Genomic DNA, 57,671 nt, shown 5'->3' on the forward strand with positions numbered 1-57,671 from the left:
TCTTTCTGGTGCTGGTATATATTCATCTATTTGCTCGAATAATTCTACTATTTTATTTCCCCACTCACTCTTTGGATCTTCTAATGCCATTAATGCTGATCCTCTTACTATTGGAGTATCATCTCCTGGGAAATCATATTCTGTTAATAAATCTCTTACTTCCATTTCTACTAGTTCTAATAACTCTTCATCATCTACCATGTCACATTTGTTTAAGAATACTACTATATATGGTACTCCAACTTGTCTTGATAATAGTATATGCTCTCTTGTTTGTGGCATTGGTCCATCTGTTGCTGAACAAACTAATATTGCTCCGTCCATTTGTGCTGCTCCTGTTATCATGTTCTTAACGTAGTCAGCATGTCCTGGGCAGTCAACGTGTGCGTAGTGTCTGTTTGGAGTTTCATACTCAACGTGTGCTGTTGATATTGTGATTCCTCTTTCTCTTTCTTCTGGAGCTTTATCTATGTTTGCGAAATCTACTGCTTCTCCTAATTGGTATCTGTCATATAATGTTTTTGTTATTGCTGCTGTTAATGTAGTTTTACCGTGGTCAACGTGTCCTATTGTCCCTATATTAACATGAGGTTTTGTTCTTTCGTATTTAGCTTTAGCCATTTTGAATTTCCTCCCTTTATCTTGTGCAAGACGAGACAAGTCTCGTCTTGCTGATTATTTTTTATATTTATATTATTAATTAATTTTTAAATTATTTTCCTTCAGCTATCTTTTTAGCAACTGAAGCTGGAACTTGTTCATAGTGATCGAATATCATTGTATAAGTTGCACGACCTTGAGTTGAAGATCTTAGGTCTGTAGAGTATCCAAACATTTCTGAAAGTGGAACAAATGCATTTATAACTTGTGCACCACTTCTTGCTTCCATTCCTTGGATTAATCCTCTTCTTGAGTTTAAGTCACCCATAACATCTCCCATGTAATCTTCTGGAGTAACAACTTCTACTTTAAAGTAAGGCTCTAAAAGAACTGCATTACCTTTCTTCATAGCATCTTTGAATGCCATTGAACCAGCCATCTTGAACGCCATTTCAGAAGAGTCAACTTCATGGTAAGAACCATCATATAACTCAACAGCAACGTCTACAACTGGATATCCAGCAACTATACCAGATTGCATAGCTCCTTGTATACCCATGTCAACTGGACCAACATATTCTTTTGGTACAGATCCACCAACAGTTTTGTTTGTGAATTTGTATCCTTCACCTGGCTCTTGAGGAGCAACTCTAATCTTAACGTGACCATATTGTCCTCTACCACCTGATTGCTTAGAGTACTTGTATTCAACATCAACTGGTTGAGTTATAGTTTCTCTATATGCAACTTGTGGAGCACCAACTTTGGCTTCTACTTTAAATTCTCTTAATAATCTATCTACTATTATCTCTAAGTGTAATTCACCCATACCAGATATTATAGTTTGTCCTGTTTCTTGGTCAGTTTTAACTGTGAAAGTTGGGTCTTCTTCAGCTAATTTTTGAAGAGCTATACCCATTTTTTCTTGAGCTGCTTTAGAACTTGGTTCTATAGCAACAGATATAACTGGCTCAGGGAATTCCATAGATTCAAGTATTATTGGATTAGCAGGATCACATAATGTGTCTCCAGTAGTAGTATCTTTTAATCCTACTGCTGCTGCTATATCTCCAGCATAAACTTTAGTTATTTCTTCTCTTGTATTGGCATGCATTTGTAGTATACGACCAATTCTTTCTCTCTTATTCTTAGTTGCATTTAAAACATAAGAACCAGATTCTAATGTTCCAGAGTAAACTCTGAAGAACGCTAGTTTTCCAACAAATGGGTCAGTCATTATTTTGAATGCTAATGCAGAGAATGGCTCTTCATCAGAAGAATGTCTTTCAGCTTCCTCTCCATCTTCCAATATACCTTTTATAGCTGCTATATCAGTTGGTGCTGGTAAGTAATCTAAAACTGCATCTATTACTAACTGAACACCTTTGTTTCTATAAGCTGTACCACAGAAAACTGGGTTCATCTCACACGCTATAGTAGCTTTTCTTATAGCAACTTTTAGTTCATCTATAGTAGGTTCTTCACCTTCAAGATATTTCATCATTAACTCTTCGTCAGTTTCAGCTACTGCTTCAACTAATTTTTCTCTCCACTCTGTAGCTAATTCTTTCATATCCTCTGGTATGTCTGTTTCTTCCATTTCAACACCTAAGTCGTCTTTGTATATAACAGCATCCATTTTTAATAAGTCTATTATACCTATAAATGAATCTTCTTTACCTATTGGTAATTGCATAGGAACTGCATTAGAATTTAATCTAGATTTCATCATGCTTACAACATTGTAGAAATCTGCTCCTAATATATCCATTTTATTTACAAAAGCTATTCTAGGTACTCCATAAGTTTCAGCTTGTCTCCATACATTCTCAGATTGAGGTTCAACCCCACCTTTTGCACAGAATACAGCAACTGAACCGTCAAGAACTCTTAGAGATCTTTCAACTTCAACTGTGAAGTCCACGTGTCCAGGAGTATCTATTATATTTATTCTATGGTCTTTCCATGAAGCAGTAGTAGCGGCAGAAGTTATTGTTATACCTCTTTCCTTTTCTTGCTCCATCCAGTCCATTTGAGAAGCCCCTTCATGAGTTTCTCCTATCTTATGAGTTTGCCCAGTATAAAACAGGATTCTTTCTGTAGTAGTAGTTTTCCCTGCATCTATATGAGCCATGATTCCTATATTCCTAGTTCTTTCCAAAGGAAACTTTCTAGCCATGGTTATCCTCCTTATGATATCCTCAATTTTATAAGATATCTATATATCCTACCATCTATAATGAGCAAATGCTTTATTAGCTTCTGCCATTTTATGAGTATCTTCTTTTTTCTTAACTGAAGCTCCTGTGTTGTTAGCTGCGTCCATTATTTCTTTAGCTAATTTATCAACCATTCCTTTTTCTCCACGAGCTCTAGTGTATTTTACTAACCATCTTAAACCTAATGTTTGTCTTCTTTCAGGTCTAACTTCGATTGGTACTTGGTAGTTTGCCCCACCAACTCTTCTTGCTTTTACTTCTAAAACAGGCATTATATTATCCATTGCCTTATTAAATACTTCTAAAGCATCTTCTCCTGTTTTTTCAGCAATAACTGTGAAAGCATCATAAACTATTGTTTGAGACTTTCCTTTTTTTCCGTCTACCATTAAATTATTTATTAATTTAGTAACTACCTTACTCCCATACATAGGATCTGGTAAAACTTCTCTCTTTGGAACATTACCTTTTCTTGGCATTTCGCTTCCCTCCTTAATTATTTAACTTAAATCATAGGTACTCGACATAAATTATTTAATGCCGTGATGCCATAAATATCTATATATATATTTAAAGCACCGAACTATAATCAATCATTAATTGTTTTTATTTTTTAGCGTCCTTAGGTTTCTTAGCACCATACTTAGATCTTGATTGTCTTCTCTTATCAACACCTGCTGTATCTAAAGTACCTCTTAGTATATGGTATCTAACCCCTGGAAGGTCTTTTACTCTTCCGCCTCTTATAAGAACAACACTATGCTCTTGTAAGTTATGTCCTTCTCCTGGTATATAAGCAGAAACTTCTATACCATTAGTTAATCTAACTCTGGCAACTTTTCTTAAAGCTGAGTTAGGTTTCTTAGGAGTAACTGTTTTTACTGAAGTACAAACCCCTCTTTTTTGTGGAGCACTAGCGTCAGTTACTTTCTTGTTTAAAGAGTTGTAACCTTTTTGTAATGCTGGAGCAGTAGATTTCTTTTCAACTGCTTTTCTACTTTTACGAACTAATTGGTTAATTGTTGGCATCATCTGCACCTCCTTCCAAATTTTCGATCTTATCAGTGACCGCCAACTACATCAATATGAATACTCATACTGACTGATTGTAACATTTGTTACTTACAATTTAATGTCTATAACACATGAATATGTGATATTAGCATTTTTCTAGCTTGATGCTTTTAGTTCTTGTTTATTGCCATTTAAAAGTCACTAAGAGCTCATATAAGCCCTTAGTGTACTTTTAAACAACACACTTTACTATTTTAACACCACAAATAATGGTTGTCAAGATTTCTTTACTCTATCTGCCATTAATCTTCAATTTTTTCAACAGCTATATTTCTATACTTCTTCATTCCTGTTCCTGCTGGTATTAGCTTACCTAATATAACATTCTCTTTAAGCCCTATTAGGTGGTCTTCTTTACCTTTTATTGCAGCTTCTGTTAATACTCTTGTTGTTTCCTGGAATGAAGCTGCTGATAAGAATGAATCAGTTGCAAGAGATGCTTTAGTTATACCAAGTAATACTCTTTTAGCAACTGCTGGTCTTAAGTCTTTAGCTATAGCTTCTTCGTTACATCTATTAAATGTTAATACATCTTCATATCCACCTGGTAATAAATCTGTATCTCCTGGGTCTTCAACTTTAACTTTAGATAGCATTTGTCTTACTATAACTTCTATATGCTTATCGTTAACATCAACCCCTTGAAGTCTATAAACCCTTTGAACTTCTTTAACTATATATTCTTGAACACCTTTAACACCTTTTACTCTTACTATATCATGAGGATTTATAAATCCTTGTGTTAAAGGATCTCCAGCTTCTAATATCTGTCCTTGCTTAACTTTTAATCTAGAACCATATGGTATCACATATGTTTGAGTTTCGCCTTCTTCTGGTATTACATTTACTTCTTTTCTCTTTCCAGTTTCATCTATTTCAACTCTACCAGATACTTCAGTTATTACAGCTAAACCTTTTGGTTTTCTAGCTTCGAATAATTCTTCAACCCTTGGAAGACCTTGAGTTATATCGGCTCCTGCAACCCCTCCAGTATGGAATGTACGCATTGTAAGCTGAGTACCCGGCTCACCTATAGATTGAGCTGCTATTATACCAACTGCTTCACCTATATTAACTTCTTTTCCTGTAGCTAAGTTTCTACCATAGCACTTAGAACAAACTCCATGATTAGTTTTACAGTTAAGAACTGTTCTTATCCTAATTTTTTCAATTCCTAAATCTACTATAGTTTCTGCTTCATCTTCTTGTATCATAGCATCAGCTTCAACTATAACTTCACCAGTTTCAGGATTTAATATAGGGTCTATAGTATATCTTCCTACAATTCTATCATATATTTCTTCTATAACTTCATTTCCTTCTTTTATAGCATAAATTTCTGTAGTATCTTCTGTTCCGCAATCTACTTCTCTTACAATAACATCCTGACTTACATCAACAAGTCTTCTTGTTAAGTATCCAGATTCAGCCGTACGTATAGCTGTATCGGCAAGACCTTTTCTGGCACCATGTGAAGATGTAAAGTATTCAAGTACTGATAAACCTTCACGGAAATTAGATTTAACTGGTATCTCAACTGTTTTACCAGATGCATTGGCCATAAGACCACGCATACCTGCTAGCTGTCTAATTTGGTTTTTAGAACCTCTGGCTCCTGAATGTGCCATTATATATATATTGTTTAATCTATCTAGTCCACCCATAAGAGCATCAGTAACCTTATCAGTTGTTTCTGTCCATGTCTCTATAACTTTTTCATATCTTTCTTCATTAGATATTAAACCTCTTCTGTATGCTTTTTCATATTTATCAACTTTTTCTTCTGCCTCAGCTATAAATACTTTCTTTTCTTCTGGAACACTCATATCAGCAACAGCAACTGTTATACCACCTAATGTAGAATATTTAAATCCTAGAGATTTTATATAATCTAGTAATTCCGCTGTTTCTGTATTTCCATGTTTTCTAAAGCACTTATCTATTATTTTACCAAGAGATTTTTTATCTGCTAAGAAGTCAACTTCTAGAGCAAATGGGTTTTCATTTCTATCTACAAATCCTAAATCTTGAGGTATGCTTTCATTAAATATAAATCTACCAACTGTACTTTCAACTAATGAACTTCTTCCATCTTCAAGAGTCACCTTTAGTTTTACTAACGCATGTAGATGAACTGATTTATTGTAATAAGCAAGTAATAGCTCATTAAAGTCTTTAAATACCATTCCTGTTCCTTTAGCATCATCTTGTGCTTCTATTGTTAGATAATAACAACCTAAAACCATATCCTGAGATGGAGTAGTTATAGGAGAACCATCTTTAGGAGCAAGAATGTTGTTTACAGAAAGCATTAAGAATCTTGCTTCTGCTTGTGCTTCTACTGATAAAGGTACATGGACTGCCATTTGGTCACCATCGAAGTCTGCATTGTAAGCTGTACACACAAGTGGATGTAGCTTTATAGCTTTACCTTCAACCAAGATTGGTTCAAATGCTTGTATACCTAATCTATGCAGAGTCGGCGCACGGTTAAGAAGAACTGGATGGCTTTTTATAACATCTTCTAAAACATCCCAAACTTCTGGCTTAACTTTTTCTACTATAGATTTTGCACTTTTTATATTATGTGCATATCCTTCTTTAACTAGTTTATCCATAACAAATGGCTTAAATAGTTCTAGTGCCATTTTCTTTGGAAGACCACATTGATAGAATTTAAGTTCTGGTCCAACAACTATAACAGAACGTCCTGAGTAGTCAACACGCTTACCAAGTAAGTTTTGACGGAAACGACCTTGTTTACCCTTTAACATATCTGATAAAGACTTAAGTGGTCTATTTCCAGGCCCTGTTACAGGTCTACCTCTTCTACCATTATCTATTAATGCATCAACTGCTTCTTGAAGCATTCTCTTTTCATTTCTTACAATTATATCTGGAGCTCCAAGCTCTAATAATCTCTTAAGTCTATTATTTCTGTTTATAACTCTTCTATATAAATCATTTAAGTCTGAAGTTGCAAATCTTCCACCATCAAGTTGTACCATTGGTCTTAAATCTGGTGGTATTACTGGTATCGCATCTAAAATCATCCATTCTGGTTTATTCCCAGATTTTTTAAATGCTTCTACAACTTCTAATCTTCTTATTGTTCTAACTTTCTTTTGTCCTGTACTGTCTTTTAATTCCGCTCTTAGGTCTTTGCTTTGTTGCTCTAAGTCTATGTTTTGTAACAATATCTTTACAGCTTCAGCACCCATACCTACAGTAAAAGTATATCCATATTTTTCAAGAGCAGTTCTATACTCTTTTTCTGTCAATAACTGCTTCTCATTCAATCCAGTTTCTCCTGGATCAACTACTACATATGAAGCAAAGTATAGTATTTTTTCCAATGATCTTGGTGACATATCAAGTAAAAGTCCCATTCTACTTGGTATACCTTTAAAGTACCAGATGTGAGACATAGGAGCTGCTAGCTCTATATGTCCCATTCTTTCTCTTCTTACTTTCGATTTAGTTACTTCTACTCCACATCTATCACAAACTACACCTTTGTATCTAACTCTTCTATATTTACCACAATGGCACTCCCAGTCTTTTTGTGGTCCAAATATTCTTTCACAGAAAAGACCATCTTTTTCTGGTTTTAAAGTACGGTAATTTATAGTTTCTGGCTTTTTAACTTCTCCTCTAGACCATTGTCTTATTTTTTCTGGAGAAGCCAATGCTATTTTTATCGACTCGAAATTGTTTAATTCAAACAAGGAGTTCTCTCCCTTCTATTTGAGATTTACATTAATTAAATTTACATATCAAAGTCATCACCATCAAAGTCTATTTCTTCTTCAAATAAATCTTCTTCAGCAAATTCTTCTAAATTCTCTATATCCTCATCTTCTACGGTTTCCGTAAAATCATCTTCAATTTCTTCTATTATATTACTTTCTTCAACTTCTCCCATGTTATTTACAACATCTAGTTCAAATTCACCTATTGTGTCATCTTCATCTACAGATTCTCTTACTTCTATTTCTTGATCTTCATCTGTTAATACTTTTACATCTAAGCATAAACTTTGAAGTTCTTTTATAAGAACCTTAAATGATTCTGGGATTCCTGGCTCAGGTATGTTTTCACCTTTAACTATAGCTTCGTAAGTTCTAACACGACCTACAACATCATCAGACTTAACAGTAAGTATTTCTTGAAGTATGTGAGCAGCTCCATATGCTTCTAGAGCCCAAACCTCCATCTCTCCAAATCTTTGTCCACCAAATTGTGCTTTACCACCTAGTGGCTGTTGAGTAACTAATGAGTATGGTCCAGTACTTCTTGCATGTAGTTTTTCATCAACTAAATGATGTAGTTTTAAGTAGTACATATATCCAACAGTTATTCTATTATCAAAAGTTTCACCTGTTCTACCATCATATAAAGTTAATTTACCATCTCTAGGATATCCAGCTTCTTCAAGAGCATCCATTATATCATACTCATTGGCACCATCAAATACTGATGTTGCAACATACCATCCTAAAGTCTTAGCAGCAAGTCCTAAATGAACCTCTAAAACCTGACCGATGTTCATACGTGATGGTATACCTTGTGGGTTAAGTATTATATCTAGTGGAGTTCCATTTTCCATAAATGGCATATCTTCTTCTGGTAATATTCTTGAGATAACCCCTTTATTCCCATGACGACCAGCCATTTTATCTCCAACTTTTATTTTTCTCTTTTTAGCTATATAACATCTTACTAATTCATTTACTCCTGGAGATAAATCATCTCCATTTTCTCTAGTAAATACTTTTACATCAACTATTATACCAGATTCACCATGAGGTACTTTAAGTGAAGTATCTCTAACTTCTCTAGCCTTTTCACCAAATATTGCACGAAGTAATCTTTCCTCAGCAGTAAGTTCAGTTTCCCCTTTTGGAGTTACTTTACCAACTAGTATATCTCCTGAATCTACTTCTGCACCTATTCTTATTATACCTCTGTCATCTAAGTTCTTAATTGCACTATCTCCAACATTAGGTATATCTCTAGTTATTTCCTCTGGCCCTAGTTTTGTATCTCTAGCTTCACATTCATATTCTTCTATATGAATTGTTGATAATCTATCTTCTTTAACTAATCTTTCATTTATTAATATGGCATCTTCGTAGTTATAACCTTCCCAAGTCATGAATGCTATAAGACAGTTTCTTCCAAGTGCTACTTCTCCTAAATCAGTTGCTGGACCGTCTGCTATAACATCTCCTTGCACTATTTGCTCACCTTTAGTTATTATAGGTGTTTGATTTATACAAGTACCTGAGTTTGAACGTTTAAACTTAAGTAGATTATATCTATCTCTGTTTCCATCTTCTCTTTTTATAATTATCTCATCTGCTGTTACTCTTTCTGCTATACCAGAATTTCTAGCAACAACAACTGCTCCAGAGTCTTTTGCAGCTCTATATTCTATACCAGTTCCTATAATTGGTGCTTCTCTTCTAACTAGAGGCACTGCCTGACGTTGCATGTTCGCTCCCATAAGGGCACGGTTGGCATCATCATTTTCTAAGAAAGGTATCATAGCAGTGGCAACAGATACAACCTGCTTAGGAGATATATCCATGTAATCTACTCTGCTTTCAGGAACCATTTCAACAGCACCATTTACAGTTCTACAAACAACTCTATGGTTTACGAATTTACCATTGTCTGTTAATGGCTCATTTGCCTGAGCTCTTACGAATAAATCTTCTTCATCAGCAGTTAAATAATGTATCTCATCAGTAACTGTTGATGTTACTTTATCAAATTTTCTATATGGTGATTCTATAAATCCAAACTCATTTATTTTCGCATAAGTTCCAAGAGAGTTTATAAGACCGATATTTGGTCCTTCTGGAGTCTCTATCGGACACATTCTACCGTAGTGTGAATGGTGAACGTCACGCACTTCGAATCCAGCTCTTTCTCTTGAAAGACCTCCAGGCCCAAGAGCTGATAGTCTTCTCTTATGTGTTAACTCAGATAAAGGATTTGTTTGGTCCATGAACTGAGATAACTGAGAACTACCAAAGAATTCTTTTATTGCAGCTGAAACTGGTCTTATGTTAACTAACGCTTGAGGCGTTATAGCTTCCATATCTTGAACTGTCATTCTTTCTTTTATGACTCTTTCCATTCTTGAAAGACCAATTCTAACTTGGTTTTGTAATAATTCTCCTACAGATCTTATTCTTCTATTTCCTAAATGGTCTATATCATCAATGTTTCCTATATTATAGAAGATATTGAATTCATAACTTATTGAAGCTATTATATCGTCTAATAATATATGTTTTGGTATAAGTTCTTTAATTCTTGATTTTATAGCTTCTTTTATTTCTTCTTCATCACTATATCCATCTAAAATTTCTTTTAATGTTGGATAATGCACTTTTTCTTTTATGTTTAAATCATCTATGTCAAAATCAATATGAGACTTAATGTCTACAAAATTATTTCCTATAACTCTAACTTTCTTATCATCATCCATTAATAGATTTACTACATTTATACCTGCATTTTGTATATCTTTAGCTAACTCATAGCTTATTTTTTCTCCAGCTTTTACAAATACTTCTCCTGTTTCAGGATTTATTATGTCTTCTGCTGAAATTCTATTCATAATTCTATAGCATAAAGCAAGCTTTTTATTAAATTTGTATCTACCAACTTTTGCTAAATCATATCTCTTTGGATCAAAGAATAAAGCATTTAGTAAAGATGATGCACTTTCTACAGTAGGTGGTTCACCTGGTCTTAATTTTTTATATATCTCAACAAGACCTTCCTCTACTGTCTTAGTATTATCTTTTTCTAATGTGGCAGATAATCTTTCGTCTTCTCCTAAAAGGTCAATTATTTCTGCATCTGTCCCTATTCCTAAAGCTCTAAGTAAAACTGTAACTGGTTGTTTTCTTGTTCTATCAACTCTTACAGATATTACATCGTTAGAATCTGTTTCATATTCTAACCATGCTCCTCTATTAGGAATTACAGTAGATGAAATTAATCTCTTACCTGTTTTGTCTCTCTCTTCCGCATAGTAAACACCAGGAGATCTAACTAATTGACTTACGATAACTCTTTCTGCCCCATTTATAACGAAAGTTCCTCTTTCTGTCATTAAAGGGAAGTCACCCATAAATACTTCTTGTTCTTTTATTTCACCTGTTTCTTTATTTATAAGTCTTACCTTAACTTTTAGAGGTGCACAATATGTAGCATCTCTCTCTTTACACTCTTCTATATCGTACTTTGGTTTATCGTCTAAAGAGTAGTCAACAAATTCCAATATAAGATTACCAGTATAATCTTCTATTGGTGAAATATCATCAAACACTTCTTTTAAACCTTCTTTTAAAAACCACTCATAGGAATCTACTTGAATTTCTATAAGATTTGGCACATCAGCTATTTCCTTAATTTTAGAAAAGCTCATTCTAGTTCTTTTACCTATCGTGACAGGATGTGGCATTCACTTTTCACCTCTCAATAATTAAAAATAAAACAATAGTTCATTCTAACGCATCTAATAATTTTAGCATAATGTCAAGTATTTTTCAATATATTTTTTATCTTATATGTAAACTATGCATTATTTTTGATTTTTTGTAAATTATTTTAAGCATATATTATGTATTATGTACAATTCTCCAATATAAAATCCAATTTTTTCATTTATCGGTTTAATTTTCTAGAAAAAGTTACATTCTAATACCATACCCATATTTAATTATAATTTCATAAATAAGTACTAGTAAATAATTATATTTATACAAAAGCTGTTAAATATACAAAATAAAGACCATAAATGAATTTACTCTGGAGTTTTAAATCTTAAACTATTTCCATCATAAATTATATCTACAGTCTTTATAAAAATAGAATTTCTACTATAATTAAGTTTTTTATTTTTACTATTATATTAGTAATATAATTATCCTAATATATTATCTGCAAACTGTGGCGTAGGTAAACCAAATCCTCCAGCTACTTCAAGTAAGTCTCCTGTTATAAAGGATGAATCATCACTAGCATAGAATAAAACAGCTTTTGCTATGTCTTCTGGTTTCCCTATACGATTTAAAGGAACATGCTTTAGGAACTCCTTTATGAATTCTGGAGACATATTATCTAAAGCAGCTTTGGTTGCAATAAGGCCTGGAAGTACAGCATTACATCTAACATTGTCTTTTGCATATTGTGTTGCTATATTTTGAGTTAATGAGTTGATTGCTGATTTTGATACACAATAAGCTATTCTAGATAGGTCAGGCAATACTGAACCTATACTAGATATATTTATTATACTTCCCTTGCCATTCTTTATCATATGAGGAATAGCAGCTTTACATGGTAAATATACACTTTTTAAATTAGTATTTACTGTATCAAAGAAATTATCTGTATCTCCAGTTAAAAGGTCTTTATCAAGTGAGGGATTTGTCGAACCAAAATTATTTACAAGTATATCTATCTTACCTTCTTTTTTAACTACATCTTCTATCATTGAAGTAAACGTTTCTTCTTCACGAGCATTAAAATAAACAAACTTAGCACACCCGCCTTCTGCACTTATTCTGTCTATAACTTCATTAGCCAATTCTTCTGAACGAGCTGCTAAATATACAACTGCTCCATTTTGTGCCAATATTTCAGCTGATGCTAATCCAATACCTTTAGTTGCTGCAGTAACCACTGCAACTTTACCTTGTAATTTTTCCATTATTAACTCCTCCTTAAATGCATTTCTTAAAATCTACATATTTCGATTTTTAGAAGTATTTCACTCATTTTAAATTTGTATTTGTTAATTAATTATTTATTACATTTTATTTTTAAAGTATTTTTGTAAATTTTTAAAACAATATGTAGTTTTATATAATTTGTCTTTTATTATATCACCTTATATATGCACATTACAATAATTGTTTATATTTTAATTTAACATCTGTATTTAACATAGTAAAAACATATTCTTTAATAGTATTAAATTAAAATCTCATTACAAACTATATGATACCCTTAATTTAATACTATTATATAAATTTTTTTTATTTTATAGAAATATTCTATTCACAATTTTTTATAAATAAAAAAAGATACCCAAATGGGTATCTTTTTAAAGAAACTACTTAACTTCTACTTTAGCTCCAGCAGCTTCTAATTTTTCTTTTATTTGATCAGCTTCTTCTTTAGAAGCTCCTTCTTTAACTGTCTTAGGAGCATTGTCAACTACTTCTTTAGCTTCTTTTAATCCTAATCCTGTTATTTCTCTAACTGCTTTTATAACTCCAACTTTTGAAGAACCAACCTCAGCTAATACTACATCAAACTCAGTTTTTTCTTCAGCAGCTGGTCCACCAGCAGCTGCACCAGCTACCATTACTGGAGCTGAAGCTGATACGCCGAATTTTTCTTCAGCAGCTTTAACTAATTCATTTAATTCTAAAACTTTCATATTTTCTATAGCTTCTAATATTTGTTCTATTGTCATTTTTAGCACCTCCGAATTTTCTTTTCAAATTAATATTTATAATTTTTTAGTTAAGCAATTAAGCTTCTTCTTGACCTTCTGCCTTTTTCGCTATTGCATCTATTAAGTATGCAAAGTTTGATATTGGAGCTTTTAAGCTACCAAGTAATTTAGCGATAAGAACTTCTCTTGATGGTATGTTAGCCATTTCAACAATCTTAGCTTCGTCATAGAATACACCTTCTACAACACCCATCTTTAATTTCATCTTTGGATGAGAATCCATGAATCCTTTTAATATTCTAGCTGGAGCAACTGGATCATCATATCCAAATGCTATAGCATTAGTACCAATTAATAATTCTTCATTGAATTGCTCTATACCAACTTCTTTAGCTGCTCTTCTAACTAAAGTATTTTTATATACTTTGTAATCTACACCAGCTTCTCTCATTTGTTTTCTTAACTCAGTTACTTCTTCAACTGTTAACCCTTTGTAATCAACAACAACGGCAGCAGAAGATTTTTGTAACTTTTCAACTATTTCAGAAACAACTTCTGATTTAATTTCTATAGCTTTTCTCATCTAGATGTGCACCTCCTTCACCAAATAGGCTTAGTATTTACCGCAACATTATAAAAAGCTTTTGTTGCCAAAAGTAGACATCAAAAGCTTTAGTAATCTCAATTTATCTAAAACCTCGGTGGGATATTAAGCTTTCGCACCCACTATCTACGGCAAATCTATTCTTTTTTACATTGACAAATGATATGATAACATTTTTGTCAACCTGTGTCAACAGTTTTATTATTCAGCTGTTCTTGCTGGGTTTATTTTAACTCCAGGTCCCATTGAAGAAGCTACAGTTATACTTCTTAAATATTGTCCTTTAGCAGCAGCTGGTTTAGCTTTTATTATAGCATCCATTAATGCAGCAAAGTTTTCAGATAATTTTTCTCCACCAAATGATACTTTTCCTACTGGAACGTGTATTATGTTAGTTTTGTCTAATCTGTATTCAACTTTACCAGCTTTTATTTCGTCTATAGCTTTAGCTACATCAAATGTAACTGTTCCTGATTTAGGGTTTGGCATTAAACCTTTTGGTCCTAATACTCTACCTAATCTACCTACTACACCCATCATGTCTGGAGTAGCAACTACTATATCAAAATCAAACCAGTTTTCACCTTGTATTTTTTGAACTAATTCTTCAGCTCCTACAAAATCAGCACCAGCTTGTTCAGCTTCCTTAGCTTTTTCACCTTTAGCAAAAACTAAAACTCTTTTAGTTTTACCAGTTCCGTGAGGTAATACAACTGCACCTCTTACTTGTTGATCAGCATGTCTTGAGTCAACACCTAATTTAATGTGTGCTTCTACTGTTTCGTCAAATTTAGCTCCAGCTATATCTGAAACTAATGTTAATGCTTCTGATGCATCATAGAACTTAGTTCTATCTACTTTTTGTAATGCACCTGCATATCTTTTACCTTTTTTAGCCATTTTATTTTCCTCCTTGTGGTTAATCTCGGCTTTTCGCCTCCCACTTTATAAAAAAAAGTGTATCTTTTAATTAGTCTTCTACTACAACACCCATGCTTCTAGCAGTACCAGCTATCATACTCATAGCAGCTTCTACTGATGCAGCATTTAAGTCAGGCATTTTTAATTCAGCTATTTCTCTTACTTGAGCTGAAGTTATTTTAGCAACTTTCTTTTTGTTTGGTTCTCCAGAACCTGATTTTAAGTTTAATGCTTTTTTAATTAAAACTGCAGCTGGTGGAGTTTTTGTTATAAAACTGAATGATCTATCTTGATATACAGTTATAACAACTGGTATTATCATTCCAGCTTGATCTGCAGTTTTAGCATTAAATTCTTTTGTGAATCCCATTATATTAACACCATGTTGTCCTAATGCTGGTCCAACTGGTGGCGCTGGAGTAGCCTTTCCTGCAGGTATTTGTAATTTTATTTGACCTATAACTTTTTTAGCCATTTTGAGCGCACCTCCTCAGATTTTTCTATAATAATAGTATTAGATTTTTTCTATACCTTCAAGCTCTATTACAAATAGAGTCCTTTTACCAAATGCATTTATGCACACTTTAACTTCTCTGTTTTCTAAGTCAATTTCTTCTATGTTTCCTACTTGTCCACTAAATGGTCCTTGAGATACCTTTACTGTATCTCCTATTTCAAAGTCAATATCACTATTTACTACTTTAGGTTCAGTTGTATCTATACCCATAGCTTTAACTTCTTCTTCACTTAATGGTACTGGTTTTGAACCAGGTCCAACGAAACCTGTAACTCCCTTAGTATTTCTTACTACATACCAAGATTCATCAGTTATTATCATTTTAACCAAAACATAACTTGGATAAACTTTACGTTGTCTAGTTTTTTCTTTTCCAGTTTTAGTAGTTTCCACTACCTCTTCTGTTGGAACAACTACTTGTCTTATGCAGTCTTCCATACTTCTTGTTTTAACTGCTTTTTCTATTGTAGCTTTAACTTTATTTTCATGTCCCGAATAAGTATGAACTACATACCAACTTGCTTCTTGTAATTCTGACATTTAACTTACCTCTTTTCGTCTATTTTAGTAATAACGCTAGTGCACCAGATAATATAGTGTCTATACCCCATACTAATATAGTGCATGAAATAACTACAGTTAAAACTATACCTGTGTTTTTAAACAATTCTTTTTTTGTCGGCCATGTAACTCTTTTCAATTCTTGTTTAGTTTCTTTTAAATAACCAAATAAACTGAATCTCTTTTTAGTTTTTGCACCGTCATTTGTTTGGGCAGCCATTCCATACTCACATCCTTATAAAACTATTTTGTTTCTTTATGAGTTGTATGCTTTTTACAGAATCTACAATATTTTTGTAATTCTATTCTGTCTGGATTATTTTTCTTATTCTTAGTAGTGTTGTAGTTTCTTTGCTTACACTCTGTACATGCTAAAGTTACTTTAACTCTCATCTGATACACCTCCAACTTTGTAATACAATAATATATATTGTTAATATATGTGAATATAATATCTTTAAAATATGTATTTATTAAAAATCTACAGTATTTAAGATATTATTAACTTCCTATAATCATTACCTTGTATAAGTTATCACAAAATCCTATGCTGTGTCAATGTTTTTGTATTTCTATGTTAAAAAAAGAGGAGCATAACCCCTCTTTTTATTATTCTTTAATCCATCAGTTTAGTAATAAGAATTACTCTATTATTGTAGCAACAACTCCTGAAGCTACTGTTCTTCCACCTTCTCTTATTGAGAATCTTAATCCTTCTTCTACAACTATTGAATTTATTAAGTCTACTTCCATTGTTACGTTATCTCCAGGCATTACCATTTCTATTCCATCTGGTAACTTACAAGCTCCTGTTACATCTGTTGTTCTGAAATAGAATTGTGGTCTATATCCATCAAAGAATGGTGTATGTCTTCCACCTTCTTCTTTTTTAAGTACATATACTTCTGCAGTAAATTTTGTGTGTGCTTTTACTGATCCAGTCTTTGCTAGTACTTGTCCTCTTTCTATTTCGTTTCTTTGTACTCCTCTTAATAATGCTCCTATATTATCCCCTGCTTGTGCTTGGTCTAATAATTTTCTGAACATCTCTACTCCTGTTACTACTACTTTTCTTGGTGCTTCTGTTAATCCTACTAATTCTACTTCGTCTTGTACTTTTAATACTCCTCTTTCCACTCTTCCTGTTGCAACTGTTCCTCTTCCTGTGATTGAGAATACGTCTTCTACTGGCATTAAGAATGGTTTGTCAGTATCTCTTTCTGGTGCTGGTATATATTCATCTATTTGCTCGAATAATTCTACTATTTTATTTCCCCACTCACTCTTTGGATCTTCTAATGCCATTAATGCTGATCCTCTTACTATTGGAGTATCATCTCCTGGGAAATCATATTCTGTTAATAAATCTCTTACTTCCATTTCTACTAGTTCTAATAACTCTTCATCATCTACCATGTCACATTTGTTTAAGAATACTACTATATATGGTACTCCAACTTGTCTTGATAATAGTATATGCTCTCTTGTTTGTGGCATTGGTCCATCTGTTGCTGAACAAACTAATATTGCTCCGTCCATTTGTGCTGCTCCTGTTATCATGTTCTTAACGTAGTCAGCATGTCCTGGGCAGTCAACGTGTGCGTAGTGTCTGTTTGGAGTTTCATACTCAACGTGTGCTGTTGATATTGTGATTCCTCTTTCTCTTTCTTCTGGAGCTTTATCTATGTTTGCGAAATCTACTGCTTCTCCTAATTGGTATCTGTCATATAATGTTTTTGTTATTGCTGCTGTTAATGTAGTTTTACCGTGGTCAACGTGTCCTATTGTCCCTATATTAACATGAGGTTTTGTTCTTTCGTATTTAGCTTTAGCCATTTTGAATTTCCTCCCTTTATCTTTCGATATAAATTAATTTTGCTCACAATAAGCTTATGGTAAGTATTTTACTATTAATCATTTCTGTTTTCAAGATGTTTTTCTAATTTTCTCTTAACCCTTTGTAAAGCGTTATCTATTGACTTTACATCTCTTTTAAGTTTGTCCGCTATGAACTGGTATGACTTTCCATTCAAATACAATTCTAGGACTTCCAATTCCAAGTCGCTTAATAATTCGTTCATCTTTGATTCTATATTTTTTAATTCTTCTTTACTAATTATAAGTTCTTCTGGATCTGTTACTATACTTGTAGCTATTATATCTAAAAGTGTTCTGTCTGACTCTTCATCATATATTGGTTTATTCAAAGAAACATATGAATTTAAAGGTATATGTTTTTGTCTTGTTGCAGTTTTTATAGCAGTTATTATTTGTCTTGTTATACATATCTCTGCAAAACATTTAAATGAATTTGTCTTACTTCCATCAAAATCTCTAACTGCCTTATAAAGGCCTATCATTCCTTCTTGTATTATATCTTCTTTATCTGCTCCAATTAAAAAATATGACTTTGCTTTTGCCTTTACAAAATTTCTGTATTTGGTAATAATATACTCTAGTGCTATCTTATCCCCTTCACTTGCTTTTAATACAATGTTATACTCATCTTGCTGACAATTGTCTATTAACTCATAACTTTTTTCTTTTGCTACCAACATGTAAATCTCCCCCATATATAAAACAAATTTATAGGTATATTATAGTCTAAAGAACCTAGTAATTTCAACGCTTTCTACGAATGTTCTCAAGTTTCGACAATGTTTCTTCATCTAACCTTTCCTCCAACCAATTTCGCTGAATTTTTTTCCTTAAACCGCTATTTTTTTCCTTCATTTTATTCTTGGAACGATCTAATTCTAACTTTAATTCTCTAGCAGACATTCTCATAGCACCTTTTCCTAAAATCATTTGTTGCTCTGCATAGTCATTAGTAGCTACTTTTACATCATCATATTTTGATAGAGAAGTTATAAATTTTTCTATATAACTATCCGCTGTTTGGTGCTCTCTTGTATAAACTATTGTTATGTGTTTTCTTTTTTCAACTTTTTCTCGGGAATTCTTAACATTATAAGCATCAAAAACTATTATAGTCTTATATCCCATGAACTCAGAAAATTCTATAATATCATCAATAAGTTTTTCTCGAGAATCCTCTAAATCCTCTTTCGCCAGTTCTTTTAAATTATCCCACGCATTTATAATATTATAGCCATCTATTATTAAGTAGTGATTTATGTTTCTTCTCATGCTTATTTACTTTTTATCCAGTCTTTGTCTGAATATTTCATATAAAAGTATACCACCTGCTACAGATGCATTTAAAGATGTAACATTACCTATCATGGGCATTTTTACTATAAAGTCACAGTTTTGTTTAACCAATCTAGATATTCCAAAACCTTCACTTCCAATTACTACACCTAGAGGTCCTGTAAGATTTTGTTTATAAAAAGTTTCTCCATCCATATCAGCAGCTGCAATCCACAGCCCTTCATCTTTCAGTCTTTTTATTGTATTGACTATATTGGTTACCTTACAAACTGGCATATACTCTACAGCTCCAGCAGAAGCTTTTGTAACTACAGGAGTTATGTGCACAGACCTTCTTTTTGGGATAATAACTCCATGTGCTCCTACTGCATCTGCTGTCCTTATTATTGAACCTAAGTTATGTGGGTCTGTTATTTCATCTAGTATAATAAAAAATGGGTCTTCATTTTTACCTTTTACTGAGTCTATTAACTCATCTAATTCATAATACTTATATTCACTTGCATAAGCTATTACACCTTGATGCGAATGACTTGTGCTTACTTCATCTAACTTATGTTTATCAACATATTGTATAATTATATTCTTCTCTTTGGCCATTCCTATTATTTTCTTAATTGAACCTTCTTTAGCTGAGTTAGCAATTAATATTTTGTCTATTTCTCTATCACTCTTTATAGCTTCTATTACAGGATTTCTTCCTTCAATACTTGCCAAACTATTCACCACCTACAAGGATTTAAATTTTTCTCTAACTTGAACTATATCACCACAAGTCATAGTTCCTTCTGGACAACTTCCATTTACACAGCTTGGACCAGTCTTTTTAAATAATATAGGAGCAACTTTTTTAACTTCTCTTAACATTTCTACAGCTAAGTTTCTTATTTCCCATTGTGCTCTTTCACAGCATCTATGTTCAAAGAAATTAAATAAACTTCTAGCGTTTATAGTAAATACCATTTTTGTTTCACATGCATTTGGAAATACATATCTAGCATCCTCTATTGCTTTTTTCTCAGCTTGTCTCTTTGCTGTTTTCTCATTTTTTCCTTCTTTTATTAGTTCATCATAATGCTTATCAAATAATATCTCCACTAATTTGTCATAATCTTCTTGGTCCTTTTTCATTGAGTTAACAAATAACTCTTTTGCTTTTTCTATTTTATCTATTTCAGGAGGAATTATGTACTCAAATTGGTCTAATTTAACATATCTTTGACTTTGTTGTGAAAAACTAGCTATACGATGTCTAACAATTTGATGCGAACAAGCTCTTGAAATACCTTCTATTGAAAACGTAAAAGATGCATGTTCTAATATTGAACCATGCCCTATATTTAATAACATATTTAAAAATTTTTCTATACTTTCTTCTGTTAAGTCTTTTTCTATTTCGTCTGTCCCAACTGGTGAATAACATAACTTAGCTGCCATAGCTATTACTTTTTCGGGTTCAGGTGTATGTGATATTAATTTTACTTTCATAAATTTTTGTCCTTTCTTATTACTAATTTCTATATATTTATTATACATTAGTTATAAAAAAAGTGTTGCCTTATTAATTATTATTAAGACAACACTCTTTAATATTTACATATCTCTTTCAATAATTTTAATTCCTTTATTGATAATATATTGAAGTCTCTCTATTTCATTATTCAAATACAAATATCCAATTAATGCTTCAAATCCAGTTGCATGTTTATAGTCTATAATATCTGCATTTTTAGGAGAAGTGTTTGATTTTTGATTTCTTCCCCTTTTATAAATTTTACTCTCTTCCTCTGTTAATTCACTTTCGATTTCATGAATTATTGATGCTTGAGCTTTAGCCTTTACATACTTTATGGCTAACTTATGCAAATCATTAACTTTTCGCTGTGTATTTTGTCTAATCAAGTGTTCTCTTATATATGTCTCATACACTGTATCACCTAAATATGCTAAAACTAGTGGTGACATAGTAACTAATTCAGTTTTTTCCATTTTTATACCCTTTTCCACTTAACACCTTGTCTTGTGTCTTCTAGTACAATTCCCATATCTAATAATTGTTGTCTTATATCATCCGCTAATTGGAATTCTTTATTTTTCTTTGCGTCAGTTCTCTTTTGTATTAATTCTTCAATGTCTTTATCTAGCACAGTATCCTTTTTCTTATTTACAATATTCAATACTCCTGTAAGCTCATTAAATTCATCTAAACACTTCTTAGCTAACTCTAAAGAAGAATTTTCGTCTACATTAGAATTTATCAACTTAGCCAATTCAAATATAATACTTACTGCATCTGCTGTATTGACATCATCATCCATAGCATCTATAAATCTTTGTCTAAAGTTATCTAATTCTTTAACAAGCTCTACTTCTTTTTCTGTTAGAGATGATTCTTTTAAATTACTTAATGTAAACTCTAATTTTTCTTTGGTATTATACAATCTTTCAAGACCAGCTTTAGCTTGATTTAACATTTCATCACTAAAGTTTACTGGATTTCTATAATGTGCTGATAACATGAAAAATCTCACTATTTCTAAATCATATAGCTTTGATATATCTCTTACTGTAAAGAAATTCCCTTTTGATTTACTCATTTTTTCATCATTTATATTTATATATCCATTATGCATCCAATATTTTGAGAATGTTTTTCCACTTCTAGCTTCACTTTGTGCTATTTCGTTTTCATGGTGTGGGAATGTTAAATCTTGACCACCTGCATGTATATCAATTGTCTCACCTAAGTATCTCTTAGACATAACAGAACATTCTATATGCCACCCTGGTCTACCTTCTCCCCAAGGACTCTCCCATCCTGGTTCTCCTTCTTTTTTTGCTTTCCAAAGAACAAAATCCATAGGATGTCTTTTTTGGTCATTAACTTCAATTCTAGCTCCAGCCTCTAAGTCTTCTTGTTTTTGGCCTGAAAGTTTTCCATATCCTTCAAATTTATTTGTATCAAAATATACATCGTCATTTACTGCATATGCATATCCTTTATCTTCTAATTCTTTTATAAAATCTATAATTTGTTGTATATTATCTGTAACTTGAGGATGAACAGTAGCTCTCTTAATTCCTAATCCATCACAATCTACAAAATACTCTTTTATGTATTTAGTAGCAACTTCTTCTGGAGATATTCCTTCTTCGTGGCTTCTATTTATAATCTTGTCATCAACATCTGTAAAGTTTTGTACATAAGTTACGTCATATCCTCTATACTCTAAATACCTTCTTAGAGTATCAAATATTATAAATGGTCTTGCATTACCTATGTGGATATAGTTATAAACTGTTGGACCACACACATACATTTTTACCTTTCCTTCTTCTAATGGAACAAATTCTTCTTTTGCTCTAGTTAATGTATTATAAACTTTCACACTCATCACCTCACTGTATTTTTATAAATTATTTTCTTAACATCATATATTATATTATAGTTGAAAATTGCAATAAATAATAGTACTACTATCATTTTTCATACTATCCTTCAAATTACATAATAATACTATCACTATTTTCTATTGTTCCTCTAAAAATATCTTTTTTTGAGAAGAACATTTTTCAAAAGTCTCTTCTGTAATCATTTTTTCGTCTTTTAACTTTTCTAAAATTGTAACATATTCTAAGCATAGCTCCTTTAATTCCTTTTTAACATCATCAATATTACTATACATAGTAATTACCCCCTTAATAATTAAATCAAACTAAAATAATAGATTACCTTCTTCTATGCTTAATATTTTTATTAGTTTATTATTCATATTTTATTTATATTTTTGCTTTGCTTTTTATATATTAAATTTATTGACCTAAATACCTTCATTTTGTTAGCCATATCTTTTCACCAAATACTAACACAAAAAAAGTCCGCATCTAAATTAGCGGACTTTTATGACTATAATATATGATTTTTTACATAAGCTATTCTATTTAAGCAAGTTTCTTTTCCTAAAACTTCCATTACTTTTGGTAAATCTGGGCCATGCATTTGTCCTGTCAAAATTATTCTTGACCCCATAAATAAATTTTTCCCTTTTATTTTATACTCTTTTTGTATCTCTTTAAGCATTGTTTGACCAAACTCAGCATTTAATATTTCTGCTTTTTCTATTTTTTCTTGTAAGGCATCTATTAAAGTAGGTATATGTTCTAATTTTAGGAAGTCACTTCCTTCTTCAGTTTCTATCTCTACATTATCTCCAAAGAATATACTCGCATGCTCAGTAACTTCTTTTACATATTGTAATTTTTCTTTAAGCACTGATATCATACTCTTTAAAAATTCATACTTACTAGTAGCTTCTGCTTCTGTTATAAACCCATCTTCTATTAAAAATGGTATAGCTAAATCTGTTAGGTAAGCATCATCACCGTCTTTTATATAATGTTGATTAACCCAGTTTAACTTTTCAGTATCGAATACCCCTCCACTTTTAGATACTCTTTCAACAGAGAAAGCTTTTTCTAACTCTTCCATTGTAAATAACTCTTGATTATCTTCTGGAGACCAACCAACTAATGCTACATAGTTTACTAATCCTTCTGGTAAATATCCTTTTTTCTTAAAATCTTCAACTGCTACATCACCTTGTCTCTTACTTAATTTTTTCTTTTCTTTATTAAGTATATTTGGTAAATGTACAAATACTGGCGCTTCCCATCCAAATGCTTCATATAAATAAACATGTTTTGGAGTAGATGATACCCACTCTTCTCCTCTTATAACATGTGTAATTTTCATTAGATAATCATCTACCACTACTGCAAAATGATAAGTTGGGAATCCATCTGTTTTCATCAAAACTTGGTCATCTAAATCATTAGTATTGAATTCCATGTCTCCTCTAACTAAATCAGTAAATTTAATTATATGATTTTCTGGTAATTTTAATCTTATAACATATGGTACTCCTGCTTTTATATTAGCTTCTACCTCTTCTTTAGATAGGTTTTTGCAGTGACCATCATATTTAGCAGTTTCTCCTGCTGCCTTTTGAGCATCTCTTACTTCATCCAATCTTTCCTTTGTACAGAAACAATAATAAGCTTTTCCACTATCTAAAAGTTGTTTTATATATTCTTGATATATATCTAATCTTTGAGATTGAATATATGGTCCATATTCTCCTTTTTGTATTACTTTTTCATTATCATCTAATATAACTCCCTCATCATGATTGACGCCAGCCCATTTCATAGCATTAAGCATATTTTCTATAGCACCTTCTACCAATCTACTTTGGTCTGTATCTTCTACTCTTAATATATATTCTCCGCCCATTTTCTTTGCAAATAAATAGTTATATAAAGCAGTCCTTAAACTACCTATATGTACAAATCCTGTTGGACTTGGTGCAAACCTTACTCTTATATTCATTTTTACTTCCTCCTGATATTTTATTCAATATAACTATAATATTAAACTAGTACATTGTTTTGCAAGTTTATTTTTAATCAAACTTAATAATAATATCCTTTTTATTCAAAAATACACATGTTTATTATATCAGAAAATACTAGATTTAATTTCATAAATCTTTCTTTTAATCCATTTATTTTTCCAAAAATTAAAGGTATTATTTATAACTATTCATAAATGCTTCTTGTATATGTTTCTTGCGATTAGAATCGTCTTTAACATCATTTAAAGATAAAGTTTTACTTTTAAAATTTTTAATCTTCTCATTCATATTATTATCACCTATTAAAATTATTATTAATCTTAACAGAATAGTAAAAAATAAAAAACTGGGATGTAAAGTATTAAATACTTTACATCCCAGTTTTTTATTTTTACATTTATTTAAATATATGATTCTAGTATGCTTTTGCCATTACTACCATATGCTCTGCTTCTTTTCCACAATATACACACTTGTGACCTAAGTTTTCTTGTTCAAAAGGTAAGCATCTTATAGTTGCCCCTGTTTCTTCCTTAATCTTTGCCTCACATTCAGCATCTCCACACCACATAGTTTTTATGAATCCTGGTTTTTCTTCCAAAGCTGTTCTAAATTCATCCATATTTTCAACTACAGATGTGTTATCTTCTCTATGTTTTCTTGCTCTTTCAAACATATCATTGTGTATAATATCAAATAAATCATATACAGCATCAGCTAATCCTTCTAAAGGCATAGCACTCTTTTCTAGAGTATCTCTTCTAAATATCATAGCTTGATTATTTTCTATATCTTTTGGTCCAATTTCAATTCTTATTGGTACACCTTTCATTTCCCACTCATTAAATTTCCATCCAGTTGTATAGTTATCTCTATCATCAACCTCTACTGTTACTCCTTTAGCTTTTAAATCTGCATATATTTTATCAACAGTTTCCATTACATTGCCTTTTTTAGCAGCTATAGGAACTATAACAACTTGTATTGGAGCTACTCTTGGTGGTAAGACTAATCCTCTATTATCACTATGAGTCATTATAAGCCCACCTATAAGTCTTGTAGATGCTCCCCAAGATGTATGATATGGATTAGCTAAGTTACCTTCTCTATCTGCAAAAGTAATATCAAACGCTTTTGTAAAGTGTTGTCCTAAGAAGTGACTTGTACCTGATTGTAATGCTTTCCCATCATGCATCATAGCTTCTATAGTATATGTTCTCTCACCACCTGCAAATTTTTCACTTTCACTTTTTTGACCAGATACAACTGGCATTGCAAGCAATTCCTCACATAAAGCTTTATATATTTCTAATTGTTGTATTGTTTCTTGTTGTGCTTCTTCTGCTGTTTCATGTAATGTATGACCCTCTTGCCATAAGAATTCAGATGTTCTTAAGAAAGGTCTAGTTGATTTTTCCCATCTAACAACTGAACACCATTGATTATAAAGATATGGCAACTCTCTATATGATTTTAGCCATTTAGCATACATTGTACATATTATAGTTTCTGAAGTAGGTCTTACACATAGTCTTTCTTCTAGTTTTTTATTTCCTCCATGTGTTACCCATGCAACTTCTGGAGCAAACCCCTCAACATGCTCTGCTTCTTTGTTTAATAAACTTTCTGGTATCAATAATGGAAAATAACAGTTTTTATGTCCAGTTTCTTTGAATTTTTTATCCATAAATTCTTGCATTTTTTCCCATAAAGCATATCCATATGGTTTTACAACCATAAATCCTTTTACTGGTGCATAATCAACTAAATCAGTCTTAGTTATAACATCTGTATACCATTGTGGAAAATCATCTTCCATCTTTGTTATTTCTTCAACAAATTGTTTTTCATTTTTTGCCATCTTAATTACCTCCTCATTTATTATGTTTTTATACAAAAACACCCTTTTATCTTTTTATATAGATAAAAGGGCATTTATAAAGTACAACTCTGATTATCTATACAGTAGCTTTCTTTAAATTATTATCCTAACTTAACATTGTTTTTGATAAATTCTGCTTTTACTTTTTCACTTATTTCTTCTATTTTAATTAATTCTTTATCTTCTTCATATCTAAGTTTAAATTCTACTTTACCTTCATCAATATTTTTACCTACTGTAATTCTCATAGGTATTCCTATTAATTCTGAATCATTGAATTTAACACCAATTCTTTCATCTCTATCGTCTAACAAGACTTCTACACCCATATCTTGTAAATCATTATATATCTTTTCAGCTAATGACATTTGTTCCTCATTTTTCATATTTGCTGGAACTATCACAACATGATATGGAGCTACTGATAAAGGCCAAATTATACCTTTTTCATCATTATGTTGCTCAATTATAGCTGCTGCTGTTCTTTCTACACCTATACCATAGCATCCCATTATTATAGGTTTTGATTTACCATCTCTATCAATAAAGTTTGCATTCATAGCTTCTGAGTATTTAGTTCCTAACTTAAATATATGTCCTACTTCAACACCTCTAGCTATTTCAAGAGGTTTACCACATACTATACATTTGTCACCTTCTTGAACATTTCTAAAGTCTCCAACTATACCCTCAAAATCTCTTCCATAGTTAGCATTTCTTATATGATACTCAGTCTTATTAGCTCCAACAACTATATTTCTTTGCTCAACAATTTCTTTATCTATAAAGACATAATCAGCATTTACTCCTATTGGTCCAGCAAACCCAACCTCTGCATTAGTTACTTTTCTTACAACGTCGTCTGTAGCAAGTGCAAATTCTATAACAGAACCTATTGCATTAGATACTTTAACTTCATTAACCTCTCTATCTCCTCTTACAACAACTACAACTGTTTTCCCATCTGCTTCATATACTAAAGTCTTAGCAAATTTATCTGGAGAAGCATTTAGGAATTCTTCTAATTCTTTTATTGTAGCTGCTCCTGGTGTATGAACTTCTTCTAATTCCTTCATTTCTTCTTTTTCTGATACTGCATTACAAGACTCTGCTCTTTCTACATTAGCTGCATAATCACATCCACTACAGAATACAACTTCATCTTCTCCAACTTCTGATTTAACCATAAATTCAGCTGATGTAGAACCTCCTATAGCTCCTGAATCTGCTTGAACTGGACTGTTATCTAATCCACATCTATCAAATATACTTACATATGCATCAAACATATCTTGATATGATTTATCTAATCCTGCTTCATCTACATCAAAACTGTATGCATCCTTCATTGTAAAAGTCTTAGTTCTCATAACACCAAATCTTGGTCTTCTCTCATCTCTATACTTAACTTGTATTTGATACAAATTAAGTGGTAATTGTTTATATGAAGTAATCTCTTGTCTTATTATGTCAGTAAAAGCTTCTTCATGTGTTGGCCCAAGGCAGTACTCTCTTTCTGTTCTATCTTTTAACCTAAACATTTCTGCACCCATAGCAGTCCATCTTCCAGATTCTTTCCACAATTCTGATGGAAGTAAAGCCGCACATAGTATTTCTTGACAATCTTTTTTATTTAATTCTTCTCTAATTATTTGCTCAATTTTTTTAAATACCCTTAACCCCATTGGTAATTGATTATAAACCCCTGAAGTCATTTTTTTTATCATTCCTGACCTTACCATTAATTGATGGCTTGTAATTTCAGCATCTGCTGGAATCTCCTTCAATGTTGGCATAAACATTTTAGACATTTTCATTAATAAATTCCTCCTGAATATTGTTTTCCTGAAAATATAAAAAACCTCTCATCTCTATACAAGTATAGAGACGAAAGGTTTGATTTCCGCGGTACCACTCTAGTTAGCTATATAAATAGCTCTCTTTAGGGAATGTAACGGTTCCTACCGTAAAGATTTTTATACCTTTAAGCTAAAAGACAGGTTCAAAGACTTCCTCTTGAAAACTCTCACCTCTGTTTTCTCTCTGTGAAGATTTCATCATTTTACTATTTCTTTATCATAGCTAATTTTATATTTATATTAATTTTACTTAAATTCACATATTATAGATATTCTATATAGGCCTATTATTTGATATCCATTAAACTTATTACTAATAATATATTAATTATTCTGACTTGTCAATAATAATAAACAAATACTTTGTGAAGCTATTCCTTGTTTTGCACCTGTAAAACCAAGACCTTCTTCTGTAGTTGCTTTTATATTTATGTTTTCAATATCTGTATTTAAAACTTTTGCTATATTTTTTCTCATATTCTCAATGTGGGGAGCCATCTTAGGACTTTGAGCAATTATAGTACTATCTATATTTCCAATTTTATACCCTTTGCTTGTTATTAGATTATATACATGTTCTAGTAATTTCATACTATCTATTCCCTTATATTTTTTATCTGTATCTGGGAAATGCTTACCTATATCGCCTAAAGCTAGTGCTCCCAAAATAGAATCCATTATTGCATGTATCAATACATCAGCATCAGAATGACCTAGTAAGCCCTTATCATGTGGTATCTCTACTCCACCAATTATAAGTTTTCTTTCTTCTGCCAATTTGTGTACATCATATCCCAATCCTATTCTCATATAATTCTCCTTCTACTATTCACTTCATCTCTTTTTTCCATGTTTAATATTTGTTCTGCTATATTTAAATCTTCTGGACTCGTTATTTTTATATTTTCATAAGAACCCATTACCATCGTAACACTTTGCCCTATATTTTCTACTAGCATTGAGTCATCTGTTCCATAATAGTTAGTCTTATACGCTTGTTCGTAAGCATTTATTATAAGATTATATTCAAAAGTTTGAGGGGTTTGTGCCGCCCACAATAGTCTTCTTTCTGGAGTTTCTTGTACTGTACCATCAGATACTATTTTTATAGTATCACTTACTGGTACACCTACAACTACGGCCTTTTTTTCTTTAGCCATTTTTATAGATTCATTTATTATTCTGTGGTCTACAAAAGGTCTCGCTCCATCATGAATAAGTACTATATCACAATTTTTATCTAGTTTTTTTAATCCATTATATATTGAGTCTTGTCTTTCTTTTCCGCCATATGCTATTTTTATATTTTTAAAGTTATATTTATTTATTATATTTTCCTTAAAAAAATCTTCCTCTTCTTTTTTTATACATACCACAATTTCATCTATATTTATATTTTCGTAAAAAACTTGAATTGTATGCGCTATGATTTCTTTTTCTCTTAATTTTATGAACTGCTTATTTACGTCTAAGTTCATTCTCCTTCCACTTCCTGCCGCAACAATTATAACACTATACATGGTATCACCTCGTATTTTATTTTTACCTATCATTTATTAAAACTTTTAATGTTTTTATATTTTAACCATCTGATTAATTATATATTAAATTTTCAGTTGTATAAATAGGTAATATCCATTTTCTAACCTAAAATATGTGCATCTGTTGCAAATTATATTGATTTTTCAATAACTTCATCTTTTTATTTTACAACTTTGTAACAGTTTGTATATCTATAAAAAATGTTTAAACCTCTAGATTGATATAAAACAAGTTTATCAATCTAGAGGTTTTGTATTAGAATATTAAATTAATTAAATCTATGTAATTCGGATAATTTTCTAAAATATTGTTTTTTATTTCTTGTTTATCAAAATCTACTTCTATTAATTTATCCATATTGACTATACCATCTATACAAGAAATAAAACATTTTGATATTTTCCATTTATTAACATGTAAATTGATTTTCCTTCTATTGTCAATTGGTAAAACTATTTGAAACTTAGGCGTTTTATTATATATCCATTCTGTTTTTTTATATTTATCTTCTACCAGATTGTATACACTTTTGATATCATCATCGTCTAATTCAATTTCTTTTATATTTTTTATATTATTTTTTATATAATCAACACAATAATCTAAAAAATAGTTTATATCTTTTTTGAGTAGAAAATTAATATTTGTAACTTTACTTGAAACAGACTTAGTTGCCTTTGATTCTGTTGATTTATCTGAATTTAAATACTTAGTTAATTTATTTAAATCTGAATCATAAAGAAGAGTTCCATGATAAAGAGAATTTTGCCTTTTTATAGATTGTGCAGAACCAGAAATTTTTTTACCATTTAAAAATAAATCTTTTCTTTCTGTTATAGATACATTTAATCCCAATGATAAAAGCATACTTTGCATAAATTTAGTATGTTCTAAAAAATCGATTTCATGAAGATTCCTATTTTTTTGTATAAATGACATATTGATATTTCCTAAGTCATGATACACAGTACCTCCACCAGATATTCTTCTTAAAATGGGAATTTCACCATTTTCAATAACATCATAATGTATCTCCTGATATGGATTTTGATTTTTTCCTATAAAAATAGATTCTTCATTTCTCCATATGATTATGATATCATCATTATATTTCTCATTTAAAAATAGATACTCTTCTAGAGCTAAATTAAAGTAAGGATTGGTGTTTTTGTTTAATAAGTAATACATAAAAATTCAGACTCCTTTTATATTTTATCTTACTATTTATTTTAAATTAAAATAAGTTTATATAGTATTTAACTTTAAATTATTCTTTCTAAATCATTAAACCTATTATAACATAATACAACTCCTTACTATTACTGAACATCTGTGTTTTTTATTATTCTGAGAGTTTTATTAAATTTACTTATCCTGACCATACACATTAAGAAATACATTTCTAGCTCTTTGAACTTCTTCATCTGGTAATAATACTGGTGTCCCAATTGATTTTGCTAAATAATATACTTTTGCTGCATCTTCTAACATTACAGCTGCGGTAAGTGCATGCTTTACAGATGGACCAACTGCAATCACTCCATGATTTGCCAAAAGACATGCTCTCCTATTACCTATTACATCAATAACACATTTTCCCATCTGATTAGATGTTGGTGCTGAAAATTTTGCAACTGGAACTGAACCTCCTACCTCATTTGCAAGAGTTGTACTTGCACACTCTATAGACTCATTTAAAATTGCAAAGCAACTTGAATATGTAGAGTGTGTATGTATTATACTATTTATATCATCTCTATGTTTATATATATATAAGTGGTCTGGTGAATCTACTGATGCCTTCCATTTACCATCTACAGTATTTCCATCTATGTCTATTAAAACAATATCACTTGGTGTAAGATTTCTATAATCCATTCCACTTGGTGTGATTGCTATATATCCAGTTTCTTCATCTCTTCCACTTACATTTCCTCCTGTCAATGTAACTAAATTATAGTTTAGAAGGTCTAAAGACGCTTGTAATACCTCTTTTCTCAAATTTTCTAATAACATTAGCTAAATCCTCCCATTCATTAGAAACATAGTTCTATATGTTCCTGTTATATATCTTACACAATAAGATTTTATTTCCGCTATTTTGATTGAAAATTCTAAAAAACCTTTATAAGATTTAAACTTATCTCTTTATACTAAACATAAACCAATTTTAATTTGAAATTTTCATTTTTTATAGTTCATTACTCTTTAATCTTTTATTTCTAAATTTTAATGATTCTGGATGCAAACATTCTTCTAATTCAATAAAATAATTATATAGTTCTGTATTGTCATTAAACATGTTTGTTTTTATCCAATATCTCCCCTTAATAAAACTACCATCATTAATTTTTAGATACATTTTTTTGTCATGAAATTCTCTTATTCTTATTTTTTTTATATCTTTAATTTCATACTCATGTATAGAATTAAATGAACTAAAATATATATATTTATTGTCCATAGTAATCATGTTAGGATTACTTGAGGATACAAAAGTATTAAATATTCCATAAGTACAAATAACTATCATCAAGCTATATATATTAATACTAGGATTTATATAATTATTAAATAGTGCATAAATCAATATTAAAATCATAAAAATCCCTGGTATTGTTACACTAACTATATATCTTTTAGAATCATATATATATTTTTTCATAATTTATACACTCCTTAATAAAATTACATTTAAGCTTCATCTTGTGTAGATAATACTTTATTTTCCTTTATTATTCTACTTCTATTATAGATAGCCATCCCTAAAGCTATAACTGCCAAAATTATTCCTCCAATTACTTTGTAATTCATAATTTTTACAAATACCCAGCTTAATGGATTTGCTCCATCACAAATACTTGAAATCATAGTTGCTCCTTCAGGCATTTTAAAGCTTGCATTTAAAGCCATTTGAGTAAATAGTGGTGCTAAATTAGTTGCTATTAATAGCCCAGAAGTAATAATAACTATTCCTATTATTAAAGTTCTAAATACATTTCCTTTTGTAATTGGAACGATTAAAACAAGTGCAAATGGTATTACAGCTAAATCTGCAAATGGTAAAACTTTATTACCTGGTAATATAGCTGCTATAACTATAGTTAGAGGCACTAGTACTAATGCAACTGACAATGTAACAGGGTGTCCTATTCCTACTGCAGAATCTAAACCGATGTATATTTTACCTCTATTTTTAAATCTCTTTTCAATAAATTCTTGTGCTGCCTCTGATACTGGCAACAAACCTTCCATTAATAAAGCCGCCATTTTGGGAATTAGTATTAAAACAGCTCCCATAGTTATCCCTAACTGCAATATACCTTTTATGTCATACTTGGCTGCAATACCAATTATTATCCCTATTAAAGACCCCATTATTAAAGGTTCTCCAAATAGGCCAAATTTTTTTTGTAATGTATCAGCATTTATTTCAATTTTATTTATCCCTGGAATCAAATCTAATACTTTATTTACAACTATAGCAATTGGAACAAATGCTTGTGTAAATCCATGAGGAAGAGATATACCTGGCATCCCTAAGTATTCTTCTATCCCTGGGGCTGTTAAGTCTGCCATTACTAAAACAATTACCATATTTGCTACTGCTGCAAATACTCCCCACATAACACTTTGCGTAGCCCCTGCCACCAAAGCTCCTGTAAATGCAAAATGCCAGTAATCCCATATATCTACATCGACAGTTTGAGTTGTATTAGTAATTAACATAACTATATTTACTACAAGTCCTATTGGAATAATTAAAGCACCCACTGTTGATGCAAAAGCTATAGCTGATGCTGCTGGCCATCCAACATCTATTATGGATAGGCTTAATCCTAAGTTCTTAACCATTTGTTGTGTAGCTGGACCTAAGTTATCTGTTAACAAAGCTATAATAGTATTAAGACCTATAAATCCAACTCCTACTGTTAAACCAGCTCTTAAAGATTTTCCAAGCTTTGTACCTAATATCAAGCCAAAAATACATATTATTATTGGCATCATTACTTGTGCACCCAAACCAACAATGAAATTTAATATCGCCATCTAAATTTCCTCCTTCATTTAATTTTCAGTCTCTAAAACCGCAAGATTTTAGAGACTATTTCATTTAAAAATTCAAATTATAATTCTAATTTTTCAAGAACTTCTTTGATTAATTTATCCATTCCTACTCCAGTTAAAAAAGGCAGTCCATTTATTACAGGTGTTTTTATACTACTAGATATTTGTGTAGTACAGATTATTAAATCATAATCTGGTGCTTTTGAAGCTACCTCTACTACTTTACATTGTGTAATACTAACCCTATCTAATTTACCAGCTTCTTCTAATGCCTTCTTTAACTTGTTTATAGCAATTGTTGAAGTACATACTCCTGTTCCACATGCAACTAATATTTTTTTAGCCACATTATTCACCCCCATTAAAATTATTTTATTTTTAAAGATATCTGTAATTAGAAATCTTTGATAACTTTTTATATTTTTAATACTATTTTTGTATGTTTAATTATTCAACTTAGAATTTAATAAATTACTTAAACTTTCTTCTCTTAAATCAATAATATTATTTAACATATTTTCATCTTGGAATATGGTCATAAGTCTTTCTAATAGTTGTAATTGCTCTTGTGGCTCTTTAACTGCCAGCATAAATATAACCTTTACATCAATTTCAGTGTCATCTGTACCCATCATTATGAATTTTACAGGTTTATTTAATATGCCAATAGCTATCCCTGGTTCATTTACATGGACTATATCTGTATGCGGTATTGCTACTCCATAGATTCCTGTTGGCAGTCCTGTAGCATATTTTTTCTCTCTTGCTATAACTGCTTCTATATAACTTTCTTTTACATATTGTTCGTCAAACAAACGTTGTCCTAAAAACTTCAAAGCATCTTCATTACTTGATACCTCAATATCTTTAAAAATTAAATTACTACTGATTATTTGCATTGACTCCATCTAATATCATCTCCCTAATAAAATCTCTATCTTTAATGTTTTTAATTTTTTTAAATTCATCTGTTTCTATAAATGTAAGTAGAGTATTCAATGGATTAAAACATTTCTGGTCTACAGCTAGTAGAAGTATTATTTTTACTTTGTTTTTACTCCATACAATAGGATTTTTTAAGATAGCTATGCTTATTGCTGGTCTGATTACATCAATCCCATCTGTATGAGGTATTGCTATTCCGTCTGACAACTCAGTTGGAAATAAATTATCTCTTTCCACTACTTTTTTATAGAAATTTTTTGTTACATAGCCTTTTTCTCTAAGTTTTTTGCTCATGTATTTAAGTACTTCTTCTTTTGATTTAATTTCTAAATCTACAAATATGTCTTCTTTTTGGATTAAATCAGATAATTCATATTTTTTATTTGTTTTAGCAATTTGATTTGTATCAATTAAGTTATTTATTTGATTTAATTTTGTTTTATCATTAATGTCTACTAGGCTAAAAAATGGGATGTTTGGTATCTGAGGGTCAATTGTTCCAACTATTGCGATTACATTTTTTTCATTACTTATTTGTTTTATCTCTAAATCAAGACTTGGATATTCAATCATACCAATAGTCTCTATATCAACCTTTTCATTTATCCCTTTAATGCTTTCCTCTAAACTTTGCTTTATCTTGCAAGCTCCTCCTAATCCAGTAATACATAATGTTACAATTATAGGCTTTCTATTGTCTACTTTTGAGTTGTTCTCTTTGCTAACTTTATCTTTTACTAATGGCTCTATATTTTTAACTTCATCAACTATCTCATCTATTGTTAAATCTGGTAGAACTGCTCTTCGTATGACTTCTATACAGAGTAATGTATCAAATCTAGATATTGTTCTTATATCAATCCCTGTTTTTCCAGAGATAATATCTCCAAAGTACGAAAGGGAACCCATATCAACTAATATAATTACTCCTCTTCCTTCATCAATATCTTTTATTACAGTAGTAGCTTCTTCAATCATTTCTTCTGGCTTTTTCTCAAATGGCATATCCAAATACCTTGCATGATTAATACCTAATAACTTATTGGTAACCTCACATACAGATGACGCGACTCTTCCATGAGCCATTAGAAGTACACCTATCTTTTTTTGTTCAGAAATTTCTCCTCTACTACTCATTTTAAAATATATTGCTATTATACCTATTTCTTCTTTTGGCAAATTTATATTGTATCTTTCCTTTAAATGTTGTGCTACCTTTTCTGCTACAGAATACTCTAATGGATAGTTTCCTATTATCTCTTTTAAATGAGCATTTGATATTACTTTTCCTTCTTTTAATCTTTCAAAAGCTGCTTTTAAATGAATTGCTAGACATAAGTGTAGATTTGGTTCTAATGAATTAAGATACTGTGATGCTATTTTGATTACTTCACAAGTTAACTCTACAATGTATTTTCCAACAATCGGACTTATATCAGGTAAATTCTCAGTGATAGAAACTTTCTTAACTTGTTTTATGTACTTCTGAATACAGCTTTCTAATTCTCCTCCAACAATCCTGTTAATAACATCAAAGTCTAAACCTTGTTCTAATAAATCAATGTGTCTCCTTTCAGTAAGCTTGTATATTTCATCTGGGAAAGTATATATATCTTCATTTTTCTTTTCTATCTCAACTTGAAGGTCTGAATCTATAATTAAATCTCCATCTACATAATTTTCTATCTTTCCTCTACAATTTCTTATCCTTATTAGACCTTGTTTCACATACCCAGGTACATCTGATATATTTATAGTTACTTCTTTTTGTTTATTTGTAAGTTGATTTAATAGTCCTCTAGCACAAGCTACTTGAATATCACTTCTAAGCTGACCTACATTTCCTATACAATCGTAAAGCATAAGAGCTTTTAAGACATCTGATTTTATGTGTATGTTTGCTCCCATTCGTTGGGCTTCTATCAAGAAAAAATTGTTTATAATGTCAAATCTTTCGTTTAATGGTCTTGCAACTAATTCTGGGATTTCAATTGTCACAGGTATACGTCTTTTAAAGGTATTAAGTAAATGAGAATCTATTGGCTCAGAAGTTGCAGAAATAATCATTACATTTATTTTATTTGTAAGCTTTGTTTCTCCTAATTTTCTAACCATTCCTTTATCAATCAATTGAAAGAGTATTTCTTGACCTTCATAAGGCAATCTATGTATTTCATCTATAAACAATATACCCCCATCTGCTTTTGATACTAATCCTTCTTTAGTTTCATCAGCTCCTGTAAAAGCACCCTTAACATGACCAAATAATTGAGATAACAAAAGTTGTGGGTTTTCTGAGTAGTCTGCTGCATTGAAAACTATAAATGGTGCATTTTTAGGAAATCTAGATGATTCTACTGCAAAGTTATACATGCACTCTGCTAACTCGCTTTTTCCAACACCAGTTGGACCCATAATAATAGTATGCAACCCATGGGGAGGATAAAGTATAGCTGCCTTAGCTAATTTGACGATTGTACTTAAACTTCCAGTACTTCCTATTAATTTATCAAAGGCCACATCTATTTTTTCTTCTTTAGCATTTAGTTCCTCTTTTTTATCATCATTTTCTTTATCATGTTTTAAATCACCAGAATCTTGGATTTCTTTTAAATACTGTATAACTGTAAATCTTGATACAGTAAATCCAATACTATTTAATCTTCTTGTTATATCATTTTTATTTATATTTTTTTCTTCTTTTACAATATCTTTTATAGCTTTAATCAAAACAACTTTTCTTCTTTGTCTAGAATCTTCTATTTTTAATTCATTTCTTAAAAAGGTAACATCTTCTCTTCGAATATTTAACATACTTGAAATTGCTTCATCTGTTAAAGGATTTTTCTTATCTTCATTTTCAATTAAGCTTTTTATTCTTTGCCTCATTTCTAATTGTCCCTCCTTACTATTTATATAAGCAACTTACATGCCACATAGTGTTTTTTTTGTGCCATTTTTTACTTCATAAACTTATAACGTTTAAATTAAGCTATTCTTTTATTTAAATATTAAGAAATTTTTTTTTATTTTTCACAAATAATACTTTCGTAAAAAACAAAAAAATCTTTTCTCTTAAATTTTTCTGTAATAAATCTAAAATGACACCCTTATTCTATATTACTATCTTTTTTGTACAACAAAAACTACAAATAACCTTATGATATATTTTTCCAAAAAGAAACCCCTTTTGTATAAATAAATACATTTATACAAAAGGGGTATGGCTAAGTGAGTTTTTAAAGATTTTATATATTATATAAACTTAGGTTAATAGCTTATTTTTTTGGTAAATGTAAGCATTCACCACTTACATCTGCTAAAGCTTCCATCAGAGCTTCTGAAGTACATGGGTGACCAAAAATCAAGTCACTAGCTTCATCAGCAGGTATTTCTAATGCTTTAAATGATGCTGCATGATTTATAAGTTCTGCTACACCATATCCAAACATATGCACACCTAAAATTTCCCCATACTTAGCATCTGATATTACTTTTACATATCCTTGCTCTTGTCCAGAAGCTAAAGCTCTTCCATTTCCAGCAAAGTTAAATTTACCAATTTTTATATTATATTTTTGTTTAGCATCTTCTTCTGTAAGTCCAACTGATGCAACCTCTGGAACTGTATAAACACAACTAGGTAATGCACTTAAATCTGCTTCTTCATCCATACCTAAAGCATTTGAAGCTGCTACTTCTCCCATTTTAAAAGCTGCATGAGCTAGCATTATACCTCCAGTAACATCACCTACTGCATATACACTTGGTACACTTGTTTCCATTTTACTATTTACAACTATTGAACCTCTATCTATTTTAATATCTAAGTCTTCTACACCAGATAGATTAGCTTGTCTTCCTATAGCATATAGACCTAAATCTGCCTTTATTGGTTCTTCTCCTTCAATACATACTATTATTTTATTTCCTTCTTCTTTAAATTCAGAAACTTTCTTTTCAGTTAATATAGTTATTCCCTTTTTCTTAAGTGAATCTCTTAAAGACTGGCTCAATTCTTTGTCCATTCTTGGAATTATTCTGTCTTCCATTTCTATTATAGTTACTTTAGAACCTCTTGAGTTGAATATCTCTGCAAATTCACAACCTATTACTCCACCACCAATTATTACTAACTCTTCTGGTACTATGTCTAAATCTAAAGCTTCTGTACTAGTTATTATTAATTTTGATTCTATTCCTTTTATTGGTAAGATTCTCACCTTAGAACCAGTGGCAATTATTGTATTTTCTGTATCTAAAACTTTTCCATCTGATAGTATTACTTTATGGGCTTCTTTAACAGTAGCTTTAAGATTAAAGACATCTACACCTCTGCTTTTTAACAACCCACCAACACCAGCTGTAAGTTTTTTTACTACTCTATTTTTATACTTTATAGCCTTTTTTATATCTTGTTCCTTATCAACAGATACTTTTACACCTCTTTTTGATAATTGTTCAATTTCTTCTAATATTTCTACTGTTTTTACATAAGTTTTTGTAGGAATGCAACCTCTATTTAGGCAAGTTCCTCCTAATGTGTCCTCTTCTACTAATGCAACTTTGCCTCCTAATATAGCTGATTTTAGTGCTGATAAATACCCTCCAGGTCCTCCACCTACTACTACCACATCATAATCATGATTACTCTCTTTTTTAATTGTCTTTTCTTCTTTTATTTCTATTTTTTCTGTTTCAACAATTAAATCTTCTTTTGATACGCTTCCAGATAAGTATTTAGCCTTTATTTCTTCTTGCTTTTCTCCCTTTTCTGCTATTACACCTATTACTGTAAATACTGGTAATACTTCTCCTTCTTCTTTATGTATAATTGCAGCAAGTATACCTTCTCCTTCTGATTCTATTTCCATGTTGACTTTATCTGTTGTTATCTCTAGTATAGGTTCTCCAATTTTTACTTCTTCGCCTTCTTGTTTTAGCCAAGATACTATAGTACCTTCTTCCATAGCTACTCCAGCTTTTGGCATTATGACTTCTACTGACATAGGCTATCCTCCTATTTATTTTTTATATATTTTAGTTAATCATCTTATATTCATACAGATATCTTTTACATACAATAATTTTAAATCTAGTAAAATTAAATACATCTTTTTATGTGGTCTATTCAATCTATTTACATAAAGAGTAAAATATCAAAACCTATATAAGCATTGCTAATGGATTTTCTAATAATTCTTTTAAATCTTTTAAGAATTTTGCTGCTACTGTACCATCTATTATTCTATGGTCTGATGTTAATGATAAATTCATTATAGGTTTTATTTTAGCCTCTCCATTTACTGGCACAAACTTATCTTGAGTTGCTCCTACCCCAAGTATCGCACTTGAAGGCATATTTATTATAGGTGTAAATGTCGTTATACCATACATTCCAACATTGCTTATAGTAAATGTATTACCTTCTTGGTCTGCTGGTAGAAGCTTTCCTGTTTTTACTTTTTCAGCAAGTTCTTTGCTTTCTTTGGCTATTTCTTTTAGCGGTTTTTCATTTACATTTTTTACTACTGGGACATATAAACCTTCATCTAGTCCAACAGCAATAGCTATATTTATATCTTTATATCTAAATATTCCATTATCTGTCCATGCTGAATTTAATGCTTGATGCTTTGGAAGTACTCTAGATACAGCCATTACTATTAAATCTGTCATTGTTAATTTTACTCCAGTTGATTCTTTTACTGTATCTATTAATTTTGCTCTAAGCTCTTTAAGTTCTGTAGCATCTACCTCTATATTGAATGTAAATACAGGAGCACTGAAGTAGCTTTCTGACATTCGTTTTGCTACAGTTGCTCTCATTGGATTTGGCTTTTCGAACTCTCCTTCTACTGTATTAAACGTACTTAAATTCTCATGTTTTGATTTTATTTCTTTTGTTTCGTTAGATTTAGATACATCAGCTGATACGATAGTCTCTTGTGTATGTGCCTTTTCTATATCTGATTTTTTTATTTTTCTATTGTATCCAGTACCTACAACATTTTCTAAATCTATATTTAAATCCTCTGCTATCCTTTTTGCTAAAGGAGTTGCTTTTACCTTATTATTTTCTAGATAGTTTAACACATCCACTAGATGTATTCTTCCATTTTCTCCACTTCCAACCAGCCTATCTAACTCTATATTGTCTTTTCTTGCTTGGTTTTTGGCTGCTGGTGTGGCTTTTACTTTATTTGCCACCATTTCTATCCCCCCTTATCTAACAATTAAAGATTTTATTGCATCTTCTATTTCATCAATTCTTGGGACTACTGCTTTTTCTAGCTCTGGATTATATGGTATTGGCACATCTTTTCCACATATTCTTTTTACTGGTGCATCTAAATAATCAAATGATTCACTTTCTGTTATTAATGCTGATATTTCTCCACCTAGACCACCAGTCTTAGCTGCTTCATGGCAAATTAAAACTCTACCAGTTTTACATACACTCTTTATGATTGTATCTTTATCTAATGGATATAAAGTTCTTAAATCTATAATTTCTACATCTATATTTTCTTTTGATAGGTTTTCTGCAGCTTCTTCAACACTTTGTAACATCCTTCCATAAGTGATTACTGTAACATCAGAACCTTCTTTTTTAATATCTGCCTTTCCAATATCAATTACATAATCTCCCTCTGGGACAATTCCTTTTTTTCTATATAACAATTTATTTTCAACAAATATTACTGGATTATTGTCTCTTATAGCTGCTTTTAATAATCCCTTAGCATCTGCTGGTGTTGAAGGTGCAACCACTTTTACTCCTGGTACATGACAAAACCATGCTTCCAAACTTTGTGAATGTTGTTCTGCTGAACCAGTTCCAGAACCTCCAGGACATCTAACAACCATTGGAACCTGAGCCTTCCCACCAAACATATATCTCATTTTTGCTGCTTGATTTACAATCGCGTCCATAGATATTGTAACAAAATCCATAAACATTACTTCCATAATCGGTCTTAACCCAGTTGCCGCTGCACCTGCTGCTGCACCTGCTATAGCTGCCTCTGATATAGGAGTATCTCTTACTCTTTCTGGGCCAAATTCATCTATCATTCCCACTGATACGCCAAATGCTCCTCCATATATCCCTATATCTTCTCCCATAAATATTACATTTTCATCTCTTCTCATTTCTTCTGACATTGCTTCTTTTATTGCTTGTGCATATGTTAATTCTCTTGTACTCATTTTTATTTTCCTCCTTTACTATTTTTAGTCTGCATATACATCATCTAATAAAGATTCTATTTTTGGATTTGGGCTATTTTGAGCAAATTCTACTGCATCTTCTATTGATTTTTTAGCAAAATCTTCAATTATATCTAATTCATTTTCATTTGCCATATTATTTTCTATAAGATAATTTCTTAAAAATTTTATAGGGTCTTTTGCCTTCCACGATTCTATCTCTTCTTTCGTTCTATATACATTTGCATCTGATTTTGAATGACCTAGCCATCTATAAGTCCTACTTTCAATTAATACAGGCCCTTCCCCTCTTCTACATTTTTCAGCAGCTTTTTGTACTGTTTCATATACTTCTATTGGATTATATCCATCTATTGATATTCCTTCTATACCATAAGATGCTGCTCTTGTTGCAACACTATCTATATTCATGTGACGTTTTATACTTGTTGACATGCCATATAGGTTGTTTTCACAATAAAATATTATTGGTAATTTCCATATTGATGACAAGTTTATTCCTTCATGAAATGTACCTTCATTTGATGCACCATCACCAAAACTACATAAAACTATTTTTCCTGTCTTTTTATATTGTTGTGTAAGTGCAGCGCCAGGAGCTATAGTAAGACCTCCACCTACGACTCCATTTGCTCCTAAGTTACCTGACTCAATATCTGCTATATGCATTGAGCCTCCTTTTCCTTTACAAAATCCAGTTTCTTTTCCCATAAGCTCAGCCATCATTTTATTTAAATCTATTCCCATTCCTATAAATTGGCTATGACCTCTATGAGTTAATGAAACCAAATCTCCTTTTTCTAATGCCATTACTGCGGCTACACTTGAAGCTTCTTGACCTACTGATAAATGAGTTGTTCCATGTACCATACCTCTTGCAAAAAACCAACTAACTTTCTCTTCAAACTTTCTAGCTTGATTCATTCTCTTATACATTTCAAGTAATGTTTCTTTTGATAATGTCATATCAATTCCCTCCTATTAATTTTTATCTATATTTCTATTAGTCACAATCTTCTAATAATTCAAGTGCTAAACTGTGATTAATTGCTAAGCTATTTATAAATTTGGCTTTTAATGATGCTTTTATTGCTTCTATCTTTTCATCTCCTGAAGCAACACCTATTGTTCTTTTTATCTTTTTTAAATCATTTAGTTTTACCCCTAGTACCCTTTGATTAAATTCAAGTATAGAAGTTTTTCCTTCCTTATCAAAAGCTTGCAAACAAATTGCGCCTATTGAGTTATACTTTTTTAAATCATCTATATCTTCTTCATGCATATATCCAGAAGCCATTATTGTTGAGTTTAAACTCATAGGATTTCCTATACCTACAATTGCAATAGTTGTTTTATCTATTAAGTCTAGTACTTCTTTAATTTTTTCATCCTTACAAAGCTTTTCTTTTGTAGATAAATCAGACATCACAGCAGGAGCATGTAATAACTTAAAATCTCCTCCAAAAGCTCTTGCTAAACTTACAGCTATTTGATTTGCGTGTATATCTATTTCATTATCTCCAATTCCTCCTAGTAAAGGTATGAACGTAACATTTTTACAGTTGCTTTTTTCTACATATCTAGGAATTTCTTTTAGAGTTGTTCCTATGGAAACCCCAATTATATCATTTTCTTTTACTACTCTGGTAAGATATTCAGACACAGCTCTTGCTAATTCTTGTTTTTGTGTTAATGAGTCTTGTTTATCATCTACCACTATTACTTCTTTCAATTTATATTTTCTTTCTAAACTTCTTTCTATTTTTTGATAGTCATTTTTTAAAACATCAACTATTTGTATTTTTACTATTCCTTGCTCAAAAGCTTCTTTTAATATTCTTGATATTGTTGGTCTTGATATTCCCAATTGATTCGCTATTTCTTGTTGATTCAAATTATCTTCATAATAAAGTGAACAACACTTCATCATTAACCTTAAGTCTCCAATTTTTTTCATTTTCCTTCCTCCAAAATCAAGATTTTTCAATTATTTTTACATTTGTTCAATGATTTTACTTAATTTCAATAACATTATAGAAGGGGTTCGTATAAAAAGTCAACTGTTTTTTTTGTATAATTAAAAATAAGTTGTTACATTAAGTTAAGGAATACTTTTTTTATTTCTTGTTTGACTGCTTTACCTGATAATTTGCTCAATAAGTATTTTGTCTAAAGGAAATTATACAATCGCCAAAAAAGATTTTACTAAAGATGGTAAACTAAAATTGTACTATTTTATGTATAAAGAAATTATTATAAATATAAAGGCATTAAGCAATAAACTTTAAGAAACTGAGATTGAACGAGAATAACTTGAAGTTTCAAAAACTCATTGACTTGCTGATATATCACAGGATTTGAAAACACTATTATCATATATCACAGGATATTCATATCTAATGCTTAATAAAAACTACCGCTTTAGTGAAGAAGAAAGTATAATATTTTTAGATAATATATATAAAAAGTGAGTATATAATGAAAAGTTAATAGACAATTTAAGTCTGACATTTTTTATAGATTTTTCTGGAAAAATACAGCTTAAACATACACAATTTGAAATGATTGCCTTTCTTCAAAACCTTATTGCCAATGTTGCCAATAATCCAAAATCTGAAAAGCAGATATTTGGATTTCATACAGATTTAGAACATTTACATTAATACTACTGACAATGGTGTTGGAATAAACACGGAGAAAAGGTACATCATTTCAAATTACATTAAAACAAGATAAAGTTTAAATTATTATATAAAAATCCCAAGTTAAAATAAACTTGGGATTTTTGTGTAATAATTAATTTTTGTAAAATTTTTTCTTTAAAGTTATTTCGTCAAAATAAATTCAAATTAACATATCATCAATATTTATATAGAGACTATATGTAACTTATTCTTTTAATACTATCAGATTTATACTTAATATAATCATAGCTACAATTACATAAATAAAAGCTGTAGCTGATGACACAATTCCAGAATCATTTACTAAAAGAGTTACAAAGCATCCTGCTATTGACGCTATAAATCCTTTAAATACGACTGGGTATTCATCAATTAATTGTTTAAAGTATCTAATCTGATTAATCATAAGAACTAAAATTACTCCGATTCCAGTTAGTAGTATATTTACCCATGCACTGGTTTGAGCTAGCTTCAAGTTCATCTCTATCTTTCTGCCAAATGTTTGTATTATTTCTCCTGGTCCATTAAAGTAAACTTCTTTTACAAACATACCTAAATGTGAGTTACTTCCTGAAATCATATCTATAGCTACAAAGGCGCCTAAAACAAGCAATACTGCTACACCTAATAATACAACTTTTTTAAAGTCTATTTTTACATTATATATCAATAGTATAAATAGTAAAAATGCAACACATTCAGAAATAGCAGTTCCAACATTTGCACCCATAGCTGGAGATGCACTCGTAATTAAGATAACTAAAGAAAATACTATTACAGACCACTTTGGTATCTTTTTATATGTAAGCAAAATCGTAAATGTAAATATTGCACTACCTATTGCCACTCCTTGATATTCATTTCCTACTCCATAGTATCTAGCCCCAATTATACAATCATAACTCATTACATTACTTTTCATTAAATATGAACCAAATGCAGAATCAATAACCATAATCAATATAGTTAAACCTGTAAAGAATAACATATTTTTTAAATCATTCTTTATCAGAACTTTGCTTATTAAGTATATAGTAAGTGTTATTATAATTATTCCTAAAGATATTGCTACTGGTGTTTTAAAATTCATTATTGGAGTTATCATAAATGATAATGGCATTACTATTCCTATTTTTAGAAATTCTTTTAATATAAAAAATATTGTTTCTTTGTGATTTTTCGATATATGCTTTCTAAATAGAATTAGAATCATAGCAACTATCCATGACAAAAATACTATACTTACAAATCCATTAAGTATTGTAGACCTTATGCTTGAAACAGATACTATCTTTTGGTATTCATCCATCAGATACTCTTTATTATCATCTCTGTTAATAAGTTCATACTTCTTTCCAACCATATTTTGATTTTTTATATCAAAGTTATTTAATATCTCAGCTCCAACATCTAGATTAGTAACAATACCTTCTCTTCTAGTAGTTGAAGATGATAACATCCCTTTTCCATTGCCATTTAATTTTATTATTGGAGAAAGCCTTCTTTTATTTTTATAATCTAAATCACTTGGAAATGCACTAGCTATGTAAACAGTATCATTTTCTCCAACCATAGAAAATATATTTTTTAAATATTCATCTATGTTTTTTTCTATCTTGTCTTTCATGTTTTTATATGTTTTTTCATTCAAGTTAGATTTATATAAATCTAACCTATATGTATCTCCAAGTTCTACAAAAACTACATCACTATTTTTATAAGCTTCTTTAGTTTCAGCAACAAGCTTAGTGTAATCAGTTGATATTCCATAAGGCATAGATAAATCTTTTTTATTGATATTATCTACATTTCCGTAAGAAATTCTACCATACTCATCCATAGCTGTTAGGCATAAGTTTCTATTTTTTACAAGTTTACCATTTTCAACTATATCTGCATTTCCTAATACAGATGTTTTTAATTTATTTTCAGATAAACTTTGACCTAATGAACCTAATGTAGAACCATATTCTCCAAAGTTTAGATTCTCATTTATTGACATATTTATAGTCAAATCATTTATACCTTTTGCTTTCTTACCTGTAGCTGATTCAAAAACTATATTTCTATCTTTGCTTGATCTTTCAAAATTAATATCTTCTTCATTAGCTACATTGGCTCTTCCACCAGCACCCATACTGGCATATGACCTTCTATCATCACTACCTTTATCGCCTCTTATGTTCATCAAGCCAATATATCCTCTATCTTCTAGCTCTTCTCTCAATGATTTTATTCTTAACATATTGTTCATACTAGTTCTATTCATATCTATAAATATTACTTTTCCATGCGTTGGTATATCATCTGCAAAGCTATACTGGCTCATCGATGTTAATATTATGATAAATGTTGCTAAGAAAGATATAATCTTTTTTCTCATAAATTCTCCCTGCTTTCTGATTTAAATCCTCACACTTAAGAATACATTAAACATTGTCGTTATAAACAAATAAATTTGGACCATCTATTTATAATAAACAGCCCAAATTTTAGGTTTATTTGAATATATCAATTTTTAGGTTTTGCAAATATCATTCTACCAGCAGGAGTTTGAAGAACAGAAGTTACTAAAACTTTTATAGTCTCATTCATATGTTTTCTTCCTCCATCAACAACTATCATAGTTCCATCATCTAGATATGCAACACCCTGTTGAGCTTCTTTTCCTTCTTTAACCACTTGGACAACCATATCTTCACCTGGTATTGCAACTGGTTTTATAGCATTAGCCAACTCATTTATATTTAATACTTCAACACCTTGAAATTGAGCAACCTTATTTAAGTTATAATCATTAGTAACAACTTTTCCATTTAATACTTGGGCAAGCTTTAATAATTTACTATCAACTTCTGCTATATCATCAAAGTCCCTTTCACTTATTTCAACCTCTATATTTAATTCTTTCTGAATTATATTTAATATATCCAGACCTCTTCTACCTCTTACTCTTTTCAAATCATCTGAAGAATCTGCAATATGTCTTAATTCTTCCAAAACAAAAGCAGGAATAATAAGTTTTCCTTCTATAAATCCTGTTTTACAAATATCAGCTATCCTTCCATCAATTATTACACTTGTATCTAATACTTTTGGAGGTATCGCCTTTACTTCTTTTTTATTATCTTTATCCTTATCCTTATCTTTAATAGGATTTGCCAATCTTCCTAATTTTCCAATATTAAATAAATCATTTTTACTTTTAAGCGCAACTTTCATTCCAAGATATCCTAGGAATAAATATAATAGTAATGATAATATTCCACCTACTATTGGTATTCTATTTACTAGACCACTTAATAAATATGCAATTACAAATCCTACTATAAGACCCATAGACCCTAATAATATATCTGTTTGAGGATATTTTGATAGTTCTTTATCCACAACTTTAGCAATTTCTTTTGTTCTATTCACAACCCATGGCTCTATAAGATATCCTAAAATAGCTATTACTATACCTGCTACTACAGCTGCTATATAACCATAAGTTTCTTTTCCAAATGTTAATATTTCAAAATCTCTCATCAATGTTAAATAGGTCGTTATACCTATCGTAAATCCAAGTAAAATAAACAATATCCTTGTTACTTTCCTTATCAATGCTTCACCCCCTAGTTATACTTATCTATTATAGACCAAAGTGTATATTATATTCAAGAAAAAAGTAGTAAAATTCACTTAAAATTCATTATATGTGTCTATCTAATAATACTAATTGTTTCATTTTTATAAGTCCATTTTTTATATATGTTGCTCTTATTTCACCTATTCCTTCAACTTCATCTAACTCTTCAATAGACGCATCCAATATTTCTTGAAAGTTTTCAAAATAATTTACTAAGTTTTCTATTATTGCTGTTGGTAGTCTATGTATTTTGCTAAGAATTCTATAGCCTCTTGTTTTTATAGGCATATCCATACTTTCTGAAAATCCACTATACCCTAATAGTTTTGCCATATTAAATAATTCTATTAGTTCTTCTGAATTTAAATTTTTAACTTTTTTCATAAGTTCTTTTATTTCAGTATTTTCTTTGTTATAATCTTTGAATATTAATTTCTGATCTATTCTAGTTGTACCCATTAATTCCTCTAATTGCATGCTTACTAAAGTTCCTTCATCTCCCAATTCTATCACATATTTTTCAATTATACTTGTAACTCTCATTACCATTTCCATTTTCTGCATGACTAACGCTACATCATAAATAGTTACCAAATCATTAAACTCTAAAGCATTTAAATTAGTTATAGCTTGGTCTAATACTGTTTTATATTTTTCTAAAGTTTGTATTGCTTGATTTGCCTTAGTAAATATCTTAGATATATCTTCGACCACATACTTCTCATTTCCTCTATAAACTGTTATAACATTTCTTCTTTGTGAAATTCCTATGACTATAGCACCAGTTTGTTTTGCTACTCTTTCTGCCGTTCTATGTCTAGTTCCAGTTTCTGATGTTTCTATAAAGTAATCTGGTATAAGTTGTGCATTAGCAAATAATATTTTCTTTACATCACCACTTAAAACTATCGCTCCATCCATTTTGGCTAATTCATATAGATATGATGGTGAATACTCTGCATTTATAGCAAATCCTCCATCTACTATTTTCATTACATCTTCATTTGTTGCAATTACAATTAAACCGCCAGTCTTAGCTCTTAGCACATTGTTTAGGCCTAATCTAAGAGGGGTTCCAGGAGATATCATTTTTAATGCATATAGCATATTTTTGTTATCCAAAAAATTCTCCATATTTATTGATTCCTCCCAAGTACTATATTTATAGCTTGTCTTAAGTTGTCTACTGGCCATATTTCTATACCTTTAGTATCTTTTACAACATCATAATTACTTCTAGGAACTACTATCTTTTTAAAGCCAAGTTTTTTGCACTCAGCAATTCTTTTTTCTATAAAACTTACTGATCTAACTTCTCCTGTAAGTCCTACCTCTCCTGTAACAGCTATATCTTCATCTATAGGTATATTTCTAAAGCTAGATGCTACAGAAATAGCTATTCCTAAGTCAATCGAAGGTTCATTTATCTTTATACCTCCAACTATATTTATATATACATCTTGGTTTTGTATTTGCAGACCAACACGTTTTTCTAAGACTGCTAATAACATACCAACTCTATTATAATCTACTCCTGTAGATGTTCTTCTTGCTATACCAAAACTTGTTGGTGAAACTAATGCTTGTAATTCAAGTAGCATTGGTCTTGTACCTTCTACAGTGGATATTATGACTGAACCTGCTACATCTTTTGGTTTTTCAGATATCAAAATCTTAGACGGGTTATCAAGCTCTACTAATCCCAAATCCCTCATTTCAAATACTCCAAGCTCATTTGTTGAACCAAATCTATTTTTAACAGCCCTTACTAATCTATATGTATTATATCTTTCACCTTCAAAATATAAAACAGTATCAACCATATGCTCTAATAATTTTGGACCTGCTAGTGAACCTTCTTTGGTTACATGACCAACTATGAATGTTGAAATTCCCATTTTTTTAGAAATCTTCATGAATTTTGAAGTACCTTCTTTAATTTGGCTGACAGTGCCTGGTGCTGAAGATATTTCTGGACTAAAGACAGTTTGAATTGAGTCTAGAATTATTAATTGTGGATTTACACTTTCTAAATAAGATTCAATTATACTCAAATTATTTTCAGCAAATATATATAAATTTTCTGAATTAATACCTAATCTTTTTGCTCTCATTTTTATCTGTGATTCTGATTCTTCTCCAGTTATATATAAAACAGTCTTTCCTAAATTAGCTACATTACTAGAGACTTGAATTAAAAGTGTGGATTTACCTATACCAGGGTCTCCACCAACAAGTACTAGAGAACCTTTAACTATCCCTCCACCAAGCACTCTATCTAATTCTTTTATATCTGTTGTAAACCTTTCTTCTTCTTTACTCTCTATTGAAGTTATACTAACTGGTTTAGATGAAGATTTATCTATTATAAAGACCTCTTTTTTTGTGCTTTTTTGATCTACTTCTTCTACAAATGTATTCCATTTTGTACACTCTGGACATTTTCCAAGCCACTTAGCTGTTTCATATCCACAAGATTGACATACATATTTAGTTTTTATTTTTGCCATATTTTAATCATCCTTAATTTATTATTATATACTATAATTTTAGCATATGTGAAAGATAATAGGTAAAGATTAAAAAAAATAATTAAGGGCAATGAATTATTTTAGATTCATTGCCCTTAAAATTTTCTTTAAACCCTAAAGCTTATATCTATAAGATTTTAAAATGCAACTCTATTGAATTATTTAGTTTCAAAAACTATTTTTTCATCTTTAACTTTTGCTATTATATTACTTCCTTTTTTTACATCGCCTCTTAAAATCGCTTCAGATAACTCATCTTCTAGTTCTTTTTGTAAGGCTCTTTTAAGAGGTCTTGCTCCATATTCCAAATCAAATCCAGATTTAGAAATTAATTTTATAGCTTCATCACTCATTTCTAGTTTTATATCCATATCTTTTAGTCTTTCTTGTAATTTATCTACCATTAAAATTACTATTTTAGATATATGCTCTGTATTTAATGAATGGAAAACTATTATATCATCTATTCTATTTAAAAACTCTGGTCTGAATCTTTGCTTTAATTCACCCATTATGTTTTCTTTCATTTTTTCATATTGAGACTTTTCTTCTTCATCTCCTTTAGCTATACTAAACCCTAAAGTTTTTTGTCTACCAATTGTAGATGCACCAACATTTGATGTCATTATCACAATAGTATTCTTAAAATCAACAGTTCTTCCTTTTGAATCTGTTAATCTACCATCATCTAGAATTTGTAATAGAATATTAAACACATCTGGATGAGCTTTCTCTATCTCATCAAATAAAATAACTGAATATGGGTTTCTTCTTACTTTTTCAGTTAATTGACCTCCTTCATCATGACCTATATAACCAGGAGGTGAACCTATCATTCTTGATACAGCATGTTTTTCCATATATTCAGACATATCAATTCTTATTATTTGATTTTCATCTCCAAATTGCACTTCTGCTAATGCCTTAGATAACTCTGTTTTCCCTACTCCTGTAGGTCCTAAAAATAAGAATGAGCCGATTGGTCTATTAGGGTCCTTAAGACCTGCTCTTGACCTTCTTATTGCCTTGGAAATAGATTTTACTGCTTGCTCTTGACCTATAACTCTATTGTGTAAGATTTCTTCAAGTTTTAAGAGTCTATCAGCTTCTTCCTCAAGAATTTTATTAACAGGTATTCCTGTCCATAAACCTACTACTTCAGCAATGACTTCTCCATCAACTAAATCAGAATGTTTAGATGACTTATTCCATTTTTCTCTAACATCTTCTAATTGTTTTTTAAGTATGCCTTGTTCATCTCTTATTTTTGCTGCTTTCTCAAAATCTTGGCATCTTACTGCCTCTTCTTTTTCTTTATCTATATTTTCTATTTCTAATTCTAATTTTTTTATTTCGGCTGGAGGAGTATTTTCCTTTAGCCTCACTTTTGATGCAGCTTCATCAATCAAATCTATAGCTTTATCTGGTAGATATCTATCTGATATATATCTAGTTGATAATTCTACAGCTGTTTTTATAGCATCATCAGTTATTTTAACTTTGTGATGAGCTTCATATTTATCTCTCAATCCTTCTAATATTTTTATTGAATCTTCTTTACTTGGTTCATCCACCATAACTGGTTGGAATCTTCTTTCTAGTGCAGAGTCTTTTTCAACATGCTTTCTATACTCATCTATTGTTGTTGCACCTATAACTTGTATTTCTCCTCTAGCTAATGCAGGTTTTAATATATTTGAAGCATCTATAGATCCTTCTCCTGTAGACCCAGCTCCTATTATTGTATGCATCTCATCTATAAATAAAATTATATTTCCATTTTTAACAACTTCATCTACAACTTCTTTAATTCTTTCTTCAAATTCTCCTCTATACTTAGCACCAGCTAATAATGAACCCATCTCTAAAGAATACAAAGTTTTACTTTTTAGTGTTTCTGGAACATTTCCTAATGCTATATTTGTTGCTAAACCTTCAGCTATAGCTGTTTTACCTACTCCTGGGTCTCCTATTAGCACAGGGTTGTTTTTAGTTCTTCTACTTAATATTTGTATAACTCTTTGTATTTCTTTTTCTCTTCCTATAACAGGGTCTATTTTATTTTGTTTTGCATATAGTGTAAGATTTCTTCCATATTTATCGAGAATCTTGGACTCTGTTTGATTTTGGTTGCCCGTGTAACTATTTTCTGATTTATATTGATTATTATCACTCATACCCATCATATCAATTGTTAATTGGGCTAGAGTTCTGTCATTTACACCTGCATAGTTCAAAACTTTATTAGCTATTCCTTCTCCTTCTTGAATAATAGCTAATAATATATGCTCAGTTCCTATATAATTTGTTTTTAATTTATTTGCAAACATTCCTGATAGTTCCAATATTTGTTTACTTCTTGGGCTTAATACTATGTCTTCTGGAATTCCTTCGCCCTTACCTTCCATATCAATTATTTTGCCTTCTAAATAAGCCTCTGTAAATCCAACTTTACTTAGAACTTTGGCGGCTATTCCTTCTTCTTCTTTTAAAAGCCCTAAAAGTATATGCTCGCTTCCAACAATATTATGCCCTAAGTTTTTAGCAGACTCAAACGCTAAATCAATTGCTTTTTTAGCTCTTTGTGTAAATCTATTGAAGTTCATAATTTATCCCTCCTCTTAATTTTTCCAAAGTTTCTCTAATGTATGTTGCTCTATTTATATCTCTATTTTCAACATCATCACTCTTATACATTATTGACTGATGTGCTGGTTGTATACCTATCATAAGTTGTTCTATAGCTTTTAAATCTAGTTTTTTTATATAGTTCATTTCTATTCCCATTTTTATATTTGATAGATGGCTCATTGCCTCTGAACTACTCATTACCCTTGAATTTTCAAGTGTTCCTATTGACCTAAATATTTTATCTTCTAATTTTATACCCAATTTTTTTTGTAAGATTTCTCTGGCTTTCACTTCTTTTGAAATTGCATCCTTTGTAAGACCACTTACATTCTCTATAATATTAGACTCTGTTCTTCCAAGCGTAAGCTGATTAGATATTTGGTATATATTTCCCAATGCTTCTGTTCGCTCTCCATATATACCTCTTATTGCTATACCTATTTGTGATGAAATCTTATAAAGTTCATCCATATAGCCTAATTGACTCAATGCAGGCAAGTGCATCATTACAGAAGCTCTCATTCCAGTTCCCGTGTTAGTTGGGCAAGATGTTAGATAACCCAACTTTGTGCTAAATGCATACTCTAAATTTGATTCTAATAAATCATCTATCTCATTTGCTATGTTATAAGCATTTTCTAAATTTAAATCAGCACACATAGTTTGTATTCTTATATGGTCTTCTTCATTTATCATTATACTTACAGTTTTATCTTTTTTTACTATAACAGCACTTTTATCATTTTCTGCTAAGTCTGGACTTATCATATGCTCTTCAACCATGAGCATCTTTTTAGATTGGTCTAAATCTTCAATCTTATAGAAATCAAACTCTTCTTTATGTTCTAAACTAGAATTCATAAATGCATTTTTTACCTTTTCTATTATTTCCATAGCACACTCTTTATCTAACCTATTTGGAAAAGGATAATTGCTCAAGTTCCTAGCCAGCCTAACTCTTGATTTCATGACTATATTCTCTTTCATAATATCACTCCAATCTTAGTCAATAGAGCCTTTTAAATACTTAATCTTATCTCTAAATTGAGCAGCTAATTCATACTCTTCATTTTTTATAGCTCTATCCAAATCTTCTTTTAATTCTCTAATCTCATTTTCTACACTTATTTTATAAAAAGATTTTTTAGGTGCCTTACCTATATGTTCTATATGACCATGTATATTTTGAAGCATTGGATTTACTTGACTACTAAATGCATTGTAACATTCACTGCATCCAAATCTTCCATTATTCTTAAATTCACTATATGTCATATTACATTTTTGGCAAACTAACTTTTCTTCAAGCTCTTTTTTAGGTTGAAATCCTAAGTTGGAAAATATATCCATCATTGAAAAAGGCATATCTAAATTAAAATTCATCTCTGTATTTTCTTTAGCACATTCACTACACAGATACATTTCTGTCTTTTCTCCATTGACTATTTTATTATAATATACAGATGCTTTATTTTTATTGCATTTTTGACATAGCATAAATTATCACTCCTCTATACTAAATACTCCTATTATTATATTCTTTAAAACATTAGACCTTACCTTCTCTTTTAATTCATATACTGGCATACATAATGATTTATCATCTATTGCATATAATATTAGTTTTAATTCTCTTTCACTAATTAAGTCTGATTCTCTCAAACTTTCCACCAACTCTTTTGCTTTCTTATAGGATATTTGGCTTCCTATTCTTTCGTTTAGTATTTCTCTAATATGTCCATCTTTGCTTCTTCGTATTTTTTCTATCTGAACATATCCTCCGCCACCTTTTTTGCTTTCTATATAATAACCTTTATCTATGGTAAACCTTGTTGTTAAAACATAATTTATTTGTGATGGTGCACAACTAAACAAGTTTGCTAGTTCATTTCTTTGAATCTGTATACTATTATCCTCTTCCATCAAATCTTTAATAAATTTTTCAATTATATCTGTCATAGTTGCCATTTATATCACCACACACCTTTTTATTTTGACTTTCTTTGACTACTATTTTACACCTATTATTTAAATTTTTAAAGCCCTAAATTGTGTAAATTTATTTTTTTCATAATAATTTAAATGAGGTGTCCATCTTTTGTTAAGTATAATCTTCTACTTCTTACATTTATAACAATTAAGTCTTAAAATTATTGGTTATTAATTGATTTTTAATGTATCTATACCTTGTATTTGTAAATATACCTTCATATCATTATTATTAAACATTTCTAAAAATAATAATATAAAAAGATACTTTCTTTTATTAAAACAGTTTAAGAAAGTATCTTTTATTCTTCACATTTTTTATTACTTTAATTTGGTTTTTTCTTGTTTTTTATAAAAACACATAAAAACTAGATATACACTTCTTTAAAATAAGTATATACCTAGTTTTAATTACAAAATTATTTTACATAATAGATGGATATTAATTATTTAATGTTCTATCTTCTTTATTACTTTGCAGTAGCTAGTCCAATTATTTTTTCTGCAAATTGTGATGGAACCTCTCCATATCTTTCTAATTCCATTTCAAAATACCCTCTACCTTGTGTCATTGCTCTTAAATCTATTGCATATTTAAATGTTTCTGCTTGTGGAGCCTCTGCAAATATTATTTGTTTTCCTTTATTATCTGGCTCCATACCAAATATTTTACCTCTTCTCTTGTTTATATCTCCCATAACATCTCCCATATATTCTTCTGGAACAGTTATCTTAAGTTTCATAATAGGCTCTAATAATATGGGATGAGCTTCCTCCATACCTTTTTTAAATGCTGCACTTGCTGCCATCTTAAAAGCCATTTCAGAAGAGTCTACATCATGGTATGAACCATCATAAAGTGTAGCCTTTATATTTGTAACAGGGAAACCAGCCAATACTCCTTTTTGCATAGAATCTTTTAAACCTTTTTCTACTGCTGGTATATATTGTTTTGGTACAGACCCACCAAATATTTCTTCTGTAAATTCAAAATCAGATTCACATCTTTCAAATCTTATCTTTACATCTCCATATTGACCATGGCCACCTGATTGTTTCTTATGCTTACCTTGTACATCAGCTGTTTCCTTTATAGTTTCTCTATAAGGAACTTTAAGGTCATTTAATTCAACATCTACCCCGAACTTATCTTTCATTTTATTTTTAATTGTTTTTATATGAAGCTCCCCTTGTCCTCCTAAAAGAGCTTGTTTTGTCTCTGTATTTCTATACCAATGTAATGTAGGGTCTTCCTCTACAAGTTTGTTTAATACAGCAGCTACCTTTTCTTCATCACCCTTATTCTTAGGATTAACAGCATAATATATTTGTGGTTTAGGGAAGTCTATCTTATCTAAAGCTTCTGCATCTTTATCTACAGATATAGTATCTCCTGTCTTTAGAGAATTAACTTTAGTTACAACTACTACATCACCAGCCTTAGCTTTGTCTATTTCAACTAACTCACTATTTCTCAATGTATATATGTTAGCTATTTTTTCTTTTATGTTTTTGTTTATATTAAAAACTTCTTTATCTTTAGAAATTGCACCTTGAGTAATTTTTATATATGACATTTTTCCTACAAATGGGTCAACCATAGTTTTAAATACTAATCCTTTAAATGGCTTACTCTCTTCTGTAAATATAGGTTCTAGATAATTTGATATTGTATCTAAAATTTCTTTTGTTCCTATATTATTTATAGTTGAACCACATATTACAGGTATAATATCTCCTCTTTGTATACCTATAACAATACCTTTTTGGATTTCTTCTGTAGTTAACTCTTCTCCATTAAAATACTTATCTAATATTTGATCATCTGTTTCTGCTATAAGTTCCATTAAAGCTTCTTTTACACTCATAGCTTGTTCTTTAAATTCACCTTCTAAATCATCTATATTTTCAAATACATTATGTAACTTGACAAAGTTTTTATCTTTGTATATAGGACTTATCATTGGAACTATCTTATTATTGTATTTTTCTCTTAACATTGCTATTGCATCTTTATATCTTGCTTTTTCATTATCTATTTTATTTATAAACATTATCTTAGGAATACTCTCAGTTAGTTCTAATGATTTCTCTGTACCAAC

The 57,671-nt window shown here is 30.4% G+C and carries 48 protein-coding genes and 2 other annotated features (1 of these 50 running past the window's edge); all 48 genes read right to left on the reverse strand.

Going from position 1 to position 57,671, the window contains the following annotated elements; all coding sequences use genetic code 11:
• Nucleotides 1-621, reverse strand: a 621-nt coding sequence (locus IR151_RS17935) for a GTP-binding protein (RefSeq protein ID WP_227437034.1), incomplete at its 3' end; no start/stop codon positions are given.
• 91 nt (nt 622-712) lie between these two features.
• The gene (gene fusA, locus IR151_RS17940) at nt 713-2,779 is read right to left on the reverse strand and encodes an elongation factor G (RefSeq protein ID WP_227437035.1); all 2,067 of its coding nucleotides are present in this window, start codon (nt 2,777-2,779) and stop codon (nt 713-715) included.
• Between the two features lie 48 nt (nt 2,780-2,827).
• A complete protein-coding gene (gene rpsG / locus IR151_RS17945) occupies nt 2,828-3,298 on the reverse strand; it encodes a 30S ribosomal protein S7 (protein WP_227437037.1) in 471 nt (156 codons plus the stop codon).
• A 127-nt stretch (nt 3,299-3,425) separates the two neighbouring features.
• Complete coding sequence (gene rpsL / locus IR151_RS17950; protein ID WP_227437039.1) at nt 3,426-3,848, reverse strand: 30S ribosomal protein S12; 423 nt, start codon at nt 3,846-3,848, stop codon at nt 3,426-3,428.
• Between the two features lie 287 nt (nt 3,849-4,135).
• Complete coding sequence (gene rpoC, locus IR151_RS17955; RefSeq protein WP_227437041.1) at nt 4,136-7,621, reverse strand: DNA-directed RNA polymerase subunit beta'; 3,486 nt, start codon at nt 7,619-7,621, stop codon at nt 4,136-4,138.
• 41 nt (nt 7,622-7,662) lie between these two features.
• Entirely contained in the window at nt 7,663-11,379 is a 3,717-nt protein-coding gene (rpoB, locus tag IR151_RS17960; RefSeq protein ID WP_227437043.1) for a DNA-directed RNA polymerase subunit beta, read from the reverse strand.
• 462 nt (nt 11,380-11,841) lie between these two features.
• Nucleotides 11,842-12,630, reverse strand: a complete 789-nt coding sequence (locus IR151_RS17965) for an SDR family NAD(P)-dependent oxidoreductase (RefSeq protein ID WP_227437045.1) — start codon at nt 12,628-12,630, stop codon at nt 11,842-11,844.
• A gap of 405 nt (nt 12,631-13,035) precedes the next feature.
• Nucleotides 13,036-13,401: a 50S ribosomal protein L7/L12 gene (gene rplL, locus IR151_RS17970; RefSeq protein ID WP_021382505.1), complete on the reverse strand. Its 366-nt coding sequence runs from the start codon at nt 13,399-13,401 to the stop codon at nt 13,036-13,038.
• A 58-nt stretch (nt 13,402-13,459) separates the two neighbouring features.
• Complete coding sequence (gene rplJ, locus IR151_RS17975; RefSeq protein WP_227437047.1) at nt 13,460-13,966, reverse strand: 50S ribosomal protein L10; 507 nt, start codon at nt 13,964-13,966, stop codon at nt 13,460-13,462.
• A 42-nt stretch (nt 13,967-14,008) separates the two neighbouring features.
• Nucleotides 14,009-14,137 (reverse strand) — a sequence feature (ribosomal protein L10 leader region).
• A 51-nt stretch (nt 14,138-14,188) separates the two neighbouring features.
• Nucleotides 14,189-14,887 (reverse strand): 50S ribosomal protein L1, encoded by a 699-nt coding sequence (rplA, locus tag IR151_RS17980; protein ID WP_227437049.1) that lies wholly within the window; start codon nt 14,885-14,887, stop codon nt 14,189-14,191.
• Nucleotides 14,888-14,957: 70 nt separating this feature from the next.
• On the reverse strand, nt 14,958-15,383 hold the full coding sequence (gene rplK, locus IR151_RS17985) for a 50S ribosomal protein L11 (protein WP_054268674.1): 426 nt from the start codon (nt 15,381-15,383) through the stop codon (nt 14,958-14,960).
• Between the two features lie 39 nt (nt 15,384-15,422).
• On the reverse strand, nt 15,423-15,965 hold the full coding sequence (gene nusG, locus IR151_RS17990; RefSeq protein WP_227437051.1) for a transcription termination/antitermination protein NusG: 543 nt from the start codon (nt 15,963-15,965) through the stop codon (nt 15,423-15,425).
• Nucleotides 15,966-15,984: 19 nt separating this feature from the next.
• Nucleotides 15,985-16,206, reverse strand: a complete 222-nt coding sequence (secE, locus tag IR151_RS17995) for a preprotein translocase subunit SecE (protein WP_227437053.1) — start codon at nt 16,204-16,206, stop codon at nt 15,985-15,987.
• A 23-nt stretch (nt 16,207-16,229) separates the two neighbouring features.
• Entirely contained in the window at nt 16,230-16,379 is a 150-nt protein-coding gene (gene rpmG / locus IR151_RS18000) for a 50S ribosomal protein L33 (protein WP_003421192.1), read from the reverse strand.
• Between the two features lie 249 nt (nt 16,380-16,628).
• Nucleotides 16,629-17,822 (reverse strand): elongation factor Tu, encoded by a 1,194-nt coding sequence (gene tuf / locus IR151_RS18005; protein ID WP_227437055.1) that lies wholly within the window; start codon nt 17,820-17,822, stop codon nt 16,629-16,631.
• A 74-nt stretch (nt 17,823-17,896) separates the two neighbouring features.
• Nucleotides 17,897-18,544, reverse strand: a complete 648-nt coding sequence (sigH, locus tag IR151_RS18010; protein WP_227437057.1) for an RNA polymerase sporulation sigma factor SigH — start codon at nt 18,542-18,544, stop codon at nt 17,897-17,899.
• A gap of 64 nt (nt 18,545-18,608) precedes the next feature.
• The gene (locus IR151_RS18015; protein WP_227437059.1) at nt 18,609-19,136 is read right to left on the reverse strand and encodes an NYN domain-containing protein; all 528 of its coding nucleotides are present in this window, start codon (nt 19,134-19,136) and stop codon (nt 18,609-18,611) included.
• Between the two features lie 6 nt (nt 19,137-19,142).
• The gene (gene rlmB / locus IR151_RS18020) at nt 19,143-19,877 is read right to left on the reverse strand and encodes a 23S rRNA (guanosine(2251)-2'-O)-methyltransferase RlmB (protein ID WP_227437061.1); all 735 of its coding nucleotides are present in this window, start codon (nt 19,875-19,877) and stop codon (nt 19,143-19,145) included.
• Nucleotides 19,878-19,889: 12 nt separating this feature from the next.
• A complete protein-coding gene (gene thyX, locus IR151_RS18025; protein ID WP_227437063.1) occupies nt 19,890-20,648 on the reverse strand; it encodes an FAD-dependent thymidylate synthase in 759 nt (252 codons plus the stop codon).
• A 105-nt stretch (nt 20,649-20,753) separates the two neighbouring features.
• The gene (locus tag IR151_RS18030) at nt 20,754-21,149 is read right to left on the reverse strand and encodes a Mini-ribonuclease 3 (RefSeq protein WP_227437065.1); all 396 of its coding nucleotides are present in this window, start codon (nt 21,147-21,149) and stop codon (nt 20,754-20,756) included.
• A 2-nt stretch (nt 21,150-21,151) separates the two neighbouring features.
• A complete protein-coding gene (gene cysS / locus IR151_RS18035) occupies nt 21,152-22,549 on the reverse strand; it encodes a cysteine--tRNA ligase (protein ID WP_227437067.1) in 1,398 nt (465 codons plus the stop codon).
• 141 nt (nt 22,550-22,690) lie between these two features.
• Complete coding sequence (locus tag IR151_RS18040; RefSeq protein ID WP_003421202.1) at nt 22,691-22,846, reverse strand: hypothetical protein; 156 nt, start codon at nt 22,844-22,846, stop codon at nt 22,691-22,693.
• Nucleotides 22,847-23,067: 221 nt separating this feature from the next.
• Nucleotides 23,068-24,549, reverse strand: coding sequence for a glutamate--tRNA ligase (gene gltX / locus IR151_RS18045; protein WP_227437069.1), 1,482 nt, complete (start codon nt 24,547-24,549; stop codon nt 23,068-23,070).
• A 440-nt stretch (nt 24,550-24,989) separates the two neighbouring features.
• Nucleotides 24,990-26,435 carry a proline--tRNA ligase gene (gene proS, locus IR151_RS18050; RefSeq protein WP_227437072.1) on the reverse strand — a complete coding sequence of 482 codons (1,446 nt, stop codon included), beginning with the start codon at nt 26,433-26,435 and terminating at the stop codon, nt 24,990-24,992.
• A gap of 122 nt (nt 26,436-26,557) precedes the next feature.
• Complete coding sequence (locus IR151_RS18055; protein WP_227437074.1) at nt 26,558-28,273, reverse strand: proline--tRNA ligase; 1,716 nt, start codon at nt 28,271-28,273, stop codon at nt 26,558-26,560.
• 63 nt (nt 28,274-28,336) lie between these two features.
• Nucleotides 28,337-28,545 (reverse strand) — a binding site (T-box leader).
• Between the two features lie 94 nt (nt 28,546-28,639).
• Nucleotides 28,640-29,125, reverse strand: coding sequence for a 2-C-methyl-D-erythritol 2,4-cyclodiphosphate synthase (gene ispF, locus IR151_RS18060; protein ID WP_227437075.1), 486 nt, complete (start codon nt 29,123-29,125; stop codon nt 28,640-28,642).
• The gene (ispD, locus tag IR151_RS18065; RefSeq protein WP_227437077.1) at nt 29,122-29,835 is read right to left on the reverse strand and encodes a 2-C-methyl-D-erythritol 4-phosphate cytidylyltransferase; all 714 of its coding nucleotides are present in this window, start codon (nt 29,833-29,835) and stop codon (nt 29,122-29,124) included. The genes ispF and ispD overlap by 4 nt, the downstream gene beginning before the upstream one ends.
• Nucleotides 29,836-30,112: 277 nt before the next feature.
• Complete coding sequence (locus IR151_RS18070; protein WP_227437079.1) at nt 30,113-31,045, reverse strand: biotin/lipoate A/B protein ligase family protein; 933 nt, start codon at nt 31,043-31,045, stop codon at nt 30,113-30,115.
• Between the two features lie 177 nt (nt 31,046-31,222).
• The gene (locus IR151_RS18075; RefSeq protein ID WP_227437081.1) at nt 31,223-31,873 is read right to left on the reverse strand and encodes a class II aldolase/adducin family protein; all 651 of its coding nucleotides are present in this window, start codon (nt 31,871-31,873) and stop codon (nt 31,223-31,225) included.
• Nucleotides 31,874-32,048: 175 nt separating this feature from the next.
• Complete coding sequence (locus tag IR151_RS18080) at nt 32,049-32,522, reverse strand: hypothetical protein (RefSeq protein WP_227437083.1); 474 nt, start codon at nt 32,520-32,522, stop codon at nt 32,049-32,051.
• Nucleotides 32,523-32,551: 29 nt separating this feature from the next.
• The gene (locus IR151_RS18085) at nt 32,552-33,907 is read right to left on the reverse strand and encodes a PTS galactitol transporter subunit IIC (protein WP_227437085.1); all 1,356 of its coding nucleotides are present in this window, start codon (nt 33,905-33,907) and stop codon (nt 32,552-32,554) included.
• Between the two features lie 77 nt (nt 33,908-33,984).
• Nucleotides 33,985-34,287, reverse strand: coding sequence for a PTS sugar transporter subunit IIB (locus tag IR151_RS18090; RefSeq protein WP_227437087.1), 303 nt, complete (start codon nt 34,285-34,287; stop codon nt 33,985-33,987).
• A gap of 81 nt (nt 34,288-34,368) precedes the next feature.
• Nucleotides 34,369-34,833 carry a PTS sugar transporter subunit IIA gene (locus IR151_RS18095; protein WP_227437089.1) on the reverse strand — a complete coding sequence of 155 codons (465 nt, stop codon included), beginning with the start codon at nt 34,831-34,833 and terminating at the stop codon, nt 34,369-34,371.
• Nucleotides 34,808-37,759, reverse strand: a complete 2,952-nt coding sequence (locus IR151_RS18100; protein ID WP_227437091.1) for a sigma 54-interacting transcriptional regulator — start codon at nt 37,757-37,759, stop codon at nt 34,808-34,810. Before IR151_RS18100 ends, IR151_RS18095 begins: the two co-directional genes overlap by 26 nt.
• Nucleotides 37,760-38,148: 389 nt before the next feature.
• Entirely contained in the window at nt 38,149-39,879 is a 1,731-nt protein-coding gene (gene lpdA / locus IR151_RS18105; protein WP_227437093.1) for a dihydrolipoyl dehydrogenase, read from the reverse strand.
• Nucleotides 39,880-40,036: 157 nt separating this feature from the next.
• Nucleotides 40,037-41,083 carry a 2-oxo acid dehydrogenase subunit E2 gene (locus IR151_RS18110; RefSeq protein ID WP_227437095.1) on the reverse strand — a complete coding sequence of 349 codons (1,047 nt, stop codon included), beginning with the start codon at nt 41,081-41,083 and terminating at the stop codon, nt 40,037-40,039.
• Between the two features lie 12 nt (nt 41,084-41,095).
• Nucleotides 41,096-42,082: an alpha-ketoacid dehydrogenase subunit beta gene (locus tag IR151_RS18115; protein ID WP_227437097.1), complete on the reverse strand. Its 987-nt coding sequence runs from the start codon at nt 42,080-42,082 to the stop codon at nt 41,096-41,098.
• Between the two features lie 24 nt (nt 42,083-42,106).
• Nucleotides 42,107-43,069 (reverse strand): thiamine pyrophosphate-dependent dehydrogenase E1 component subunit alpha, encoded by a 963-nt coding sequence (locus tag IR151_RS18120; RefSeq protein ID WP_227437098.1) that lies wholly within the window; start codon nt 43,067-43,069, stop codon nt 42,107-42,109.
• Between the two features lie 37 nt (nt 43,070-43,106).
• Complete coding sequence (locus IR151_RS18125) at nt 43,107-44,060, reverse strand: sugar-binding transcriptional regulator (protein ID WP_227437100.1); 954 nt, start codon at nt 44,058-44,060, stop codon at nt 43,107-43,109.
• 932 nt (nt 44,061-44,992) lie between these two features.
• Nucleotides 44,993-47,170 (reverse strand): hypothetical protein, encoded by a 2,178-nt coding sequence (locus tag IR151_RS18130; protein WP_227437102.1) that lies wholly within the window; start codon nt 47,168-47,170, stop codon nt 44,993-44,995.
• 128 nt (nt 47,171-47,298) lie between these two features.
• Entirely contained in the window at nt 47,299-48,393 is a 1,095-nt protein-coding gene (locus tag IR151_RS18135; protein WP_227437104.1) for a PIN/TRAM domain-containing protein, read from the reverse strand.
• 88 nt (nt 48,394-48,481) lie between these two features.
• Entirely contained in the window at nt 48,482-49,552 is a 1,071-nt protein-coding gene (gene disA / locus IR151_RS18140; RefSeq protein WP_227437106.1) for a DNA integrity scanning diadenylate cyclase DisA, read from the reverse strand.
• 2 nt (nt 49,553-49,554) lie between these two features.
• The gene (gene radA, locus IR151_RS18145) at nt 49,555-50,928 is read right to left on the reverse strand and encodes a DNA repair protein RadA (RefSeq protein WP_227437108.1); all 1,374 of its coding nucleotides are present in this window, start codon (nt 50,926-50,928) and stop codon (nt 49,555-49,557) included.
• Nucleotides 50,929-51,107: 179 nt separating this feature from the next.
• On the reverse strand, nt 51,108-53,555 hold the full coding sequence (locus IR151_RS18150; protein ID WP_227437109.1) for an ATP-dependent Clp protease ATP-binding subunit: 2,448 nt from the start codon (nt 53,553-53,555) through the stop codon (nt 51,108-51,110).
• On the reverse strand, nt 53,542-54,567 hold the full coding sequence (locus IR151_RS18155; RefSeq protein WP_227437111.1) for a protein arginine kinase: 1,026 nt from the start codon (nt 54,565-54,567) through the stop codon (nt 53,542-53,544). Before IR151_RS18155 ends, IR151_RS18150 begins: the two co-directional genes overlap by 14 nt.
• 15 nt (nt 54,568-54,582) lie before the next feature.
• Nucleotides 54,583-55,077: a UvrB/UvrC motif-containing protein gene (locus IR151_RS18160; protein WP_227437113.1), complete on the reverse strand. Its 495-nt coding sequence runs from the start codon at nt 55,075-55,077 to the stop codon at nt 54,583-54,585.
• Nucleotides 55,078-55,083: 6 nt separating this feature from the next.
• Nucleotides 55,084-55,548: a CtsR family transcriptional regulator gene (locus tag IR151_RS18165; RefSeq protein ID WP_227437114.1), complete on the reverse strand. Its 465-nt coding sequence runs from the start codon at nt 55,546-55,548 to the stop codon at nt 55,084-55,086.
• 491 nt (nt 55,549-56,039) lie between these two features.
• Nucleotides 56,040-57,671, reverse strand: the 3' portion of a protein-coding gene (locus IR151_RS18170; RefSeq protein WP_227437116.1) for an elongation factor G. The gene runs 297 nt beyond the window's last position; 1,632 of the gene's 1,929 nt are visible here — the last part of the coding sequence; its start codon lies off the right edge, out of view — the gene reads right to left on this strand; the stop codon is at nt 56,040-56,042.

The sequence above is a fragment of the Clostridioides sp. ES-S-0006-03 genome, assembly GCF_020662275.1.
In the GTDB taxonomy this organism is placed as follows: domain Bacteria; phylum Bacillota; class Clostridia; order Peptostreptococcales; family Peptostreptococcaceae; genus Clostridioides.

Coding starts and splice junctions, on each gene's coding strand:
- fusA (WP_227437035.1), bottom strand. CDS start 2,779: ATGGCTAGAAAGTTTCCTTTGGAAAGAACTAGGAATATAGGAATCATG.
- rpsG (WP_227437037.1), bottom strand. CDS start 3,298: ATGCCAAGAAAAGGTAATGTTCCAAAGAGAGAAGTTTTACCAGATCCT.
- rpsL (WP_227437039.1), bottom strand. CDS start 3,848: ATGCCAACAATTAACCAATTAGTTCGTAAAAGTAGAAAAGCAGTTGAA.
- rpoB (WP_227437043.1), bottom strand. CDS start 11,379: ATGCCACATCCTGTCACGATAGGTAAAAGAACTAGAATGAGCTTTTCT.
- IR151_RS17965 (WP_227437045.1), bottom strand. CDS start 12,630: ATGGAAAAATTACAAGGTAAAGTTGCAGTGGTTACTGCAGCAACTAAA.
- rplL (WP_021382505.1), bottom strand. CDS start 13,401: ATGACAATAGAACAAATATTAGAAGCTATAGAAAATATGAAAGTTTTA.
- rplJ (WP_227437047.1), bottom strand. CDS start 13,966: ATGAGAAAAGCTATAGAAATTAAATCAGAAGTTGTTTCTGAAATAGTT.
- rplA (WP_227437049.1), bottom strand. CDS start 14,887: ATGGCTAAAAAAGGTAAAAGATATGCAGGTGCATTACAAAAAGTAGAT.
- rplK (WP_054268674.1), bottom strand. CDS start 15,383: ATGGCTAAAAAAGTTATAGGTCAAATAAAATTACAAATACCTGCAGGA.
- nusG (WP_227437051.1), bottom strand. CDS start 15,965: ATGTCAGAATTACAAGAAGCAAGTTGGTATGTAGTTCATACTTATTCG.
- secE (WP_227437053.1), bottom strand. CDS start 16,206: ATGGCTGCCCAAACAAATGACGGTGCAAAAACTAAAAAGAGATTCAGT.
- rpmG (WP_003421192.1), bottom strand. CDS start 16,379: ATGAGAGTTAAAGTAACTTTAGCATGTACAGAGTGTAAGCAAAGAAAC.
- tuf (WP_227437055.1), bottom strand. CDS start 17,822: ATGGCTAAAGCTAAATACGAAAGAACAAAACCTCATGTTAATATAGGG.
- sigH (WP_227437057.1), bottom strand. CDS start 18,544: ATGTTGGTAGCAAAAGAAAAAAGTTATGAGTTAATAGACAATTGTCAG.
- IR151_RS18015 (WP_227437059.1), bottom strand. CDS start 19,136: ATGAGAAGAAACATAAATCACTACTTAATAATAGATGGCTATAATATT.
- thyX (WP_227437063.1), bottom strand. CDS start 20,648: ATGAAAGTAAAATTAATATCACATACACCTGAACCCGAAAAAGTAATA.
- IR151_RS18030 (WP_227437065.1), bottom strand. CDS start 21,149: ATGGAAAAAACTGAATTAGTTACTATGTCACCACTAGTTTTAGCATAT.
- IR151_RS18040 (WP_003421202.1), bottom strand. CDS start 22,846: ATGTATAGTAATATTGATGATGTTAAAAAGGAATTAAAGGAGCTATGC.
- gltX (WP_227437069.1), bottom strand. CDS start 24,549: ATGAATATAAGAGTAAGGTTTGCACCAAGTCCAACAGGATTTGTACAT.
- proS (WP_227437072.1), bottom strand. CDS start 26,435: ATGGCAAAAAATGAAAAACAATTTGTTGAAGAAATAACAAAGATGGAA.
- IR151_RS18055 (WP_227437074.1), bottom strand. CDS start 28,273: ATGAAAATGTCTAAAATGTTTATGCCAACATTGAAGGAGATTCCAGCA.
- ispF (WP_227437075.1), bottom strand. CDS start 29,125: ATGAGAATAGGATTGGGATATGATGTACACAAATTGGCAGAAGAAAGA.
- ispD (WP_227437077.1), bottom strand. CDS start 29,835: ATGTATAGTGTTATAATTGTTGCGGCAGGAAGTGGAAGGAGAATGAAC.
- IR151_RS18070 (WP_227437079.1), bottom strand. CDS start 31,045: ATGTATTACTTATTAAACAAAAACACCAATCCTTACTTTAATTTAGCT.
- IR151_RS18075 (WP_227437081.1), bottom strand. CDS start 31,873: ATGTTATTAGAAAATTTGAGAAAAGAGGTATTACAAGCGTCTTTAGAC.
- IR151_RS18080 (WP_227437083.1), bottom strand. CDS start 32,522: ATGAAAAAATATATATATGATTCTAAAAGATATATAGTTAGTGTAACA.
- IR151_RS18085 (WP_227437085.1), bottom strand. CDS start 33,907: ATGGCGATATTAAATTTCATTGTTGGTTTGGGTGCACAAGTAATGATG.
- IR151_RS18090 (WP_227437087.1), bottom strand. CDS start 34,287: ATGGGGGTGAATAATGTGGCTAAAAAAATATTAGTTGCATGTGGAACA.
- IR151_RS18095 (WP_227437089.1), bottom strand. CDS start 34,833: ATGGAGTCAATGCAAATAATCAGTAGTAATTTAATTTTTAAAGATATT.
- IR151_RS18100 (WP_227437091.1), bottom strand. CDS start 37,759: ATGAGGCAAAGAATAAAAAGCTTAATTGAAAATGAAGATAAGAAAAAT.
- lpdA (WP_227437093.1), bottom strand. CDS start 39,879: ATGTCAGTAGAAGTCATAATGCCAAAAGCTGGAGTAGCTATGGAAGAA.
- IR151_RS18110 (WP_227437095.1), bottom strand. CDS start 41,083: ATGGTGGCAAATAAAGTAAAAGCCACACCAGCAGCCAAAAACCAAGCA.
- IR151_RS18115 (WP_227437097.1), bottom strand. CDS start 42,082: ATGAGTACAAGAGAATTAACATATGCACAAGCAATAAAAGAAGCAATG.
- IR151_RS18120 (WP_227437098.1), bottom strand. CDS start 43,069: ATGACATTATCAAAAGAAACATTACTTGAAATGTATAAGAGAATGAAT.
- IR151_RS18125 (WP_227437100.1), bottom strand. CDS start 44,060: ATGAAAAAAATTGGAGACTTAAGGTTAATGATGAAGTGTTGTTCACTT.
- IR151_RS18130 (WP_227437102.1), bottom strand. CDS start 47,170: ATGAGAAAAAAGATTATATCTTTCTTAGCAACATTTATCATAATATTA.
- disA (WP_227437106.1), bottom strand. CDS start 49,552: ATGGAGAATTTTTTGGATAACAAAAATATGCTATATGCATTAAAAATG.
- radA (WP_227437108.1), bottom strand. CDS start 50,928: ATGGCAAAAATAAAAACTAAATATGTATGTCAATCTTGTGGATATGAA.
- IR151_RS18150 (WP_227437109.1), bottom strand. CDS start 53,555: ATGAACTTCAATAGATTTACACAAAGAGCTAAAAAAGCAATTGATTTA.
- IR151_RS18155 (WP_227437111.1), bottom strand. CDS start 54,567: ATGAAAGAGAATATAGTCATGAAATCAAGAGTTAGGCTGGCTAGGAAC.
- IR151_RS18160 (WP_227437113.1), bottom strand. CDS start 55,077: ATGCTATGTCAAAAATGCAATAAAAATAAAGCATCTGTATATTATAAT.
- IR151_RS18165 (WP_227437114.1), bottom strand. CDS start 55,548: ATGGCAACTATGACAGATATAATTGAAAAATTTATTAAAGATTTGATG.